Genomic DNA, 57113 nt, shown 5'->3' with positions numbered 1-57113 from the left:
GAGCCGGTCGCCGCCGGGCAGCGCGCCGTAGCGGCCGCCCTGGCCCATCAGGGAGTTGTGCGACGCGGAGATCCGCAGGCCGCCGAGCGTGCCGAAGGCGGCCTGGTCGCGCTGGGAGGCGGTCCAGGTGGCGTGCTGACCGAGCGCCAGGACACCGGTGGCCACGGCCATCACCAGCAGCAGCACCGGTCCGGTGGCGCGGGCGGGCCGGCGGGCCAGGCCCCAGCCGACCAGGGCTGGGCCGAGGCCGCGGCCGCGGGCGGCCACCCGGGCTCCGAGCCGGGCGACGTAGGGCAGCAGGCGCAGCACGACCAGGGTGCCGGCGCACAGTGCCAGGGTCGGGGTGGCCACCAGCAGCAGGTCGACGCCGAGCCGGCCGGAGGAGTCGGGGGACAACCCGCCGCCGTACTGGGTGAGTTGCTGGTACGCGAGGACGGCCAGGGCGAGGACGGCGAGGTCGCCGCCGTTGCGGGCGACGCCGGAGACGAGCGCCTGCCGGCCGCCGGCCCGGCGGCGCAGCGCGGCGCCGGCGCCGCGCACCAGGCCGGGCACGGTGGCGAGCAGGATGCAGGCGAGGGCGCAGGCTCCGGCGACCGGCCAGAGCTGCCAGTGGACACCGGTGTCCATGGTCACCGTGCGGTTGTGGCCGACCCCGGTGAAGGCGCGGACCAGGAGCGGGGTCAGCACCGGTGCGGCCAGGGCGGCGGGCAGGGCGAGGAGCAGCGACTCCACGGCGGTGAAGGCGCCCAGCCTGGCGCCGGAGGCGCCGCGCGCGGCGAGCAGGGCGTCCTCGCCCTCCTGCCGGGTCGCGATCAGGTGGACCACCAGCAGCAGGGCGGCGGCAGCGAGCACGGACAGCTGCAGTGCGCCGATCAGCAGGGTGGACCGGGCGACCACCAGGCTGTCGGACAACTCGCGTATGACGTCCGGCAGTTCGGTCCTGGCCTGGAGCCCGGCGCGGGTCCGCAGGTCGTCGGCGAGGGCCCGGGCGCGCGCGCCGGTCGCCTCGGCTGCGGACTGCGAGACGCCCGTGAAGTCGGCGTCGAGCAGCCAGCCGCGGCTGTTCTGCACGAGTCCGCCGGTGGTGAAGGCGCTCTCGTCGACCATCATCGGGCCGTAGGTGGTGAAGCCGCCGACCTCGACCTCGTGGCCGCCGACCGGGTCGGTGCGCCAGTACGGGTCGCCCGGGTCCGTGATCCGGTAGACGCCGGTGACGCGGACGGTCAGCGGTGTGCCGTCGAGCCGGTCGGCCAGCCGGACCTCGGCGGGCAGCGACTGGGCGGTGAGGCCGAGCCGGGCCAGCGTGGTCTGGGGGACGGCGACCTGCGGGGCGGCGGAGCGGACGGGGCCGGAGGCGGCGGCGGGCCAGTCGCCGCCGACCAGCCGGGTGCGGCCGCGGTCGACGGTGGCCAGCAGGGTCAGGTCGGGCTGCGCCGGGTGGCCCTGCCCGCCCGCGGCGGCACCGTCGGCTCCGGTGGCGCTGCCGGGCAGGCCGTAGGAGCGGCTGCGCAGCATGCCGTCGGTGTGCACCGGCAGGTCGCCGAAGAGCCGGCCGCGGTAGGCGGCGAGCTCCGCCTCGTCCTGCGCGCGCCGGTCCAGGCCGTGTTCGGCGGTCACCACGACGGTGGTGCGCGCGTGGCCGGGGCCCTGGAGCGCCTGCCGCAGGCCGGCCTCGCCGACGCCGCGGTCGAACGCGACCAGCGCGGTGAGCACCGCCGTGGTGATCAGCACGGTCAGCAGCACGGCGCCGGCCAGCGGCAGTCGCCCGCGCAGTCGGCGCACGACGAAGCCGAGCATCTCGTTCCTCCCCCGGTTCTTCGCCCCCGGTAGCACCCCGGCCCCGTCCACCGACCCGATCCGAACACGGACTGGTCACAGATGGACACAGAATGGGCACATCGATGAAGTGATCACCGGCATTTGATCACCGGATAGCGGACGACTCTGTCAGATTCGATCCAGGAACGGAAGGGACTTGCGCGAATCAAGTAAGTGATGAGCAAATTCCTTGCACCGGCGGGCATCCGCATCCGCGGCGGCTCTCGGTACACCATGAACACATCACAACTGCGGCCCCGCGAAGCCCCCTTGGCGGAGCGAATCCGGACTCCCGGAATCGACTTCCCGAGGGGTGAACCCCGGGCGCCGCGACATCCGTTGACACTGGACAGAGAAGCACACGGGGGGACGCCGTATGACGCAGCACCAGGCCGCCACCACCACGCCCATGGTGGAGATCACCGGCCTCCGGCGGAGCTTCGGCACCGGCGAGCGGACGGTGCACGCCCTGCGCGGCGTCACCTTCGCCGTCGGCCGCGGCGAACTCGCCGCGCTCAAGGGCCGGTCGGGCTCCGGCAAGACCACGCTGCTCAACCTGGTCGGCGGCCTGGACGCACCGACCGGCGGCACCATCGCCCTGGACGGCACCGACCTCGCCGACCTCGACGAGGACGGCCGGCTCGCCCTGCGCCGGGAACGGATCGGCTTCGTCTTCCAGTCCTTCGGCCTCATCCCGATGCTCACCGCCGCCGAGAACGTCGGCGTGCCGATGCGGCTGCGCAAGGTCCCCGCCGCCGAGCGCGAGCGGCGCGCCCACACCCTGCTGGCCCTCGTCGGCCTCGCCGACCACGCCGACCAGCGGCCCGGCGAGCTCTCCGGCGGCCAGCAGCAGCGCGTCGCCATCGCCCGCGCGCTCGCCAACGAGCCCGGACTGATCATCGCCGACGAGCCCACCGGCCAGCTCGACTCGGAGACCGGCCGCTCGATCATGCAGCTGCTGCGCGCCGTGGTGCGCAGCGAGGGCGTCACCGTGCTGGTCGCCACCCACGACCCGACGCTGATGGAACTCGCCGACCGGGTGATCGAGCTCCGGGACGGCCGGATCGTCGAGGAAGCGGCCGAGCAGGCCGCGTAGCGGGGGCCCACGGGCGGGCGGGGCGGGGCCGGACGGGGCGGGGCCGCGGGCCCGGCAGGCACGCCGTCCCGGCCGGGGGCCGCGGTCAGGCCGCCCTGAGCGCGGCCTCGCAGTCCCGGCAGCGCCGGGTGCGCTGGGACGGCGGGTACCACGGCTCGCCCGGCCCGGCCGGCCGGTACGGCTCCCGTTCCAGGCCCGCCGTGTCCACCCCGCAGAAGGTGCGCGGCCCCGGGTCCTCGGGCACCTCCGGATCGGGTGGCGCCGCGTGCACCCAGCGCACCCGGGCACCCACCTCCACCTCGCCCGCGTCCAGCACCTCGGTGGACGGCTCCAGCTCGACCAGCACGATCACTCCGCCCATGCTCCCGCCTCACTCCGCCCGGCCGGGCCGTCGTCCACGCACGCCCCTCGGCGGGGCCGCTTCGCCCGCGCCTACCTCGACCCTGCGCCCCGCCACCGGCTCGCGCATCCGGTGGCGGGCGGGCGGGGGCACCGGCGGCCCCGGGGCCGCGCCGGACGCCCCCCCTGTTCGCACCCGTACAGCAGGGCCGACCCGGGCGGGCGGGAATTCGGGGCGTCGGCGGCTCGACGGCCCCTTGTCGGTGACGCGGGCCGCATTCTCGGCGACGGCCCGGTATCGCTCCCCCGCGAGGTTCGACGACGATCCACCGCCGAATGCGCGGCACGATACTCCGGGCGCCGTTTCCCGGTCCGCCGTATTTCGCGCGGCGGCCTTCCGCGGTGCCGTGCGGAGAACACGGACGCGGTGGCCGGCGGGACCGCCGACCACCGCGTCCGCCCGCACGCGTCTACCGTGCGGGGGTGTCCACCGCTCAGACCGCCGGGAAGATCTCCGCGTCCGGCTTCAGCAGCTGGCCCGGCTGCGGCGCGGTGCCGTCCACCAGGTAGCGGGTGACGAGCGCGTTCAGGGCCTTGCTGCGGCCGACGGCGCAGTGCTCGATCGAGTCCACGCTCACCAGCACGGCGTTGCCCAGCTCCTGCTGCATCCGCTGGGCGAACTTGTACTGGGTGGCCGGGTCGTAGAGGTTCCCGATCACCATCACGGTGTTCGAGGTCTTCTTGTTCCACGGGCCGGTGAAGCGCTCGGCGTCCCGGGCCGGGGCCGGCCAGCTCGCGCAGGCCGGCGCGTCGAAGGCCTGGTAGCGGCCGAAGGTCGGCGAGGCCTTCTCCCAGGCCTTGGCCACGTTGGCGAAGGTCCGGTCGTTCGACGGGTACGGCTTGTCCTGGCAGTTGACGCCCATGTAGGAGTCGTCGGCGGTGTACTCGGAGTCCGCCGGAGCCTCCCGCAGCGCCCGCGGCGCGTTGACCGCGAGCAGGTTGGCGTCGTCGTCCGCGACGTTCGCCTTCGGCGCCACCAGGGCGGCCGCGGCCGGCTTCTGGGTCAGCTGGTAGGTCGCCTGCAGCGACTTCGCCAGCGGAGCCAGCTTGGCCTGCGAGTACAGCGCGCTGGCCACCTCGCTGGTGAAGGTGCTCAGCGTCACCTGGCTGCCGTTGGGCAGGTTGACCGGGCTGGTCCGCAGGTGGTCGCGCAGCTGGTCGAACTTGGCCCGGGTGTCGCCCTCGCCGAAGGCGCAGCGCGGGGCACCGGCCGCCTGGCAGCGCTTCAGGAACTCGTCCAGGGCCAGCTCGAAGCCGCCCGCCCGCTGCCGGTCGTACTCGAGGCCGTCGTGCAGGCGCAGGTCGGGGTCGACGTTGCCGTCGACGATGATCGCGCGCACCTTGTTCGGGTACATGTTGGCGTAGGTCGAGCCGATCAGGGTGCCGTAGGAGAAGCCGGCGAAGGTGAGCTTGGAGTCACCGACGGCGCGGCGCATCCGGTCCAGGTCGCGCACCACGTTGATGGTCGACATGTGCTCGATCAGCGGGCCGGCGTTCTTGCTGCACGCGTCGGTGTAGTCCTGGTCGGCGTCCAGCGTCTCGGCGATCTCGGCCTTGGTGACCGGCACGCCGACCATGCGGTTGTTGACCGCGTCGGCGTCCTCCTGGGTCTTGAAGCACTTGAGCGGGTTGCTCCGGGCCACACCGCGCGGGTCGAAGCCGACCAGGTCGAACCGGGACTGCACCTCGGTGCCGAAGCGCGTCGTGGTCGCCCACAGGTAACCGCTGCCGCCGGGGCCGCCGGGGTTGAGGAACAGCGAGCCGATCCGCTTCGACGGGTCGCTCGCGCGCCGCCGCATCATCGCGATGCCGACCTTCTCACCGGACGGGTTGTCGTAGTCCAGCGGCACGGGGTAGACGGCACAGTCGTAGATGCCCGGGTCCGGCTTGGTCGGATCCGGGTTGCACGGGGTCCAGTTGACAGGGTCGACCTTCGCCTCGGCCGCCGCACCGGGTATCTGGTCGATCGGTGCCGCCGACGCCGCGACGGCGGTTCCGGTGACGAGGGCGAGGGCGCAGGTGACTGCTCCGGCCAGCGTGGATATACGGGACAAGGAACCTCCTCCGTACTGAAAAGGGCGGCCCCAGCCTGTCAGTCTGAGAAGTCCGTGTGAAGACCTGGAAGCACCGCAAATCTTTTGCGCACCACCCCTTAGGGCGCCCGATTATTCTGTGAATGGCGCAACTTGACGGTTGATTGACCTGATGATGACTCAGCCGACCGACCATCAGCGATCGCCGCGGGCGGCCGCTCGGCGGAGCTCGGCCCTCCTCCCCGACGCGCCGGACGGCCGGACGCGCCCCGGCGTCCGGCCGTCCGTGGGGCGGCGCCTCCCGGGCGGCCGCCGTCCCGTCAGGTCAGGATCAGGCGAGCGTCGCCGCCAGCAGCTCGGCGGTGGCGGCGACCAGCGGTTCGTCCGCCCCCGCGGTCGCGTCGCGCTTCGTGGAGAGGACCGCCAGGACGATCGGCGCGCGGCCGGGCGGCCAGGTGAGGCCCACGTCGTTGGTGGTGCCGTAGCTGCCGGTGCCCGTCTTGTCCGCGAGGACCCAACCCGCGGGCAGCCCGGCCCCGAAGCGCTTGCCGCTGGTGGTGTTGCCCCGCAGCCACCCGGTCAGGCGCTGCCGGTCCGGCCCGTCGAGGGCGTCCCCGAGAGCGAGCCGCGCGTAGGTCCGGCCGAGCGCCCGCGGGCTCGAGGTGTCCGTCACCCGCCCCGGCTCCGCCGAGTTCAGGGCGGGCTCCCACCGGTCGAGCCGGGTCACGCCGTCCCCGATCGAGCGGCAGAAGCGGGTCACCGCGTCCGGTCCGCCGAGTTCCCGGAGCAGGAGGTTGGCCGCCGCGTTGTCGCTGTGGTCGATGGCCGCGGCGCACAGCGCGGCCACGGTCATGCCGCCGGCGAGGTTCTCGGGCAGGCCGGTCACCGGGCCGTAGCCGGAGTCCGCGACGTCCTGCGCGGTGTAGGTGATCGTCTCGGCGAGGAACTCGCCGTCGCGGTCGAGGTCCCGCAGCACCGCGGCCACCGCGACGGTCTTGAAGGTCGAGCACATCGGGAACAGCTCGTCGGCCCGGTACGACACCGTCCGGCCGGTGCCGGTGTCGTGCGCGAAGACCCCCAGCCGCGCGGAGTGCGCCTGTTCCAGGGCGCGCAGCCGCCGCCCGACCGCGTCCCCGTCCGCGTTCCCGTTCCCGTCCACGCCCCGGGCGAACGCCCGGCCGCCGGTGGGGAGGGCGACGGCGAGGGCCGCCGCGGCCGCCCCGGTGAGAACGCCGCGCCGGCTCGCACTCGAATTCATCCCTGTCTCCCGCTGTCCTCGTCGCCACCGGGCGCGGTGTCCGGGTGCCCGCAGGGCCGTTCACGCCCGTCGGCCGGGCCCGGTCCACGCCCGTTCGTCCCCTGTCGAGACGCGACGCGGCGCCGATCCGTTCCCGTACGACTCGATCCCGCTCCCCCGCACGCCGCCCGGGCCGTACGGTGAACTCCGGCGGACCGCGGTGAACTCCGGCGGACCCCAGGGGCCCGCGACGGGCTCAGGAGAGCATGGCGACCCGGTACTGCATGATCCGGTAGTTCGTCGGGTCGTACCACTGGCTGACGACGATGTGGAAGTCCCCGAACGTCGAGCCGGGGACGACGAAGCCGCCGTACGGGCTGGCGACGAGGTTGCCGACCTCCTGCCCCGGGGTACCGGGGAGGATCATGGTCTGCTCCAGCGTCCTGGTCAGGTCCGAGGTCGGGAGGGGGAAGACCATCGCCCTGATCGACAGCGGGGCCGTGTTCAGCCAGGTCAGGACGTACTTGCCGTCCATCGCGCGGAAGCACGTCTCGCCCCACCTGCGGGTGCCGAGGACGGTCGTCGGGGCGGGCGCGCCCCACCTCCACCCGCCGTCGGCGAAGCCCCACGGCTCGTAGGCGCCCGGATCGCCGAGGCCGTCCTGCCGCACCCGGTGCAGCAGCATCCCCGACTCCACCTCGCGGTTGAAGACCGTGGACAGGACGTAGCAGTAGCCGTCGTCGGCCACGGCGTACGTCTTCTGCTGGAACTGACCTCCGTACAGGTCGCCCGGCCACTGGCAGAGGTACTCCCAGGTCTCGCCGTTGTCGGTGGAGCGCCAGAAGTCGGTGTGGTGGGTGTCGTAGATGACGCCGCGCATGAGGTGCATGTACAGCACGCCGTCGACGACGAAGACGTCGGACGGGATCGCCGTGGTGAACCCGTCGCCGACGGGGTTGTGCGGCTCGTCGACGAGGCTGTTCGCGTGGCCGCCGCCGACGCTGCCGTCGATGCGCAGGTTGTTCGGGTCCGCGCTGCTGGAGCGCAGGCCGACCGGGGCCCGCCAGTCGGCCGAGCCGACCCGGTCGCCGTCGAAGGTGTCGCCGCAGACGAAGAGCATGGTGCCGTCCGGGCAGCGCACGGGGATCCCGAGGTCGGTCCACGGCGCGGCGAACGGACCGGTCTCGACGGGGCCGCTGAGGTTCTTCACCTTGACGGCGATGGTCGGGCCCGTCGGGTCGTTGGGGCCGCCGGCGAGCGCCGCGGGGGCGCCGGAGCCGAGGGCCCCAGCCCCCACCGCGACGCCGATGCCGATCTTGAGCAGCCCGCGGCGGGAGGGCCCGCCGGCCGGTGCGTCGTTGCTGTCCGAGGAGCGTGTCATTCTGTCGACGACCCTTCCGGTGCGGCGAGTTCGGGCGGCTCCGAACCGGATCGCGCAACTCGTCGCGCCGGGTCGGCACTCGAGGCTACGGCGCCCGCCCGCCACTGCGTCGCTCGGTGGACGAACCTTCACCCGAATCGGGGACGCCCCGCGGACCGGGGTCCGGAGGAGGCCGCCGCCCTTGCCTCACTCCTGCTCCGGGTCCGGTCCTCGACGGCGGTCTCCGGGGCGTTGTACGCGGTCTCCGGAGCGTTGTGCGCGGTCTCCAGAACGTTGTGCGCGGACGCGACGCGCGTACCCCACCGCCACCGCCCGCCGACCGTCCCCCATGGTGACCGATCCGACGCACCGCCGGAAGCCCTCCGTGGCGTGCCGGTGGGCCCGCCCGGCCACCGCGTCGACCGCCACCGCCTCCCCCTCGACCGGAGGTCCGGACCGGACCCGAACAGACCCTGACGGCACCGGAGTTCGCCGACGGCGGCGGCACGGGCCCTGGCGGTCTCGCACTGACCGCCGCGGCGGGCGCTGCGGTCGAGGCCGTCACCCCCGGGCTTGACCGGAGATCTGATTAGGCGCCATACTATTTTCATGACGCAGCACCCCGGCACCGGCACCGGCGCTCCCACCCTGGACCAGGCACGCCGCCAGATCGCCCGCTACGGCCTGACGGCCGACCCGCAGGCCGTCCTGGTGGCGGCCCGGCTGATGGCGGCGGGCGCCCGGATCGGCCAGGCCGGGGAGGTGCACTTCGCCCGCTTCGGGCTCTCCACCGGCCGCTACCGCCTGCTGGCCGATCTGGAGGACCACGGCGGCGAGAAGTCGCCCTCCCAGCTCGCGGCGAGCCTCGGCGTCTCCCGGGCGACCGTCACCGGCCTGGTCGACGGCCTGGAACGGGAGGGCCTGGTGGCCCGCCGCCCGTCGACCGAGGACGGCCGCGGCAACGTGGTGGTCCTCACCGCGCGCGGCGCGCAGAAGCTGCGCGACCTGGCCCCGGAGCACTTCGCCCGGATGCAGGCCCTGGTCGGCGACCTCTCGGTCGAGGAGCGCACCGTCTTCCTCGACCTGCTGGCCCGGGTGGTCGCGGGTGCCGACGCGCTGACCGCGGACTGACCGGACCGGCCACCCGGACCCGACGGACCGAACGGACCGAACCGGCCCCGGCCGCGCCGGCCCGGGCCGACCCGGCGGGCCCCCTCGGGCGGCCCGCCCTTTTCACGCCCCGATAGTTAGGCACCTAATCAACAATGGCCAGGCAGCCCATCACCCCGAGGAGTCACCCGTGAACAAGAAGGCACCCGCGAGCAAGAAGGCACCCGGCGCGCCGCCGCCGTTCACCCTGTGGCGCGAGGTCCTGGTCTCGTACGCGATGCCCGCCGTGACGGCCGGCATCGGCGGGGCCGTCTCCCGGCAGCCGGAGCTGGTGGTCGCCGCGGCCACCACGATCGGCGGCACCTCCGCCCTCGTGGCGGCCCTGGTCGGCGCCGCGCTGCGCAGGCGGCCCGCGCACTCCTGGACCCGCCGGCCGCCGCGCGCCCTGCTGGCCGCACTGTTCGCCCTGCCCGCCACCGCGCTCGCCCTGGCCGTCGGCCTGGCCGCCGCGCACTGGCTGCCCCAGCTGCCGGCGCTGGCCGACAGCCCGTGGCCCGGCCGCCTCCCGGTCGACCTGCCGCTCTCCTCGGCGATCGCGACCACCGTGATCACCTGGCGATGGCGAGGCAGCCGCCCGGCCCGACCCCCGCAGCACCGGATCCCCACCCACCCCCAGCCCGAAGGACAGACCTCATGATCGTCATCATGGGCGCCGGCGGCGCCACCGGCGGCGCCACCCTGCGCAGCCTCGCCCACCTCGGCGTGCCGACCCGCGCGCTCAGCCGCGACCCCGCCCGGCTCGCCGCCGGTCTCGACGACCGCACCCTGGCGCTCACCGAGACGGCCCACGCCGACGCCGCCGATCCGGACTCGCTGCGCGAGGCCTTCCGCGGCGCCCACCAGCTGTTCCTCACCATGGCGAACGGCCCGCTCCAGCTGGAGCACGAGCTGACCGCCATCGAGGTGGCGCTGGAGAGCGGCGTGGAGCACGTCGTCAAGGTCTCCGCACCCGCCGCCGAGCCGGACTCCCCGGTCGCGGTCTCCCGCGGCCACCACCTGGTCGAGGAGCGGCTGCGCGCCTCCGGCGCCACGGCGACCGTGCTGCGGCCCTACGCGTTCATGCAGAAGCTGCTGCTCCTGGCCCCCGGGATCGCCGCGGCCGGGGTGGTGCACGGCGCCCTCGGCCAGGCCCGCTGCAACTACGTCGACGTCCGGGACATCGGCGACGCCGCCGCCGAGGTGCTCACCCGCCCGGAGCTGGCCGGCCGGACGTACCCGCTCACCGGCGGCCGGGCGTACGGCTACCCGGAGCTCACCGCACTGCTGGGCCGCCTGCTCGACCGGCCGGTGCAGTACGTGGACCTGACCCCGGCCGGACTGTACGCCCACCTGGTCGAGCGGGGCGGGATGCCGCCCTGGCTGGCGGCCCACGTGGTGGAGATCCAGCAGCTCGCGGTGGTCCGCCCGGAGGCCCCGGACGACACCTTCGCCCGCCTGACCGGACGCCTCCCGCGTACCATGGAGGCCTTCCTCCATGAGCACCTGCACCACTTCGGCTGACCGGCCGGAGCCCACGGAGCGCCCGTCGGAAGGCCCCCCTCCGGGGCCGGCCGGCGGGCGCAGCGCGGGGCATCCACCCGAAAGGAGCAGCATTCACTGTGGTGTGGATCACGATGGAGAATTCGATCTGACGATCCGTCAATTCGACTGACGCGTCGTCACATCACTCACGGTAAGCCTCAGTTGTTGACTGACGAAGCGTCAGATTCGGCCAGTTCCAGCCCAGTTGGGTCGAGTGTCGACCCAGACGGATCGTCCGGGGCAGGACTACCATCGGTCGGGTTGTCCGCTCCGGCCCCGGAGTGGGGTCACCCGACCGGGTGAGTTCTCCCACCGCCCCCCAGGCCGGACATCGGTCGGAACGGGGCGAGGACGAGGAGCGCACGGCTGTCATGACCGCTGAACCGAACCATCCGGAGCAGTACGCCACGCCGCCCCGCACCCTGCCGGAACGAGCCGTGCTGCCGGGCCGCCCGGCCCCCGCACCGCGCACCCTGGTCGACGTCCTGGACGCCACCGTCCGGGCCCACCCCAACGAGCCGGCCCTGGACGACGGGCGCCGCGTGCTCAGCTACCGCGCCCTGGTCACCGAGGTCGAGCAGCTGCGCCGCCGGCTGGCCGCCGCCGGGATCGGCCCCGGCGACCGGGTCGGCGTGCGGGTGCCCTCCGGCACCAACGACCTGTACGTCTCCATCCTGGCCGTGCTCGCCGCCGGCGCCGCCTACGTCCCGGTGGACGCCGAGGACCCGGACGAGCGCGCCCAGCTGGTCTTCGGGGAGGCCGGGGTGGCCGCGGTGCTCGGCGCCGACCGCGCCCTCAGCGTCACCACGGAGCGCGCACCCGCCGACGACCGCCTCCCCGCCCCGGCCGACGACGCCTGGATCATCTTCACCTCCGGCTCCACCGGCCGCCCCAAGGGCGTGGCCGTCACCCACCGCAACGCCGCCGCCTTCGTCGACGCCGAGGCCGCGCTCTTCCTCCAGGACGAGCCGATCGGCCCCGGCGACCGGGTGATGGCCGGCCTGTCCGTCGCCTTCGACGCCTCCTGCGAGGAGATGTGGCTGGCCTGGCGGCACGGCGCCTGCCTGGTGCCCGTCCCGCGCTCCCAGGTGCGCAGCGGCGCCGACCTCGGCCCGTGGCTGGCCGAGCAGGAGATCACCGTCGTCTCCACCGTCCCCACCCTGGCCGCGCTCTGGCCCGCCGAGTCCCTCAACGAGGTCCGGCTGCTGATCTTCGGGGGCGAGGCCTGCCCGCCCGAACTGGTCCAGCGGCTGGTCACCGAGGGTCGCGAGGTGTGGAACACCTACGGCCCCACCGAGGCCACCGTGGTCGCCTGCGCCGCCCTGCTGACCGGTGAGGGCCCGGTGCGGATCGGCCTGCCGCTGGACGGCTGGGACCTCGCCGTGGTCGACGAGGCCGGCGAGCCGGTCGAGGCCGGCGGCACCGGCCAGCTGGTGATCGGCGGGGTCGGTCTGGCCCGCTACCTCGACCCGGAGAAGGACGCCGAGAAGTACGCCCCGCTGCCCTCGCTCGGCTGGGAGCGCGCCTACCGCAGCGGGGACCTCGTCCAGGCCGACCCGGCCGGCCTGCTCTTCCTCGGCCGCACCGACGAGCAGATCAAGCTCGGCGGACGCCGGATCGAGCTCGGCGAGGTGGACGCCGCCCTGCAGGCCCTGCCCGCCGTGGCCGGCGCGGCCGCCGCCGTGCGCACCGCGCGCGGCGGAAACCAGCTGCTGGTCGGCTACCTGGTCGTCCAGGAGGGCTTCGACCGCGAGCAGGCCGTCGAACGGCTGCGGGCCGAGCTGCCGGCGGCCCTGGTGCCGCTGCTCGCCCCGGTCGACAGCCTGCCCACCCGCACCTCCGGCAAGGTCGACCGCAACGCCCTGCCCTGGCCGCTGCCCGAGCTGGAGACCACCGGCCGGAGCGAGCAGCTGTACGGCACCGAAGCCTGGCTGGCCGAGCAGTGGTCCGAGATCCTCGGCGTGACGGTCGGCGGCCCGCGCGACGACTTCTTCGCCATCGGCGGCGGCAGCCTGGCCGCCGCCCGGCTCACCACCCTGCTGCGCACCCGGTACCCGAACGCCGCCGTGCTGGACGTCTACCAGAACCCCACGCTGCGCAAGCTCGCCCGGCACCTGGAGCGCACCGCCGCCGAGAGCGGCGAGACCCGCACCGTCACCCTGGTCCCCACCCGGGCCAAGCTGCTGCAGCTGCTCCTGCTGATCCCGCTGTTCACCGTGGTCGGCCTGCGCTGGACGGTGGCCCTGCTGGCCGCCGGGAACCTGCTCTCCCACCTCGGCGACTACCCGTGGGCCCCCACCGCCTCCTGGTGGGCGGTCGGCGCGGGCGCCCTCGCGCTGTACACCCCGGCGGGCCGGCTGGCGATCGCGGCCGGCGGCGCCCGGCTGCTGCTGCACGGGCTGCGCCCGGGCAGCTTCCCCCGCGGCGGCGGCGTCCACCTGCGGCTCTGGGCCTCCGAGCGGCTCGCCGAGCTCAGCGGCGCCACCTCGCTCTCCGGCGCGTGGCTGGTGCGCTACGCCCGCGCGCTGGGCGCCAAGGTCGCGCCCGAGGTGGACCTGCACTCGCTGCCGCCGGTCACCGGGATGCTGAAGCTGGGCCGCGGCTGCGCGGTCGAGTCCGAGGTGGACCTGTGCGGCTACTGGCTGGACGGCGACCGCCTGGAGGTCGGCCAGGTCAAGGTCGGCTCCGGCGCCGTCGTCGGCACCCGCTCGACCCTGCTGCCCGGCGCCCGGGTCGGCAAGCACGCCCAGGTCGTGGCCGGCTCCAGCGTCACCGGCCAGGTGCCCACCGGCCAGCGCTGGGGCGGCGCGCCCGCCGTCAAGCTGGGCCGCGCCGAGCGGGCCTGGCCCAAGGAGCGCCCGCACCGCCGGGCCCGCTGGGCCGCGCTGTACGGCGCCGCCGGCACCGCGGTCGGCCTGCTCCCGGTGCTGCCCGCGCTGGCCGCCCTCGCCGTCCTGTCCGGCTTCGTCCAGCAGGGCGGCGACCTCGGCACGGCCCTCGGCGACGCCCTGCTCGGCCTGCTGCCGGCCACGCTGGCCTTCGGCGCGGTGTACGCCGCGCAGCTGGTGGCCGCCGTCCGCGTGCTGAGCATCGGCCTCACCCCCGGCGTGCACCCGTTGCACGGCCGGATCGGGTGGCAGGCCTGGACCGTCACCCAGCTGATGGACCGGGCCCGGGAGGTGCTGTTCCCGCTCTACGCCGGGCTGGTCACGCCGCTGTGGCTGCGGGCGCTCGGGATGCGCGTCGGCCGCGGCGCCGAGGTCTCCACGGTGCTGGCCCTGCCCAGCCTGACCACCGTCGGCGACGGCGCGTTCCTGGCCGACGACACCCTGATCGCCCCGTACGAGCTGGGCGGCGGCTGGGTGCGGCTGGGCGAGGCGAAGATCGGCGAGCGGGCGTTCCTCGGGAACTCCGGGATGACCGCGCCCGGCCGGTCGGTGCCCAAGCGCGGCCTGGTCGGCGTGCTCTCGGCGACCCCGGCGAAGGCCAAGAAGGGGAGCTCCTACCTGGGCATGCCGCCGATGCGGCTGCCCCGGGCCGCGGACCAGTCCGACCAGAGCCTCACCTACGAGCCGCCGGCCCGGCTGCTCTGGGCGCGCGGGCTGGTCGAGCTGGGCCGGCTGCTGCCGGTGCTGGCCTCGGGGGCGCTCGGACTCGTCACCGCCGCGGCGCTGTCGCGGCTGTCCGCCGCGTGGTCGGTGGGCGCGGCCGCGCTGCTGTCCGGCCTGGTGCTGCTGGCCGCCGGCACGGTGGCCTGCCTGGTCGCGGTGGCCGCGAAGTGGCTGCTGGTCGGCCGCTTCCGGGCCGTGGAGCACCCGCTGTGGAGCGGCTTCGTCTGGCGCAACGAGCTCGCGGACACCTTCGTCGAGGTGCTGGCGGTGCCGTGGCTGGTCGGCGCGGTGCCGGGCACCCCGGTGCTCAACCTCTGGCTGCGGGCGCTCGGTGCCCGGGTCGGGCGCGGCGTGTGGTGCGAGAGCTACTGGCTGCCGGAGGCGGACCTGGTCACCCTCGGGGACGGCGTGAGCATCAACCGGGGCTGCGTGGTGCAGACCCACCTCTTCCACGACCGGATCATGCGGATGGATACTGTGGTCCTCCGCGAGGGCGCCACCCTGGGCCCGGGCGGGATCGTGCTGCCCGGCAGCACGGTCGGCGCGCGCAGCACGCTGGGCCCGGCCTCGCTGGTGATGCGCGCCGAGTCCGTCCCCGCCGACACGCGGTGGCTGGGCAACCCCATCGAGGCGTGGCAGACCACGTCGTGACCACCCGTCCCGGCCCTCAGGAAGCGCACGTCCCCGTGAAGTCCAAGCACGTCCCGGCGGCCGCCGGCACCCCGGACCCGTACTTCCCGCAGAGCGGGGACCACCGCTACCGGGTCCACCGCTACGAGCTGGCGCTGGACTACCGGCCCGGGCCGAACCGGCTGGCCGCCTCGGCCCGGCTCAGCGCCGTGGCGGACACCGGCCTCGCGGAGTTCTCGCTCGACCTCGCCGACTTCCGGATCGGCCGGGTGCTGGTGGACGGCCGGGTCGCGCGCTACACCCACCGCGGCGGCAAGCTGCGGATCCGCCCGGCCAAGGCGCTGGCGGCGGGCGCGGCGTTCACCACCGAGGTGCACTACACCGGGAACCCGCGGCCGGTGCGCAGCCCCTGGGGCGGCCTGGGCTGGGAGGAGCTGACCGAGGGCGCGCTGGTGGCCAGCCAGCCGGTCGGCGCGCCGTCCTGGTTCCCGTGCAACGACCGGCCCGCCGACAAGGCGACGTACCAGATAGCGGTCACCACGCCGTCCCCGTTCACCGTGGTGGCCGGTGGCCGGCTGCTCACCCGCACCACCCGCGCGTCCAGCACCACCTGGGTCTACGAGCAGAGCGCGCCGACCTCCACGTACCTGGTGACGGTGTCGATCGGCCACTACCGGCCGGTGCCGCTGGCCGCCCGCCCGTCCGTGCCGCAGACCGGGTACGTCCCGGACCGGCTGGTCCCCGCCTTCACCCGGGACTTCGGCCGCCAGCCGGAGATGCTGGCGTACTTCACCGAGGTGTTCGGGCCGTACCCGTTCGGCGAGTACGCGGTGGTGGTCGCGGACGAGGAGCTGGACGTCCCGGTGGAGGCGCAGGGCGTCTCCACCTTCGGGACCAACCACCTCGGCGGCGGCTGGGAGCGCGAGCGGCTGATCGCCCACGAGCTGTCCCACCAGTGGTTCGGCAACAGCGTGACCGTCGCGAACTGGCGGCACATCTGGCTCAACGAGGGCTTCGCCAAGTACGCGGAGTGGCTCTGGTCCGAGCACGCCGGCGGCCCCGTCGCCGCCACCCACGCGGCCGCCGCGCACGCCCTGCTGGCCGGGCTCCCGCAGGACCTCAGGCTGGCCGACCCGGGCCGCCGGCTGATGTTCGACGACCGGCTCTACCAGCGCGGCGGCCTCGCCGTGCACGCGCTGCGGCGGGCCCTCGGCGACGGACCGTTCTTCGCGATGCTCCGGGACTGGACCAGCGTCAACCGGCACGGCGTCGTCGGCACCGCGGACCTGCTGGCCCACGCGTCCCGGTACACCACCGACCCGCTCGGGCCGCTCTTCGAGGCCTGGCTGCAGCGGCCCGAGCTCCCGCCGCTGCCGGACTGACCGGCCCACCGGGGCGTCCCCGGCCGCCACCCCGATAACGAGTGGATCCCCCCGGGCGGCGTGACTAGGTTGGCTCCGTCCGGCCCGGGCCGATTCCCTCGCCCCGGGCCGGCCGCCGTCCGACCGCCCTCCGCGCCGAGACCCAGGGGACCAGATGACCGACCAGCCCGACGAGCTGCTGCCGACCACCCGGCGCGCCCTCCTGCACCACATCGCCGTCGCCCAGGCCGAGGGCCGCACGCCCTCCCTGGTCGCCGGAGTGGTCCGGGACGGCCGGCTGGTGTGGAGCGGCGCCCGCAGCATGGTCGACGGGCACGCGCCGACCCCGGACGTCCAGTTCCGGATCGGCTCGATCAGCAAGACCTTCGTCGCCGTCCTGGTGCTGCGGCTGCGCGACGAGGGCCTGCTCGACCTCGCCGACCCGCTCGGCCGTCACCTGCCGGGCACCCCCGCCGACGGCGCCACCGTCGCCCAGCTGCTCGCGCACTCCGCCGGGATCGCCGCCGAGACCCCCGCCCCCTGGTGGGAGCGGACCGACGGCGCGCTGCGCCCCGCCCTCGGCGACCTGCTGGAGCCCGACGGCGCCCACAAGCACCCGGCCGGGCGCCGGTTCCACTACTCCAACCCCGGGTACGCGCTGCTCGGCGCCCTGGTCGAGCGGCTGCGCGGCGAGCCCTGGGGCGAGGTGCTCCGTCGCGAGGTGCTGGAACCGCTCGGCATGGACCGCACCACCCTGCTGCCGGAGCACCCGCACGCCGGGGGCTTCGCCGTCCACCCCTGGGCCGACGTCATGCTGCCGGAGCCGCTCACCGACACCGGGCTGATGGGCCCGGCCGGCCAGCTCTGGTCCACCCTCACCGACCTGGCCCGCTGGGCCGCCTTCCTCGCCGCCGGCGACGACAAGGTGCTCGCCGCCGCCACCGTCGCCGAGATGCGCCGGCCCGCCGTCGGCCCCGACGACGCCGACTGGACGTACTCCTACGGCCTCGGCCTGCAACTGCGCCGCCACGAGGGCCGGGTGCTGTACGGCCACTCCGGCTCGATGCCCGGCTTCACCGCCGGACTCTGGGTCAGCGAGGAGGACGCCCTGGCCGGGATCGCGCTGTCCAACGCCACCACTGGCGCCGCCACCACCCTGATCGCCTCACAGCTGATCACCCTCACCGCCGCGCACGAGCCCCGGCTGCCCGAGCCCTGGCGCCCGCTGTCCGAGGTCGACGAGGAGCTGCTGGCGCTCACCGGCCCGTGGTACTGGGGGACCTCGCCGCAGATCCTCCGGCTGCGCGCCGACCGCGCCCTGGAACTGGCCCCGGCCACCGGCGACGGCCGCGGCTCCCGCTTCCGCGCCGAGGCCGACGGCACCTGGACCGGCCTGGACAACTACTACGCGGGCGAGACCCTCCGGGTGGTCCGCGCGGCCGACGGCACCGTCAGCCACCTCGACCTCGGCTCCTTCGTCCTCACCCGCGCGCCCTACGGCCCCGCGGACGCCGTCCCGGGCGGGGTCGACCCGGCGGGCTGGCAGGCGTACTAGGACGGGTCGTGGACAGCCCCGGGGCACCGCGCCCCGGGGCTGTCCACCCATGCCCGGCGAGCGCCCGGTGCCCGGCAGATGACCGGGAGACGACGGGTGGTCCCATTCAGCAGCTGCACATCTGCGCTCCGCCACGCCGCAACGTGGATGCCAACCGGCTCGGAGAGACATACGGGGACCGGTTCGCGTGCAAGCCCAGCGCCCGCGAACCGGCCCGCGCCCTGGCGACCCAGGGCGCCGCCGATCGTGCTGCCCTGGAGGGTCCGCCATGACCACCGTCCCCACGTACGCTCCGACCGCAGTCGCCCCCACCCACGATGCCCCGGCCGTGCCCGCCCCCCGCAACCGCCCGGCCCCGGCCACCGGCTACACCGTCTCCCTCGCCCGCGACGCCGACGACGTACGGGCCGCCCAGCGGCTGCGCCACCAGGTCTTCGCCGCCGAGCTCGGCGCCGTCCTGCACAGCCCGGTCGCCGGTCTGGACATCGACCCCTTCGACGAGTACTGCGACCACCTCCTGGTGCGCGAGGGCGAGCACGGCGCCGTCGTCGGCACCTACCGGCTGCTGCGCCCCGAGGCCGCCCGCCGGGCCGGCCGGCTCTACTCCGACGGCGAGTTCGACCTCTCCGGCCTGGCGCCCGTCCGCCCGGGCCTGGTCGAGCTCGGCCGGTCCTGCATCCGCCCCGACCACCGCGGCAACGGCGCCGTCATCAACCTGATGTGGGGCGGCATCGCCCGCTACCTCGCCGACACCGGCAACACCTGGGTGGGCGGCTGCTGCTCCATCGGGCTGGAGGACGGCGGCGCCACGGCGGCCCGGGTCTGGGACACCGTCAGCGCCAAGCACCTGGCCCCGGAGCAGTACCGGGTCACGCCGCGCCGCCGCTGGGACGCCACCGGCGTGCCGCGCGCCGAGCGGGGCGCGCTGCCGGCCCTGCTCCGCGGCTACCTGCGGCTGGGGGCCTGGGTCTGCGGCGAGCCGGCGTACGACCCGGACTTCGACTGCGTCGACCTGTACGTGCTGCTGTCGCTGGAGCGGACCGACCCGCGGTACCTGCGGCACTTCCTGTCCGGGGCGTCGGGCCTGTCCGGGGCGAGCCGGTCCGGCGTCGGCCTCTCCGGGGCCGGGCTGTCCGGGGCCGGCGGTGTCTCCGGGGCGGCGGGCCCGTCCGGGGCCGGTGTCTCCCCGCTGGCGCCCTCACCACTCGGCGCGTCGGCATGAGCGTCTGGCTGCCGACGGCCACCTGCCGGCCCGAGACCTGCCTGGCCGACCCCGCGCCGGCCGTGGCCCACCCCCGGCGGGTGCTGCGGCTGACGGCCTGTCTGGTGACGGTGCTGGCCGGGGTCGTGCTCAGCCTTCCGGTCCGGCTGCTCCCGCAGGACACCCGCGACCGGCTCACCCGGTGCTGGTCGCGCCTCGTGCTGCGCGCCCTCGGGGTCACCGTGCACCTCGGGACGCCGGGCGGCGGCGTCCACCCGGGGAGCGCGGTCGGCGGCGGGACGCTCGTGGTCGCCAACCACGTGTCCTGGCTGGACATCCCGCTGATCGCGGCCGGACGGCCGGGCCGCTCGCTGGCCAAGACCGAGGTCCGGCGCTGGCCGGTGCTCGGACCGCTGGTCGCCTGGGGCGGCACCGTGTTCCTGGACCGCGACCGGCTGCGCACCCTGCCGGACACCGTGACGGCGGTGGCCGAGGTGCTGCGCTCCGGCCACCCGGTGATCGTCTTCCCGGAGGGGTCCACCTGGTGCGGGCGGGAGAGCGGCCGGTTCCGGCCCGCGCTGTTCCAGGCCGCGGTGGAGGCGGGCGCCTTCGTCCAACCGGTGACGATCCGCTACCGGCTCGCCGACGGCCGGCCGACCAGCGTGCCCGCCTTCGTCGGCGACGACGGGCTGCTCACCTCGCTCGCCCGGGTGGTCGCGGTGCGCGGCCTGGTCGCGGAGGTGACGTTCCTGCCTCCGATCCCGCCGCCGGCCGCGCCGGGGGCCGGGCTGTCGGGGGCCGGGCTGTCGGGCACCGGGCGGTCGGGGGCCGGACAGGCGGCCACCGGACGGTCGGGGGCACGGCGGGAGCTGGCCCGTGCCGCGCAGGCGGCGGTCGAGGGCGTCCGCTGACGGCGGGGGCCCGCGCCGGTGCGGCCGGCCGGTGTTGCCGGGCGGTGCGACCGGACTGGCTTCACGGGCCGGTCCGGCCGCCCCGGCCCGGGCGGCACCCGTGCCCTGGCCCGTGGCCCGCGTCCCCGTCCGCTCGCGTCAGGTCCGCTCCCGACCGGTCGACTCCCGCCGGGACGGCGGCGTCGGGGCCCGGGCCTTCCCGCGTCACGGCCGTCAGGCCCGAGCGGCCTCGGCCGGCGCCTCCGCCTGCGCAAGCCCGCTCCCGGCCGGGGCGACCGTGCGGGCCCGGCCCAGCAGGACGGCCACCAGGACGGCGGTGACGGCGAGCGCCGCCGAACCGCAGCGCACGGCGAGGTGGATGCCGTCGATGAACGCCCCGTCCACGGCCTCCTGGACCGGGCCGGGCAGCGCCACCGCCGGACCCCCGGCGCCTCCGCCCGCCGCCCCGGCGGGTGCGTCGGCGATGGAGCCGACCGCGCCCGGCGGGACTCCGAGCCGGTGCAGGGCCGCGGTCAGGGTGTCGGTCATCCGGTTCGTCAGCACCGCGCCGAGCACGGCGATCCCGAGGACCCCGCCCAGCTCGCGCAGCGTGTTGATGGTCGCCGAGGCCATCCCGGTCTGGGCCGGGGAGACCCGCTGGAGCACCGCGATCGACACCGGGGTGAAGGTCATCCCCATCCCGAGGCCCATCGCGAACAGGGTCCACAGGTACTCCGGGTAGCGGGCGTGCTCGCCGTACAGCGACAGTCCGCCGAGGCCCGCCGCGCACAGCAGGAGGCCCAGCACCAGCGGCGGCCGCGGCCCGTGGCGGGCGGTCAGCCGGCCGGAGAGCGGGGCGGCCAGGACGATCATGCCGGTCATCGGCAGTCCGGCGTAGCCGGCGTCGGCCGGGGACCAGCCGAGCGGGCCCTGCATCAGCAGCGGCAGGAAGAACAGCGCGCCGAAGATGCCGAAGCTGACCATGAACCCGCTGAGCAGCGCGCCGCCCAGGGCTCCGTCGCGGAACAGCCTCAGCTCCAGCATCGGCTCGGCGAGGCGCAGTTCGAGCACCAGGAAGGCGACGAGCAGCAGGGCGGCCGCGGCGCCGCAGAGCAGCACCCGGGGGTCCGTCCAGCCGCGCGACGGCCCCTCGATCAGCGCGTAGACCAGCAGGCCCAGGCCCGTCGCGGAGAGGGCGAGGCCGCCGAGGTCGATCCGGCGGGCGCGCGGCGGGATGTCCGGCAGGACGCGTGCGGCGAGCACCAGGCCGAGCACGCCGATCGGCACATTGATCCAGAAGACGCTGGCCCAGCCGAGGTGTTCGACCATCGGCCCGCCGACCACGGGCCCGATGGAGAGCCCGAGCGCCGAGACGCCGGACCACAGGCCGATGGCCTTGGCGCGCTCGCGCTCGTCGGTGAAGACGTGGCGCAGCAGGGCCAGGCTGCCCGGGGTGAGCAGCGCGGCTCCGACGCCCTGGACCATCCGGGCGCCGACCAGCGTGCCGATCGTCCCGGCGAGGGCGGCCAGCGCGGAGCCGACCGTGAAGAGCGCGAGGCCCAGCCGGAAGACCCGGGTGCGGCCGTGGCGGTCGCCCAGCGCACCGCCGGTCAGCACGAGTGCGGCGTAGACGAGGCTGTATCCCTCGGCCACCCACTGGAGGCCGCTGATCCCGGCGTCCAGGTCCTGCCCGATGCGCGGCAGGGCGTTGTTGACGATGACGTTGTCCAGCATGGACATGAACATGGTGACGCAGAGCGTCAGTAGCGCGAGCCGTTTGCGCCGGGCGCTCGACTCCTCCATGAGACCCTCCCGATCCTCGAAACCCGACAGCCGGCCCCGGCCCCGGCGCTCCGACAGCACCCGCGGCGACACCCCTAACAGTGTTAGGGGCAGGCGCGACAGGCACAGGGTGCCCCTAACGGTGTTAGATTGCAAGCGGGATTCCTGAGAGCACGGGAGGCATCCGCACCGCCATGCCGGACAACGACGACACGACACCCCCGCTGACCAGGGAGGCGCTCACCCGGGCCGCCCTACGGGTCCTCGAACGGGACGGCCTCGCCGGACTGTCGATGCGCAAGGTCGCCAGCGAGGTCGGCGTCAAGGCCGCCTCGCTCTACTGGCACGTCCGCAACAAGCAGGAACTGCTGGACCTGCTCACCGACGCCCTGATGGCCTCCGCCGAACCCCCGCCCCGCGAAGGCAGCTGGCGCGAGCAGTTCCACGAGTACTGCCGTCGCTACCGCCGCCTCCTGCTCGACAACCGCGACGCCGCCAAGGTCGTCTCCGGCCGCCTCGCCCCCGGCCCCCACCTGCTCGCCCTGATGGAGGACCAGCTCGACCGCCTCCGCACGGCCGGCTTCTCCGACGCCGACGCGGCCATGGCCACCTACCTGCTCGGCGCCTTCGTCCAGGGCTTCGTGCTCCAGGAACAGTCCCCGATCTCCGCCGCCGAGGTCCTCGGCACCAGCCGCCGCACCATCGTCGACGCCGCCGGGGACCGCTTCCGCGCCCTGCCCGCCGAGGACTTCCCCAACCTGGTCGCCCTGGCCGGCGACCTCACCGAACCCGGCATGGACGCCCGCTTCGACTTCGGCGTCCACCGCATCATCGACGGCCTCGCCACCCTGCTGCCGCCCGAACGGGCCTGACCCGACGACGGCCCGCCCGCCCACGGAGGAGCCCGCCATGCCCGGACCGCGCCCCCGCCCGGAGCCGCACCCGCACCCGCGCTCGGAGCCCTACCCGCCCTACCAGCCCTACGCGCAGGGACTGCTGGACGTCGGCGACGGCCAGCAGATCCACTGGAACGCCTCCGGCAACCCCGCCGGCCGGCCCGCCGCGGTGGTGCACGGCGGGCCCGGCTCCGGCCACCAGCCCGGCGCCCGGCGGTACTTCGACCCCGAGCGCTACCACGTCGTCCAGTTCGACCAGCGCGGCTGCGGCCGCAGCCGACCGCACGCCGCCGACCCGGCGACCGGTCTGGAGCACAACACCACCGACCGGCTGATCGCCGACATGGAGCGGCTGCGCGAACACCTCGGCATCGAGAAGTGGCTGCTGTACGGCGGCTCCTGGGGCTCCACGCTGATCCTCGCGTACGCCCAGACCCACCCCGAACGGGTCTCCGCGATCGTCATCTGCGGCGTCACCACGACCCGCCCGGAGGAGACCGACTGGCTCTACCGGGGCGTCGCCCGCTTCCTGCCCGGCCCGTGGCAGGCCTTCCGCGCGCACCTCCCCGCCGAGGACCGGGACGGTGACCTCGTCGCCGCCTACAGCCGGCTCCTCAACAGCCCCGACGAGACCGTCCGGCGCGCCGCCGCCAACGCCTGGGCCACCTGGGAGGACGCCGTCATCGCCCACGAGGCGCTCGGCAAGCCGAACGCCTACACCGACCGGCCCGACGACGACCTGATGGCCTTCACCCGCATCACCGCCCACTACTTCGCCCACGACGCCTTCCTCGCCGACGGGCAACTGCTGCGCGACGCCGGCCGCCTGGCCGGCATCCCGGGCGAGCTGATCCACGGACGCCTCGACCTCGGCTCGCCGCTCGACACCGCCTGGGAGCTCGCCCGGGCCTGGCCCGACGCCAGCCTCACCGTCGTCGACGAGTCCGGGCACACCGGCAGCCCCGCCATGCGCACGGCCGTCCTCGCCGCCCTCGAACGCTTCGCCGCCCAGGAGGACTGAGCGACGGGCCACCCGCGACCGGCCTGCCGGCTTACGGTACGCCGGGGACGACGGCGGGGGCCGGGGCCTTCGCCGCTGCGGCCCCGGCCCGGACGGCCGCCGCCACGGCGACCATCCGGTGCATCACGGCTTCCGGCACGGCCGGGTTCCCGGCCGCCTCCTCGGCGGTCCGCTCGTCCAGGAGCAGCGGCACCAGGCACGCGGTCGGCAGCGCCGGGTGCCGACGGGCCAAGGCCCGGACCGAGGCGTCGGCGTCGTCGAGCAGCCCGGCCACGGTCTCCGGCGACAACCGCGGATCCTGCGCCGCCCGGGCGCGCACCTCCCGATCGGGATCGCGGCAGAACCGCTCGGCCAGGGCCGCGGTCGAGGACGGGTCGTCGAGGGCCAGCAGGCGCAGCCTCGGCTCGGGGGCGTCCGCGAAGCGCAGCAGGTCGTGGCGCGGGAAGTTGGGGTGGTTGCGCGGCCGCCCCGGGAACGAGAACGAACCCGACCACCAGCACCACACGTCGAGCAGCACCTCCGCCGGCGCGTCCTCGCAGGACTCGCTGAGGAACAGCCGCACGGCCCGGTCCTCGTCCCGGGCCAGCCGTTCCAGCACGTCCGGTGGCAGCCGCCGTGCCCGGGCCACGCTGCGGCGGACCCAGAGCTTCGGCGAGGACGCCAACTGCCGCATGGCGTCCGGATCCTCGTGCAGCGCCGCCACCCACCACAGTGCGTACGTCCGGTGCCCGGGCTCGATCGCGGGCACGGCCTCCGCCATCGCGGCGATTTCCTCCGGCGTCGCGGGCGGCCGCGACCCGGCGCTCGGCGGCCGCTCGATCCCGACCCCGACCCGGGCCCGCCACAGCCGGTCCGCGCGCAGGTCGGCCGCCACCTCCGCCAGGGTCTCGCGGAGTGCCCCCGGAGGTCTCGCGGCCAGCAGCCGCTCCCACTGCGCGTCCGAGAGTCGACCCGAGTCCGCCGCCATGCCCCAGACCCGGCGCAGCGGATGGTCGACCGCGGCGTCCAGCACGCCCGCGGGCAGGTTCGTCCGCAGCAGGAACGCCGACGTGCCCGTGTCCAGCAGCGAGAGCAGCACCGCCTCCGGTGCCCCGGTGTTGAAGCCCAGCCCCCGCAACCACGCCCCGGCCACGCACGCCGACGGCTCCGCCCGGAACAGGCCGGCCCAGCCCCCGTCCGCGGCCGTGTCACCGACGCCACCCCCGACGGCACCCGCCGCCCGCACACCACTCATCCCCGTAGCGTAGCCACCGCGCCCGACCGCACCGGCCGCGCCGGCGGGAGGCACCTCACGGGCCTCACGGGCCATCGCCGGGAGGGCCGTTCGAGGTCTCCGGCCGGGTGGGAACGGGGGGACCCTACGATACGAGGCATGATCGCCTATGCCCCAGCAGCCCTGTTCTTCCTGCTCTTCGGGATCGGGGTACTGCGCGACCGCCGCAGGTTCAGCAACGCCGTCCTGCTCGGGATCGCCGTGACACTGCTCTGCCTCACCCTGCTCGCCGAGCTGCGCAGGGCACCGACCCTGGTGGCGGAGGTGGCAGCCGTGGCGATCATCCTGCTCCCGGCGCTGGGCACCGTGGCACTGGTCTGGTTCCTGATCTCGAACGGCCTGACCATGATCCGCAAGGAGGGGACGCGGCCCGCCAACCTGCTGTCGCTGCTCGCCGGGGTGGGCATCCTCGGCGTCATCGCCCTGCTGGTCGCGGCCGTGGCCACCAAGTCCCCCCGTGTGGGGATCATGGCGGGAACCGCCGTACTTGTCGTCGGCTACGTCTCCTTCCTGTTCCTCTGCTTCGTCGGGTACGCGTTCCTGTACGGCCACCACCGACCGCGCCGGGACGTGGACTTCGTCGTGGTGCTGGGCTCCGGTCTGATCGGCGGCGAGCGCGTCCCGCCGCTGCTGGCCAGCCGGCTCGACCGCGGCCGTGAGGTCTACGACAAGCAGGCGGCGCGCGGGAACCCGCCCGTCCTCATCACCTCGGGCGGGCAGGGCCCGGACGAGAAGCTCCCGGAGTCCCACGCGATGGCCGACTACCTGGTCGAACGCGGTTTCCCGGCCGAGCACATCGAGCGCGAGGACCGCTCGCGCACCACCGAGGAGAACCTGCTGTTCAGCAGGGCCATCATGGAGCAGGCCAAGCCGGACTACCACTGCGTAGTGGTCACCAACAACTTCCACGCGTTCCGCGCCGCGCTGACCGCCCGCAAGACGGGCGTCAACGGGCACGTGTTCGGGTCGCCGACCGCCGCCTACTACTGGCCGAGCGCGACGATCCGGGAGTTCGCCGCCGTCTTCCTCGCCCACAAGCTGGTCAACTTCGGCATCTGCGGCCTCCTCGCGCTCTGCGGGGTCCTCGCCGCGCTCTGAACCGGCGCCGCGGTCCCGAGTGCCGTGGCCCGGAGCACCGTGGCCCCGAGCACCGTGGCCCGGAGCACCCGAGTCCCGGGCACCGAAGTCCCGCCCGTCGCCGTCCGGAGCACCGCGGTCCGGGCCGGCCGGGTGCGGGCCATGGCGGTCGGTGCCATGACGGGGCAGTGGAGGCCGGGTGGCCGTCACATGGCGTCGCGGCGGGTGGCACGGCACGCTGCACGGCGGCCGCTCCCACTCCTCCCCCACCCAGGAGCCACCATGCGCCTCCGACCCGTCCTCGCCGGGCTGTTGACGGCCGTCGCATTCACCGTCGGCGCCCCGGCGCCCGCCCCGGCCGGCGCCGACACCGCGAGCGGGACCTTCCAGCAGGTCACCGGCTTCGGCGCCAACCCCGGCAATCTGGCGATGTACTCCTACACCCCGGCCGGTCTGCCCACCGGCGCACCGCTGGTGGTCGCCCTGCACGGGTGCCTGCAGAGCGCCGCCGACTACTACCGCGACTCCGGTTGGACCACGTTCGCGGACCGCTACGGCTTCGCGGTCGTCTTCCCCCAGACCGGAAGCGCCAACAACAGCCTCTCCTGCTTCAGCTGGTTCGACGCCGCCAAGGACGCCCGGGGCGTCGGCGAGGCGGAGTCCGTCGCCGAGATGGTCGCCAGGGCGAAGTCCCTCTACGGCTCGGACGGCAACCGGGTGTTCGTCACCGGCCTGTCCGCCGGCGGCGGGATGGCCGCCGACCTGCTGGCCGACTACCCGGACCTGTTCGCCGGCGGGGCGATCGACTCCGGCCTGCCCGCCCGGTGCGCCACCACCCAGGCCGCCGCCTCCGGCTGCCAGAACTCCGACCAGGGGCTCACCCCGGCCCAGTGGGGCGACAGGGCCCGGGCCGGCTACCCGGGCTACTCCGGGCCGTGGCCCAGGGTCGCGATCTGGCAGGGCAGCGCCGACACCGTGGTGAAACCGGTCAACGCGACCGAGCTTCGCGACCAGTGGACGGACGTCCAGGGCGTCGGTCGACGCCCGACCGGCACCCGGAGCCTGCCGGGCGGCACCACCGAGGACGACTACGCCGACGCGGCGGGCCGGCCCGTCGTCGCGGTGTTCACCGTCGCCGGCATGGGTCACGGACTCGCCGTCGACCCCGGGTCCGCGGCGGACCAGTGCGGGGCGACGGGCGCCTACTTCCTCGACGCGATCTGCTCCAGCTACCACACCGCACGGTTCTGGGGCCTGGACGGCGGCGGACCCACCACGCCCGGCCTGCCCGCGCCGTCGGGACTGACCGCCGCCCCCGCCGGGGCGAGCTCGATCACCCTGGCCTGGCAGGCCGTCAGCGGTGCGGCCTCCTACCGGGTCTACCGGGACGGGGCCGTCGTCGGCAGCACCACCGGCCCGTCCTTCACCGACGGCGGGCTCGCCCCCGGGACGGCGTACGGCTACGCCGTCGCAGCGGTCGACGCCGCCGGGGCGGTGGGCGCCCGCTCGGCCACCGTGACCGGAACCACCGGCGGCGGCGCACCCCCCTGCTTCACCGACGACAACTACGACCACGTGCGGGCCGGCCGGGCCACCCAGAGCGGCGGCCAGACCTACGCGCTCGGCTCGGGCCAGGGCATGGGGCTCTGGAACACCTTCGTCACCCACACGTTGCGGCAGACCGCGCCGGGCTACTTCGTGCTCGCGGACGGCCAATGCTGATCCTCCCCTCCTGAACGGATCCCAGCGAAGAGGTCGGTCTCGACCGCTCCGCCCACCGGTGGGCCCCCGACCGAGCCGGAGGGACCACGCCCGCCCCCACCGGGCAGCAGGCTCCGGGCGAGGTGGTAGTCCTCCGTCGGCCAGACCTCGCGCTCGACGTCCCGCGGGTGGGCCATGAAGGCCACCCCGGGCTCGACCTGGGTGGCGTGCGCCAGCATCGCGGCGTCCCGCACGGCGAACCGGTCGGCGCACGCTATCCGGGTGGTGGTGGAGAGGGCGGGCGGGGTGTCCGGCCAGTCGGCCAGCAGGCCGCCCATCCCGGACGGCATGCCCCTCGCCGTCAGGGCGTCGTGGAGGGTCTGGAACCAGGCCCGGGACAGGGCCAGGTGGTAGTAGAGCTTCACTGCCTGCCAGGGCTCCCCCGCCTCCGGGTGGCGGCCCGGATCCGCGGCCGCCTCGAAGGCCTCGACCGTGACCCGGTGGGTCATCACGTGGTCCGGGTGCGGGTACCCGCCGGTCTCGTCGTAGGTGACCACCACGTGCGGACGGAACTCCCGGATCAGCGCGATCAGCGGGGCCGCCGCGACCGCCACCGGGAGGGCCGCGAAGCAGCCCTCCGGCAGCGGCTCGCCGGGCCCGGGCAGGCCGGCGTCGACGAAGCCGAGGAAGCGCTGCCGGACCCCGAGGACCTCCCGGGCCGCGGCCATCTCCTCCCGTCTGATCCTGGCGAGGTCGGCCCGGACCTCCGGGCGGTCCAGTGCCGGGTTGAGCACGGACCCGCGCTCGCCGCCGGTGCAGGTGGCGACCAGGACGTCGACCCCCTCCGCCGCGTAGCGGGCCAGGGTGGCGGCGCCCTTGCTGGACTCGTCGTCGGGGTGGGCGTGGACGGTGAGCAGGCGCAGACCGCCGGGGTGCTGGGTGAACAAGGGCCCTCCCGGGCGGTGGTCGACGGGATCGTGCGCGCCGGAACGGCGGTCGATCCCCCGGTGGACGAGCGGCCGGGCGGCCCCCCGGGAAGAACTTAGGACGGACCCATCGAATGGGTCAAGCCTAATTACTGTGCCCGACCCAGCGAACCGCGCTAGGCTGCCGCCATGACCGAGACCCGGGCGACCCCGAACCTGCGCGAGCTCAACAAGCGCCGCACCCGCGAGGCGATCTCGCACGCCGCGACGAGGCTCTTCATCGACCAGGGCTTCGAGCGCACCACCATCGCGGAGGTCGCGGCCGCCGCCGGGGTCGCCAAGATGACCGTCACCAACCACTTCCCGCGCAAGGAGGACCTGCTCCTCGACCTGCACGAGGAGCTGGTCGGCCGGCTCGCCCGGGCGGTCGACGAGCGGGCGCCCGGCGAGTCCGCCCTCGCCGCCCTGCGCCGCGACTGCCTGGGCGGGCTCGACCGGCACGACCCCCGGCTCGGCTTCTCCGGCCGGGCCTTCGCCCGCACCATCACCGACAGCCCGGCCCTGGTCGCCCGGCTGCGCGAGCTGCACGAGCAGGGCGAGGCCGCCCTCGCCGAGGCGCTGGCGGCGGCCGGCGCCGCCGGAAGCGGCACCGCCGACGGCGACAGCACCGGCAGCACCGGGAGTCACGCCACCGGGGCCGCCACCGACTCGACCGCGATACCGGGCAGCGCCCCGGTCGACTTCGAGAGCCGGGTCGCCGCCGGGCTGCTCGCCGCGGTCGACCGCACGGTGTTCACCGAGGTGTTCCACCGCGTGCTGGCCGGCGAGGAGGCCGGTGCGATCGCGGCCGCGGTGCGCCCCTCCGCCGTCCGGGCCTTCGACCGCCTGGAGGGCGCCCTGGGCACCTTCGCCGTCCGCCCCGGCCCCTGACCTGCCCGGGAGCACCCGCCCGCCGCCGGTCCACACTTGACGAAAGGTTGACCTGCTCACGGCAGAAGGTTGGTGATGCCCACCCCTATCGTCGGCCCATGCCCTCACAGCCCATCAGGCCCACCACCCTGCCGGTCCTGCCCTACCGCAAGCCCACCCGCGGCCGGGACTACTGGGTCCTGGACAACGTCCTCACGGACCCGGACGCCGTCCGCGAGCGCGTCCTGTCCCGCGGCGACTGGACCGAGGGCTATCCGCACCGCCCCGAGACCTGGCCCGGCCTGCGCACCATGCCCGGGCTGGAGCCGGACGAACTGGCCCGCGTCGAGGCACTGGTCCGCAAGGCCACCGGCGCCCCCCGGCTCTGGGTCCAGAGCACCCCGGGCGGGGGCACGCTCAACCACAACTGCGTGCAGGTGGTCGGCGCCGGGGAGTCGGAGTCCCGCCCGCACACCGACTCCCGCGCGCTCTGCCGCTACGCCGCCGTGCTCTACCTCAGCCCCGGCGCACCCAAGGACGCCGGCACCAGCTTCTACCGGCAGCAGTTCCCCGGCGGCCGGCTCGGCGGGAACCACGTCAACGCCCCGCACAACAACCTGGTGGAGGCGCTCGGTACCCGGCACGTGCCCGCCGACCACTTCACCGAGGACGTCCGCGTCCCCAACCGGTACAACCAGCTGCTCCTCTACCACGCCAACCTGATCCACAGCGCGACCACCTACTACGGCACCGAGCTGCCGGAACGGCGGATGACGGCCGTCTTCTTCTGGATGGCCTGACGGCGCCCGACCGCACGCCGGAGCCCGCCCGATGACCCGACCGCACGTCCTGCTGCTGGACGCCGCCCCCGGAGAACTGCTGCACCGCGAGCTGGAGCGCCTGCTCGGCCACGGCCTCGACGTCACCCTCAACCTGCGCCGGGTCGACGACCGGGCGGGCGCCCATGCGGCCTGGGGCGGCCGGGTCGGGTTCACCGACCTCGACGCCTTCGACGAGGCCGCCCTGGTCGAGGAGTTCCGGCGGGGCGCCGGCTACCACGCCGTCAAGTCGCGCGGCGGTGTGCCCCTGCGCGCCGCCGTCCTCGCCGCGGCGACCGACCCGGGCCGGCCCGCCCGCCTGCGGGTGATCGGCCGGGCCGGGGCCGGTACCGACCACGTCGACCTCGCCGCCGCGGCCCGGCACGGCGTCACCGTCACCCACACCCCCGGCTCCAACGCCGCCGCCGTGGCCGAGTTCGTACTCGCCCAGCTCCTCACCCTCACCCGCGGCCTCCCCGCCCATGACCGGGCCACCCACCAGGGCCGCTGGGGCGCCCCCACCACCCCACCGCGCGAACTCTCGGAGCTCACCCTCGGCATCGTCGGCCTCGGTCGCACCGGCCGGGCACTCGCAGCCCGGGCCGGCGCACTCGGCATGGCCGTGCAGGCCCACTCCCGCCGACCGCCAGCCCCGCCGGTGCGGTCGGCCGCCTCCCTCGACGCCCTCCTCGCCGGCAGCGACGTCGTGTCGTTGCACGTGCCGCTCACCCCGCAGACCCGCGGCCTGCTCGGCCGCCGCGAACTCGCCCTCCTGCGGCCGGGATCGATCCTGCTGAACACCGCGCGCGGCGGCATCGTGGACGAGCGGGCCCTGGCCGAGGCCCTGCGCGACCCGGCGCACCCGCTCGCGGCCGCCGCGGTCGACACCTTCGAACGGGAACACGCCGCGTTCGACTCCCCGCTCCTCGGGCTGCCGAACGCCCTGCTCACCCCGCACGTCGCCGGGATGACCCGGACGGCGATGGCCGAGGCCGCCGTCCGCTGCGCCGACCACCTCGCCGCACTCCTCTCCGGCCGACCGGAGGGCATCCCGGTGGCCACCCCTTCGGCCACCCCTTCGCTCGCACCTTCGGCCACCCCGGCCGCGCCTCCGGCGCAGGCCGACAGCTGAAGCAGCCCACCCGCTGCCCCGGACGGTCAGAGAGACGGCGGTGGCGTCCAGCCGAGACCGCTCCGGTCGACCTGGCGAAGGATCCAGGCCCGCCGCTCGGGACCGCTGACGTTCCAGATGTGACTCATCGGTCGCTCGGTCAACGCCCGCTCACGCGGGCTGCGGAGGTCCCCCAACCGCCGCCGCCGGCGTGTTCCGGAAGCCGCCAGCAGCTCGGTGCAGAACTTCGCCCAGGCGTCGATCTAATCGACGACCCCGGCGGCAGGTGCTTCGTCCGGGTGCCGGGCTGCACGAACGGCGAGCGAACGGATCTCGAACAGGGCTTCCCCCGCAAGACGGGCCGCGAGCTCCCTGTCCTCGTTGCCCGCCGCCCGCAGGCGCCATCGCGACATCAGCATGCGCGGAGTCTGCCACGAGGCCACCCGCCGGCCGGCGAGGGCACCTCCGCTGCAGGAGGACCACCGGGCAACGTGCCACCGGTGGGAAGCCTGAGCAGTCCTCACCCATGCGGGGGAGGCCGGTGGAGGCATCGACCAGCACCCATCGCGGGCGTCCTCGTCCGGGGGCGCCCGGTGGGGAGCGGGCGACGGGCCGGCCGCCCTCCTCCCGGGTGCCGGGCCGGATTGGCCGTCGTCGCCCCCGGGGACGCTGGCAGGCATGAACCAGAACGCCGTGCCGCCCACCGAGACGATCCGCGCCGACTGGGCCGGGATCGACCGGCTGCCGACCGTGGACCTGCTACACCTGATGAACACCGAGGACCGGACCGTCCCCGCCGCGGTGGCCGGGGAGCTGGACCGGATCGCCGCCGTGGTGGACGCGGCGGCGGCCCGCATGGCGGACGGCGGGCGGCTCGTGTACGCGGGGGCGGGGTCGGCCGGGCGCCTCGGGGTGCTGGACGCCGCCGAGTGCCCACCGACCTTCGGCACCGAACCGGCCCTGGTGGTCGGGCTGGTCGCCGGCGGGCCGGCCGCCGTGACCGCGGCGGTCGAGGGCGCCGAGGACCGCCCGGAGCTGGCGGAGGCCGATCTGGCCGGGCTCGGCCTGACCCCCGCCGACACCGTGGTGGGCGTCTCCGCCTCCGGTCGCACGCCGTACGCGGTCGCGGCCGTACGCACCGCGCGGGCGGCCGGGGCGCTGACCGTCGGTCTGGCCTGCAACCGGGGCTCGGCACTGGTGGCGGCGGCGGAGCTGGGGATCGAGGTCGAGGTCGGCCCGGAGGTCCTGGCCGGATCGACCCGGCTGAAGGCCGGCACCGCGCAGAAGCTCGTGCTCAACATGCTGTCGACCGCGGTGATGGTCCGTCTGGGCCGGACGTACGGAAATCTGATGGTCGACGTCCGCGCCACCAACGCCAAGCTCCGGGAGCGGGCCCACCGGATCGTCACCGAGGCCACCGGCGCCGACGAGGCGGCGGTCCGGCGCGCGCTCGCCGCCACCGGAGGCCGCGCCAAGGACGCGATCCTGGTCCTGCTCGCGGACGTCGACGCCCCGACCGCCGCCCGACGCCTCACCGCCTCCGGCGGGCGGCTGCGCGAGGCCCTGCACGCGCACCGCCCCTGAGCGTGCTCCAGGAGGCGGGACAGAGCCCGGGCCCGCGGTGTGAGGAGATCCGCGACCCGGCCGTCAGGACACCAGCCCGAGAGTCACGCCCACCGCGCCGAGTGCGGCTTGACACGCTCCGATGCGCTTCATCGTCCGCAGCGTCACATCGGCGCCGCGGTACTGGTGGTTGATCAGCTGCCACCACTTGGCGGCATGACGGACGTCGAAGGCGGTGGCGAGCCCGTTGAGGGCGAGCGCCGCCCCGGGGACGATCAACTCGGTGGTCACAGCGCGAGCATAGGGCTGCGTCCGGCGCGCCACCAGAGAGATCCGGGCCCGCGGGAGTCGAGCGTGTCACGGGGGCTCCGACCGCCCGTCAGCCGAACGTCACCTCCGCCAGCCCGACCACCTCGCCGAGGCGCGGGAAGTCCAGTTCGACCGAGGCCCGGTGCTCCTGCGCGGTGAGCGCGCTCATCGCGTCCTCGACGAAGACCAGCCGGTAGCCGTGGTCGTCGGCCGCACGCGCGGTCGACTCCACGCCGAGGTTGGTCGCGATGCCGCCCAGCACCAGGGTGTCCACGCCGCGCTGCCGGAGCAGTTCGTGCAGGCCGGTGCCGTGGAAGGCGCCGATCGTGCGCTTGACCACCACCTCGTCGGCGACCGCCTCGACCTCGGTGACGAGCGCACTGCCGGGCGGCTGCTCGGCGACGTTCGGCCGTTCGACGCGCACCGCGACGACGGGGGCGCCCGCGGCACGGAACGCCTCGGCGAGCTGCAGGGAGGCCGCGACGACCTCCGAACCCGGGCGCGGGCCCAGGGGGTTGGCGACGATCCGGTCCATCAGGTCGATCAGGACGAGCGCCGTCCGAGCGGGGTCGAGTGTGGTCATGCGGCCCACGCTAGTGGATGCGCCGAGGCGGTCTCCTGACCCGCTGCCGGTCACCCGCTGCCGGTCACCCGCCGCCGGCTCCGGATCCGCCGTCCGCCGACTCGCGCGCGATCTCGGCGCGGAAGCCCTCGATCAGGACGCGCAGTCCGTACTCGAAGTCGGCGTCGTGGTCGGTCATCCGCAGCACCTCGGCCGCCTCGCGGAGCAGCGGCAGGCCGCGGAGCGCCTCGTCGGTGAACGCCGGTCGGGCCCGGTCGGCGGCGTCCTGCCGCCAGGCCTGTTCCTCGGTGACCCAGCCCATCAGGTAGCGGTCGACGGTCAGCAGGAGCCGCAGCGCGGTGCGGGGCCGCAGGCCGGCCTGGCAGAGGGATCCCAGCTGTGCTTCGACGGCGGGGAGTTCGGCCTCGGTGGGCAGGGTGCCGGCGTGCACCCGGGCGCCGTCGCGGTAGGCGAGCAGGGCGGTCCTCTTGGCGCGGGCGTCGGCGGCGATCCAGTCCGGCCAGTGCTCCGGGTCGGGGGTGCGGTCCGGCGGCAGGGCCTCGGCGAGCATGGCCTCCGCCATCAGGTCGAGCAGTTCCCGCTTGTTCTTGAAGTGCCAGTACAGCGCCGGTGACTGGACGCCGAGTTCGCGGGCGAGCCGCCGGGTGGTGACCCCGTCGATGCCCTCCTCGCCGAGCAGGCGCAGCGCGGTGCGCACCACGTCGTCGCGTTGCAGCGCCATGCCCGCCGCCCTTCCGCTCGATTCCGTCGGCCGCGCCGGCGGACGGCCCGCCCGTCCCACCAGAGGGGCCGTAAACCGCTTGCCCAGGCCACCTTATCGCCGATAAGTTCCGGAACCGGAATTTATCAGTGATAAGGACGGTCGTCGCCGGCGCGCACGCGGCCGTCGCCGCCGACCGCCCCGCGAAGGGACCCGACCCCGCCCATGACCACCGGAACGGACCCCACGACCACCGGAACGGACCCCACGACGACCGGGACGGACCGCCCCCGGTCCCGACTGCTGCCGAACACCGCACCCTGGCGCTCCTCGCGCGACTTCCGCCTCACCTGGACGGCCGGCACGGTCACCCTGCTCGGCTCCGTCCTCACCATGACGGCGATCCCGCTGCAGATCGCCGACCTCACCGGCTCACCGCTGGCGGTGGGCGCGGTCGGCGCGGTCGAGCTCGCCCCGACCATCGTCTTCGGCCTCTACGGCGGCGTCCTCGCCGACCGCGCGGACCGCCGCTCCGTCGCCCTGGCCACCGAGCTCGCGCTCGCCGCCCTCACCGCACTGCTGCTGGTCAACGCCCTGCTCGGCAGCCCGGCGCTCTGGCCGCTGTACGCCGCCGCCGGGCTCGCGGCGGCGCTGCAGGGCCTCCAGCAGCCCTCCGCGGAGGCGATGGTCCCCCGGCTGGTGCCGCACGAGCAGCTGGTCGCGGCGGGATCCCTGCTCTCGCTGCGCTGGAGCATCGCCGGACTGGCCGGGCCCGCGACCGCAGGCGCGCTGATCGCGACGGCCGGCGTCCCGGCGGCCTACCTGGTGGACCTGGCCACCTTCCTGGTGTCGGTCCTCCTGCTCATCCGGGTCAGGCCGGTCCCCTCACTGCGGGACGCCGAGGCGCCACGGCTGCGGGAGTTCACCGCGGGCGCCCGGTACGCGGCCCGCCGGCCGGACCTGGTGGGGACCTACCTGGCCGACCTCGCGGCGACCGCCTGCGCCCTGCCGACGGCACTGTTCCCCTTCCTCGTCACCGAGCTTGACGCGGTGTGGGCGCTCGGCCTGCTCTACTCCGCCTCCGCCACGGGCGCCCTGCTCGCCGCGGCGACGGGCGGCTGGACGGAGCGCGTGCACCGCCACGGACGGCTCGTGCTGTGCTCCGCCGCACTCGTCGGCGCCGCGACGGCGGCCGCCGCCCTCGCGCCGGGGTTGTGGGGCGTCCTGCTCTGTCTGCTGGTCGCGGGCGGCGCCCACCAGATCGGCGACACCTTCCGCAGCACCATCTGGAACCAGTCCGTTCCGGACGAACTCCGCGGCCGGACGGCCGGGTTGGAGATGCTGATCGGCTCCGCCGGGCCCGCCCTCGGGGACCTGCGGGCGGGCGGCCTGGCCGCCCACCAGGGCGTCCGCGCCGCGCTGCGCATCGGCGGGCTGCTCTGCCTCGGCGGCACCGCCGTGCTGGCGGCGGCGCTGCCGGCGCTCTGGCGCTACGACCGGCGCACCACGGAACAGCCGCCCACCCCGCCGCAGCCCTCCCCGGATCCCGGCGAGGACCGCGCCCCTCGCCGGATCCCACCCCGGACCCCGCACCGTGAGCCGCGCCCCCGTGAACCCCGCCGGCAGCAGGGCGCGCACCTGCCCCGCCCGCCCGCTCCCCGCCCGGTGACGCGAATCCGCCGCTGCCGCCGCCGCACCCGTTGACCGCGGACGCCGGCGACGGTTGGCTCGGCCGGAGCCGGCCATCCAGCCGGCCGCCGGTGCGCCCGACGGGGAGGTCGACGCGAGCCGGCGCGATCCCAGGGGAGGGACGACAGATGACCCGAACGACCTCCGTGCCGCGCCTGCTGCGCGCGGCCTGCGTCCTGGCGGCAGCCGCGCTGGCCGCCGTCACCGCCGCGACGCCCGCCGGGGCCGACCCGTCCCGCGGCCGCACCGAGCGGGTGTCGGTTGGTTTCGGCCAGTCCGCGCCCGGTGGCGCCGCCCAGCCCGACGGCGCCTCGTACGCCGCCGGGCTGAGCGCCGACGGCCGCTTCGCCGTCTTCACGTCGGAGGCCACCAACCTGGTGCCGGGCGACTCCAACGGCAAGTCCGACGTCTTCGTCCGCGACGCGTGGAGCGGCCGCACCGAGCGGGTCAACACCGGCCCGGGCGGGGCGCAGGCCGGCGACCACTCCTACGACGCCGCGATCAGCGGCGACGGCCGCTACGTGGCGTTCAGCTCCTACGCGACCAACCTCGCCCCCGGCGGGAACCTCGGCTTCGAGGACGTCTACGTCCACGACCGCTGGACCGGGAGCACCGAGCTGGTCTCCACCGGCCACGGCCCGGCGGTGCCGCAGACCGACCGCCAGTCCGGCCACCCGTCGATCAGCTGGGACGGCCGGTACGTCGCCTACCAGTCCAACCGCTCCGACCTGGCGCCCGGCACCGTCACCTGGACCGGCGGCAACATCTACGTCACCGACCGCTGGACCGGCCGAACCAGGGTGGTCAGCCTCGGCGCGGACGGCGCCGAGGCGAACGCCTCCTCCGCCGAACCGGTGATCAGCGCCGACGGCGGATCGGTCGGTTTCGTCTCCAAGGCGACCAACATCATCGGCCAGGGCCGGCCCGGCGCCCTCGCCGCCGAGGCCACCGCCCGGCTCGACGCCGTCTCCGACGAGGAGTTCGTCCGCGACTCCTTCCGGCACGACCGGGGGGCGGCGATCCTGAAGCCGCGCCTCTACCCCCTGTACGTGCGCGACCTCCGCGCCGAGCAGACCGTCCTGGCCAGCCCCGACGGCGCGGGCGGCTACCGGGGCGCGGCCCGGCCCGCGCTCGGCGCGGACGGCCGGTACGCCGTCTTCTCCACCCTGGTCAACGACGGTGGCGACCCCTGGGCGCGCCACTACGAGGTCTATGCGCGCGACCTGAAGCGCGGCACCGAGACCCTCGTCAGCGCCGGGCTCCCCGGCACGACGACCACCGCCGACTCCCTCGGCGCGCAGATCACCGCGGACGCCCACTGGGTCTACTTCGGCTCCGCCGCGGAGAACCTGGTGCCCGGCGACACCAACAACACCCGGGACGTCTTCCGGCGCGACCTCTGGACGGGCCGCACCGAGCGGGTCAGCGTGGCGGGCGACGGCTCGCAGACCGCAGGCGCCTCGGACGACCCCTTCGTCGACGCCCTCGGCACCACGGTGCTGTTCACCTCGGAGGACGGCACGCTCGCCCCGGGCGACACCAACGGCGTGACGGACGTCTTCCTGCGCCGGCTCCCGCTGTTCTGACGCCGCTCGGCGCTCACCGGACGCCGGACGCCGCCCCGCCCGTACCGGGTGGGGCGGCGTCCGGCGTCCGTCCTCACCACCCGTCGGGACCGGAGCCACCCACCCGTTCACCGCCCGTCGAGCCGCGCGCCACCCGGCCGACCGCCGCCCGTCCACCCGGGCCGACCGGCGCCGCGCGGGCACCGCACTGCCCTGCCCCGTCAAGCCAAGAACACCCAAAGGATCATTGACTGACGCTTGGTCAAATATTCACCACTTCCGGTCTACCCGCATAGACCGACGGGTGATGGCATGGACACACCGCTTGGCCGACCGAGCCGAGCCCCTTCAGGGAGCCCCCATGCCTCGCCCCCACCGTCTCGCCCCCGCCCTGGCCACCGCCGTGCTCGCCGCGGCCGCCCTCGCCACCGGCGGCACCGCACACGCCGCCCCCGCGGCCCACACCGCCGGACGCGCCGCCACGGCCGCCACCTGCTCGCAGGCCTACCTGCCGCTGCCCGACCCGGCCTGTACGCCCGGCGCCACCAACCCCGACGTCACCCAGGACACGATCGACGACACCATCTGCGTCGGCGGCTACAGCACCTCGATCCGCCCCTCGACCAGTTACACCAACCGGCTGAAGGTCCAGCAGATCGCCCAGTACGGCTACGCCGACACCAGCACCGCCGACTACGAGGAGGACCACTTCATCCCGCTGTCGCTCGGCGGCCACCCGACCGACCCGCGCAACCTGTGGCCCGAGCCGCACTACGCCACCGGCTCCGGCGACGGGACGTCCCTCGACAAGGACTCCGTCGAGTACAAGCTCTACCGGGCCGTCTGCAACCACCAGGTGGACCTGGTGCCCGCCCAGCGGGCGATCGCCACCGACTGGACCACCGCCCTGTCCGTCCTCGGCCTCGCCTGAGCCGCGCGGCGGCCCGCTCCTACGGCCCCGCGCCACTCCGAAGCCCCCAGCCGGTGCCGGTCCCGGCCCGGTGCACCGCACCGGGCCGGGTGGCCCGACGACCGGAGGGACGGCGGTCGCACCTCAGGACGCGGCCGCGAGGGAGGCGGCGGGCTGCCAGGCGAACCCGTCGGGGTCGGTGAACGACGTGCCGGAGCTGCCGATCACGAGGCCGTGCGGCCCGTCGCCCTCCGGGGAGACGCCCGCGTCCTTGGCGAGCGCGCGACGCCGGTACAGCGCGAGCTTGACCGCGCCCCCGCCGCCGTCGAACTCCACGTACATCTTGCTGAAGCTCTTCGCGACGGTGAGCCCCTGCTCGACGTAGAAGCGCTTGCTCGCGCCCACGTCCGCGACGCCGATCAGGATCACGAACTGGTCGATCTTCCGGGTGACCGGGCCGGTGTCCTTCTTGGCCGAGGTCGCGATCTTCCAGATCGCCCCGTCCGGGGCCTGGAGGACGGCGCCGTAGCCCCAGAGGGACTTCGCGGCGGGCTTCAGGGCGGTGGCGCCGTTCTCCAGGGCGGAGCCGACGAGGCTGTCGACGTCGCCCGGCTGGGCCACCGTGAGCGAGAGCGTGAACCCACGGTAACCGTCGGTCGGGGCCTGGATGCCCTGCACCCGCAGCTGCGCGTCCAGGCCGAAGGCGGTGGTGTAGAAGTGCTTGGCGGCCGTGGGGTCGGCGGCCTCGAGGATGATGCTTTCGATGGAGGTCATGTCCATCAAGCTAGTTGCAGCCCGCTGACCGGCGCTTCTCGATTCCTGACCGGTCTCGCCGACTGCGCGGGCAGCCGTACCGGCCCCTGCGCCGCGCCGCCCGACGTGCGTCGGAGGTAGGCGCCGGGGGACATCCCGACCAGCTCGGTGAAGCGCGCGCTGAAGCTGGCCGGCGACGAGCAGCCGACCGCGGAGCAGACCTCGGTGACGCTGAGCTCACCACGCCGCAGCAACGCCGCGGCACGCTCGATCCGGCGCGCCATCAGGTACCCGTACGGCGATTCGCCGTACGCGAGCCGGAACGCGCTGCTCAGGTTCCCGGTCGACATCCCGGCGCCTCGGGCGAGCGCCTCGACGTCCAGGGGCTGTGCGTACTCCCGATCGATCCGGTCACGGACGCGGCGCAGCAGCGCCAGGTCGTTCAGGCGCTGCGCCGCGGCGCGGGCGCGCCCCCACCCGGGGTGACACATGACAGAACTCCTCTCGTCGACGTCGACACGTGCCTGGGGTGACTTCCTGCTCGGCGGCGGGGTGCCCGCCGGTCCGCGCCGGTGTCGGGCTCAGCGCACCTCCTGGATCCGGATCATGTTGCCGGCGGGGTCGCGGAACGCGCAGTCGCGGACCCCGTAGGGCTGGTCGGTCGGCTCCTGGACCACCTCGGCCCGGCTGGCCCGCACCTTCTCGAAGGTGGCGTCGAGGTCGGGGGTGGCCAGCTGGATCCAGCCGTAGGTGCCCTTGGCCATCATCTCGGCGATGGTGCGGCGCTCGTCCTCGGTGATCCCGGGGTCGGCGGCCGGCGGCGCCAGCAGGACGGACGTGCCGGGCTGGTTGACGGGGCCGACGGTGATCCACCGCATCCTGCCGTGTCCGACGTCGCTGCGGACCTCGAACCCCAGGGTGTCGCGGTAGAAGAGCAGCGACGCGTCGGGGTCGTCGTGCGGGAGGACGGTCGTGAAGATGGTGATGTCCATACTGCCCATGCTAGGGGCAGCCGCGGGGCGGGCGCTTCTCCGCGTCTGCCCGTTTCGGCACCGTTCTCCGGCCACCGCGGGGCCGTGCCGTGCCACCCCGGCCGCGGCGTCAAGTGGCCGACGGGCCCGGGCCGGTGGACTGACCGGCGGGAGCCCGCGGCCGGCGCGCCGGCCGTGCTCGTCCGGCCGGAACACACCGGCCATCCGGAACACACCCGGAACGACGACGCCGGGGGTGCCGTGGCGGCACCCCCGGCGTGCGTCGAGGGCGAGGAAAGCGAACGGACTAGTTCAAGTGGAGTGAGAAGGAAGCCCGTTCATGGCCTCACCGAGGTCCACCGTAGCAGTCAGGCGGGGATCAGGTCGCGCAGGTTTTCCGGCGTGACCACCACGGAGTCGGGGTGCAGCCCCTCCGGCCGCGCCAGACCGACGTAGGTGACGGGGCCGGGCGGCACCGCCCCGCCGTCCCAGAGCGTGGTGGACGCGGCCCGCTCGCCCAGCAGGCCCGCGAGATGACGGACCGTCAGGAAGTCCCGTTCGACGATGCCGCGCAGCAGTGTGGCCACCGACACCCGGTTCCCCTCGACCTGGTTGGCGCTCGGGGTGCCCCGGAGGTACAGGTGCAGCCACTTGGCGTGCCAGCGGCCGTCCCCGTCGCGCAGGAACGCCAGCGGCAGCGCGACCCGGCCCGGGCCGCGCAACTCCGACTTCATCCGGACGGTGCGCGCCTCGAACGGCATGCCCTGCTGCTCGGACTCCCGCAGCATGAAGCCGAAGAAGGACTCCTCGACCTCCTCGAAGCCCTCACCGTCGTAGATGTTGACCTGCGGCACGATGAAGGAGCCGCGCACCGCGCCCAGGCGCAGGTTGATGAACTCCGAGGCGCCGTGGGTGGCGTCCGTGATGTCGCCGGAGTGCTCGCCCTCGACCTGGGTGAGCGTGGTGTACGACAGCCAGCAGACCGTCCGGTAGGCGCCGTCCAGCATCAGCGCGGACAGGTCGAAGTCGGTGCTCTTCCTGGTCTGCTTCCAGTACACGAAGAACCGCAGCAGCTCACCGTCGACCGGGGAGAGCGAGCCGCGCGGCAGCACGCCGAGGCCGCCGGTCGTCGCCCGGCCACTGAGCGGCAGCGCGACGTCGAGGACGGCGGGGTCGACGAGCAGGTGCCCCGGGGCGGGCAGCCGGCGGCCGGTCTCCGCGTCCAGCGCCTCGATCAGCCGCTTGCGCTCGGGCTCGGGCAGCGGCACGCGGGTGTCCGCGGCGGCCCAGGCGCGGCCGAGCCGGTTCACGAAGAGCCGGCGCCCGTCCGTCGCCCCGGTGCGGTTCTGCAGGTGTTCCCGGAGCGAGAGGAGGACCCGGCCGGAGACCTGCGGGGCGGCCCGCTCGACGGCGGCGACCACGGCGTCCCGCTCGTCCCGGGTGCGGCAGGCGCGCAGCAGGTGGTCCAGGGCGCGGAACAGCCGGCCGGGGGCGGCGGCCAGCAGTCGCACCGCTCCGGTGACGTCGCCCGCGCCGAGCAGCTCCTGGACCAGGCTGTCGAGGGAGCGGGCCGCCCGCTCGCCCCGGGCGACGGCGAACACCTCGGCGGCGTGCGGCCAGCGCGGGTGCTCGTGCGGGTGCAGGCGCTCGCCGAGCCGCTTGAACGCCTCGCGGTGCGCGGTGACGTCGGCGAGCTTGGCGGGTGCCGCGGCGACCACCGCGTCCAGGCCGGCCAGCAGCGCGCGGCGGACGGGGCGGGGCATCGACCGGAACCTGGTCGGCTCGACCAGGGTGACGTCGCCCCCGGACAGCGCGCAGGCCAGCCGGAGCACGTCGGTGACGGTGTCCAGCAGGAGGTCCGCGCCGGCGTCGAGGCGCACGCGGTTGACGACGGCGCGGTTCTCCCGCACCGGTATCTCCGCGGGCTGCGGGCCGGCGACGCAGTGCCCGGCGAGCACGCCGAGGTCGCGCAGGTGCTCCTCGCCGAGCGGGCTGGCGCTGCCGGCCAGGGCCAGGTAGAGCGCCGTCACCTCGTCGTCCGGGGCGCCACCGAGGTGCAGGACCGTCAGCCGGTCGCCGGCGGCGGCGATCAGCTCGTCGTGGGCGGCGAGCACGTCGGCGTACGCGTGCCCGTAGACGCCGTACCCGGGGAGGGTCAGCAGGTCGACCGTGCCGGTGCTCAGTTGCGCGAGCACGCCCTCGCGTGACGCGTGGTCGTCGAGCGCGCCGACGATGCACCGCATCCAGAAGTCGAGGGTGTCCGGCACGTGGCTCGGGAAGTCGACGAAGTAGACGTTGTGCGCGACGTGGTCGCCCACCATGGCGCGGACGGTCGCCAGGGTGCGCACGGCGGTCTCGCGGACAGCCTCCTCGGCCGTCCCGGACAGCCGTTCCAGCAGCTCCGCCGACAGCTTGAAGCCCACGGACATCAGTGCGGAGTCGAACTGCCGCGCCGCGGCGGCACCTTCGCCCGCCGGGCCGGGCGGCACCGGGACGCGGTGCGTGTGACGGAGGACCATGGCCTCCAGGAGCTGGGACATCCCGGCATGGTCCCAGACCGGCGCGGGCCGCCGCACCCCGGTTTCCCGCACCCGCGCCCGGACCCTGACGCGGCGGGGGCGAGGACGCGGACAGGGCGAGCGCGCGGACGGCCCGCGCCCGGCTCAGTGCGCGGCGAGCGGGTAGTGGTCGGAGAGGTCGGTGTAGGTGTAGCTCTTGCCCCAGCTGCTCACCGTCCACGGCGCGCTGTGGGTGCGCACGACCTGGTTGGTGTACTGCTGCGGCCGGGCGTGGTCGGCCCGGTAGAGCACGTAGTCCAGGTCCTCCTTGGGCTCGCCCGGGTAGCGGTAGGCGGCGATGGAGTTGTCCGCGGTGTCGAAGGAGTACGGCCAGCCGGTGCGGGCGGAGGCCGGGGCGAGGTTCCCGTTGTCGAGCAGGGCCTGGTACTCGGAGCCGTGCGAGTCGATGTTGAGGTCGCCGGCGAGCAGCACCGGCTCGTCCGCCGGGATCCGCTTCGCGTCCAGGAAGTCCCGCATGGCGGTGAGCTGCTTGGCCCGGACGTCGGCCGGCTGGCCGCTGGAGCAACCGGAGTCGGTGGACTGCAGGTGGGTGCCGACCACGTGGGTGCGCAGCCCGTTGACGTTCAGCACGGCGTAGACGAAGCCCTTGTTGGACCACCAGTCGGATCCGCAGGCGTCCTTGAAGACGTACTGCTCCTTGCGCAGGATCGGCCACTTGCTGAGCAGCGTGACGCCGCCGTCCTCGGGGGTGGTGGAGCTGTAGCTGCCGGAGGTGGCGTCCCATCCGCCGGTGGAGCGGCCCACCACGGGCGTGTGGTACGGGTACGCGGCCGAGGCCCCGGCGGTCAGCGCGTCGGAGGCCGCGTTGTCGAAGGCCTCCTCGAGCACGACCACGTCGTGGCCCTGGAAGAAGTCCGCGGCGGCGATCGCCTGGGCGCGGTGGTCCTGACCCCAGTTCGGGTAGAGGGACTTGCTCATCAGGAACACGTTGTACGTGAGGACGTCCAGGGCGGGCGCGGTGACCGGGGCGCTCCCGGCCGCCACGCCGGTGGCGGCCGTGGCGGGGGCGGCGGCGACGGTGCCGAGCACGGCGGCGGCCGCGCAGACCGCGGCGGCCTTGCGGGTGGCGTGGCGGACGGACGACAGGGGCATCGGGGCTCCGTGACAGGTGACGTGAACGCGACGGACGGCGGAATGTCGTCCATCCAACGTCGCCGCCCGCACACCGCACAAGACGTCGGGCGAGCATTCGGTGAACGCACCTGGAACAGTGCGCTCGCGCCATCCTGAACGGGCTGGTCAGCGTGCTGGTGGGACGGCGGCGTGAGCGGACCCGTGGTCGCGGTCGTTCTTCCGGTCCGGCCCCTGTCGTCCGCCCCTGCCGTCCGCCCTACCGTCGGCGCGGCACGAGTCCGGTGTCGAAGGCGATGATCGCCAGGTGGACGCGGTCCCGGGCTTCGAGCTTGGCGAACAGCCGCGCGACATGGGTCTTCGCGGTCGCCGCGCTGATCACCAGCCGCTCCGCTATCTCGGTGTTCGACAGTCCCTGTCCGACCAGTGCCAGCACCTCGCGCTCCCGGTCGGTGATCCCCGCGAGGGGACTCGGGTCCACGGCGGGCCCGGCGTCCGGTCCGGGGGCCGCGGGGCCGGACGTTCCGGCGAAGTCCGCGATCAGCCGTCTGGTCACGCTCGGCGCGATCAGCGCGTCGCCCGCGGCCACCACGCGGATCGCTTCCAGGATCGCGTCCAGGGCCATGCTCTTGAGCAGGAATCCGCTGGCCCCGGCGCGCAGTGCGCCGTAGACGTACTCGTCGTGGTCGAAGGTCGTCAGCACCAGGACCTTGGGCGGGTCCGGCTCGGCGGTCGCCTGCCGGGTCGCCTCGATCCCGTCCACGCCCGGCATCCGGATGTCCATCACCACGACGTCCGGCCGCAGTTCGCGCACCAGGCGCACCGCCTCGCGGCCGTCGCCGGCCTGGCCGACCACTTCCAGGTCGTCGGTGTCGCCGATCAGGATCCCGAGCCCGACCAGCATCAGCGGCTGGTCGTCGGCCAGCAGTACCCGCACGCTCATGCCGGGAGCCTCGCCGTCACCCGGAATCCGCCCTCCGGGCGCTGGCCGGCGCTGAACTGGCCGGACAGCAGCGTCACCCGTTCGCGCATGCCGAGCAGGCCGAAGCCGCTCCCGCCGGCCGCGGAGGGCCTCGGACGGCCCGGCCCCCCGAGACCGTCGTCCCCGTCGTCCACCACCTCGATCGTCACCCCTTCCGGCTCGTAGCCGACCGCGACCCGGCACATCCGCGCCCTGGAATGCCGCACCACGTTCGTCACCGACTCCTGGATGATCCGGAACGCCGACAGTTCGATCTCCGGCGGCAGTTGACGCCGCTCACCCCGCCAGGTCACCTGAACCCGCACCCCGGCGCCGGCCGTGCGTTCGGCGAGCTGCGGGACGTCGGCCAGGCTGCCGGCCGGCGCCAGCGGAGCGGCCTGCGGCGTGGCGTCGTCCGGCTCGGCGCGGCGGAGCGCCCCGAGCATGCGCTGCAGCTCCAGCAGCGTCTCCCGGCTGGTGGTCTCGATGCCGGTCAGCGCCTGCCGCGTCTGCTCGGGCTTGGTCTCCACGACCCGCGCCGCCGCTCCCGACAGCACCGTGATGATCCCGATGCTGTGCGCGACGCTGTCGTGCAGCTCGCGGGCGATCCGCAGCCGCTCGGCCATGACGACGCGGGCCGCGGTCTGCTCCTGCAGGGCTTCGAGGTATTCACCGCGTTTGCGGTAGACCCCGCCGAAGACCCACGCGACGGCGAACCACAACGCGAACTGCCCGGCCCACTGGGACGCGTCGCCGACGGTCTGCTCGCGGCCGTGGAGACAGTTCAGGAACGCGGCCGCGACGGCCGCGACGGAGCCGAGGGCGGCAGCCTTCGGCCGCCGGACGGCGAGGTACCAGCCCAGACCGACGAGCAGGACGAACACGATCAAGGGCCGCGCGCCGAAGAGATCGCCGAGGACCGCTTCGCCCAGGACCGCGGCGAAGACCGCCGCCGGCAGACGGCGCACCAGGAGCACCGGCAGGGCGAGCACGACGCAGAGACCGAGCATCTGGAAGGGCTCGATGTCGGGGAACCGGAACAGGCCGTCGTAGTGCGCCCAGTCGGTGGGCAGCATCGTCAGGGCGAGGATCAGCGCGTACAGGCATGCGGTGGCCAGCACCGCGGCCTGCGACATCAGCCAGGTCACGCGCTTCGATGTCGACAGACGCTGGAGAAGCTGTTCCATGCGGAGATCGTATTCAGTGGCCCCGGCTCCTCGCGTCGCCCCGGGGATGTACGCCGGGTACGCCCCCGGGCCGATGGCCCGGAAGAGGTGACATCCGCCGGCCGACGCGGTGGATCGCGGTCCGTTCCTAGGTTCGTGGCCATGACGAACGCACCGATGATCGATCTTCGCGACACGACGAAGACGTACGACGACGGCCCGCCCGCACTGGCCGGCGTCACCCTGTCCGTGGCGGCCGGTGAGTGCGTGGCGATCCTCGGCCATTCCGGCAGCGGCAAGTCCACGCTGCTGAACCTGATCGCGGGTCTGGACAAGCCTTCCAGTGGCACCGTGACCGTCGACGGCACCCGCGTCGACCAGCTCGGCGAGGCCGATTCGGCGAAGTACCGCCGGGCCTCCATCGGCATGGTCTTCCAGTTCTTCAACCTGCTGGACGACCTGACCGTGCTGGACAACGTCATGGTTCCGGCGCAGCTGGCCGGGATGGGCAGGCGCGAGGCGCGGCGGCGGGCCGTCGAGCTGCTCGGCTCGCTGGACATCGACCGGCACGCCCAGGCCTATCCGCAGCGGCTGTCCGGCGGACAACGGCAGCGGGTGGCGGTGGCCAGGGCCCTGATGAACGAGCCGGCGCTGCTGCTGGCCGACGAGCCGACCGGCGCTCTGGACTCGAGCTCGGCCGAGGACGTGCGCCGGCTGCTGCTGGAGCTGAACGCCGACGGCCAGACCATCCTGCTGGTCACCCACGACGTGCAGCTGGCCGCGAGCACCGCGCGCCGCACGATCGAGTTGGTGGACGGCGCGGTCGAGCGGGACGTCGTCGACGACGGCATCGGTACCGGCCAGGCCGCCCGCACGCCGCGGACCCGTCCGGCGGGAGCGGTCGGATGACGCTGCGCAAGCCGCCGATGCCTCGGCGCGTCTCCGGGGTCGGTTTCCGGGCCGTGGCCCGCCCGCTGCCGGCGGTGAGCCGGTGAGCGCTCTGGGCAAGGTCGTACGTTCCGGCGTGGGCCGCCGTCGGGTCCAGTCCCTCGTCATCGCTCTGACGACGTTCGCCGCGGTGACGTCCTCCGTGCTCTCCCTCGGTCTGCTGGCTGTCGTGCAGGCCCCGTTCCAGCACGCCTTCAGCGCTCGGAACGGGGCGCACCTGGCGGTCCAGTTCGACGCTTCGAAGGTCACGGCCGCACAGGCCGCCGCCACGGCTCACGCCGCCGGCGTCACCGAGGCGGCCGGGCCGTACCCGGTAGCCGCCGCCCTGGACACGACCGTCGGCACGGACTGCCCCGAGAACGACCTCGCCGGTACGGAGAACCATCCGATCACCGTCACCACCCGGCCCGACCTGGGCAGCACCTCCGGGATGGACCAGCTGGCGCTGACCCGGGGGCGCTGGCCGACCGGCCCGGGCGAGATCGCCCTGCCGTGGCAGCACTATGCCGTCGCCTGCTTCGGCAGTTCGGTGGTGTTCTCCTCCCTGCCGGGCAAGCCGTCGTTCAAGGTCGTCGGCTTCGGCGGCTCGGTGACCGACAGCGCGACCGCCTTCGCCACCGCCGACGGTTTCGCGCGGCTCACCGCCGCCGGTGCCAGGTCCGACGAGCAGATGCTCTACCGGTTCGCCCAGGCCGGGACCGCCGCCGACATCGCCGTCGACAAGCAGGCGGTGGCCGCCGCCGCGCCGGCCGGCGCGGTCGAGGCCGGACAGTCGTACCTGACCGCGGAGCAGCAGGCGACCGGCAACGCCAAGGCGTACGTGCCGTTCCTGGTCGCCTTCGGGATCCTCGGCCTGCTCATGTCGGTGCTGATCATCTCGATCGTGGTCGGCGGGGCCGCGGCCTCGGGAACCCGGCGCATCGGGATCCTGAAGTCCTTGGGCTTCACCCCGTCGCAGGTGGCCCGCGCCTACACCGCGCAGGCCGTGATCCCGGCGACACTCGGCCTGGTGCTCGGCACGGTCTCCGGCAACCTCCTGGCCGTACCGATCCTGGACGGGGCCACGAAGCAGCTCGGCGCGGCCAGTGCCACGATCCCGTGGTGGGTCAGTGCCGTGGTGCCGCTGGGCACCCTGCTGATCGTCGGCGTCACGGCCTCGATCCCGGCACTGCGGGCCGGCCGGATGCCGACGGTCCGGGCCCTGGTGGTCGGCCGCGCCCCCGAGGCCGGCGGCGGTCGGGCGGCGCAGCGTCTGGCCTCGCGGCTGCCGCTGCCCCGGGCCGTGTCGTTGGGGCTGGCCCAGCCGTTCGCCAAGCCGGTCCGGGCCGTACTGGTCGGTGCGGCGGTGCTGTTCGGCGTGGTGAGTGCCACGTTCGCGGCGGGTCTGGAGACCGGGTTCAACAAGTACCTGGACGCCAGCACCGCAGGCTTCAACGTCGGGTCGGAGTTCGTGATCCCCACGGCCGCCGTGGGCGTCCCGTGGGACCTCTACGGCCCCGACGACCCGCGCCACCCGTACCTGGATGCCGACGAGGTGGCCGCCGCGCTCGCCGGGATCCCGGGCACGAAGGCCGCGTTCGGCTGGGGCGAAAGCGGCGCGACCATGGTCGGCGCCCCGCCCGGCGGCGAACCGCCGAGGGTGTTCACGGTCACCGGCGACTTCTCCTGGACGCGCATGGAGCTGCTGTCCGGCCGCTGGTACACGGCGCCCGGCGAGGCCGTGGTCGGCGACAAGCTGGCCTCGGCGGCGGGGATCCACGTCGGTGACGACGTCGCCGTGGTGCAGCACAACGAGCACCTGTCGCTGAAGGTCGTCGGCATCAACTTCGACACCAACCAGGGCGACTACACGGTCATGACGGATGCGGCCACCTTCACCGCCGCCGGTCTGACCCCGCGCATCGACCAGTTCAACGTCGAGCTGGCCGACGACGTCGACGGACCGGACTGGTCCGCCTCGGCCGCCGCCGCGCTGACCCCGCTGAACGCCTCGGTCCAGCCGAACTCGGACGGGGGCAAGAACATCGTGGTGATCACCATGGGCGCCCTGGTGGTCGCGCTCACGCTGATGATGATCGCGGTCGCCGCGCTCGGGGTGCTGAGCGTGGTGGTGCAGGACACCCGGGAGCGGAGCCATGACCTGGGGATCCTCAAGGCCCTCGGGATGACGCCCGGGCAGACCGTCGCGATGGTCCTGACCTCGGTGACGCTCACCGGCCTGGTCGCCGGGCTGATCGGGGTCCCGCTCGGGGTCGCGGTGGAGAGGGCAACGCTGACCCCGATGGGGAGCGCGATCGGCCGGCACCTGCCGCCGAGCGTGTCCCACGTCTACACCGCCGGGCTGCTCGTCCCCCTGCTGGCCGGCGGGATCGTGATCGCCCTGCTCGGGGCACTGCTGCCGGCCGGCCGGGCGGCCCGGTCGCGGACCGCCACCGCGCTGCGGACCGAGTAGGGCCGAACAGGGCAGAGTAGGGCCGGACAGCGCCGCTGGTCGCCGCGGCAGAAGCGGTGCTGCGCCGGTCCCGCCCGCGCCACCGACCTCCCGCGCACCCTGACGGACCGTCGGTCACAGGACGAGGGAGCGGGCCGAGGCTCGGATCGGGGCGGGCAGTTCGGTGGCACCGCGCAGGTAGCGGTCGACGGCGGCGGCGGTGGACCGCCCCTCGGCGATCGCCCAGACCAGCAGGGACTGGCCGCGGCCGGCGTCGCCGGCGACGAAGACGCCCGGGGCGGGCGCCGCGAAGTCGTCGTCCCGGGCCAGGGTGCCGTCCGGGGCGGTGGTCAGGCCGAGTTGGGCGGCGAGCGGCTGGTCCGGGTCCGGTCCGGTGAAGCCGAGGGCGAGGAGGACCATTTGGGCCGGAAGGGTCCGCCCGGTGCCGGCCCGGGGCGTTCGGTCGGGCGGCTCGGCCTCGGCGACGTGGACGGCCGCCAGCCGGCCGTCGGGACCGGGCCGGAAGCCGAGCGTGGTCGTCGCGAAGATCCGGCCGCCCTCCTCCGCCGTGCCGGACTCCTCGTGCGAGGTGGTCTCCCGGTACAGCTTGGGGTGGGTCGGCCAGGGCTGGCCGGGGGCGCGGTGCGCGGGCGGGCGGACGTTGATGTCGAGTTGGGTGACGGAGGCCGCGCCCTGGCGCAGGGCCGTGCCCAGGCAGTCCGAGGCGGTGTCGCCGCCCCCGACGATCACCACCTGCCGGCCCTCGGCGGAGAGCGGCGGGGCCGGGAGGTCCCCCTCGTCCACCCGGTTCGCCCAGGTCAGGTAGTCGATGGCCTGGTGCACCCCGGGCAGCGCGCGGCCGGGGGCGGGCAGCTCGCGGCAGGCCGTCGCGCCGACCGCGACCACCAGCGCGTCGCAGTCGGCCCGCAGCCGGTCCGCCGGGACGTCCCGGCCGACCAGCACCCCGGTGCGGAAGACGGTGCCCTCGGCCCGCATCTGTTCCAGGCGGCGGTCCAGCCGGTGCTTCTCCAGCCGGAACGGCGGGATGCCGTAGCGCAGCAGCCCGCCCAGGCGGTCGGCCCGCTCGTACACCGTGGTGGCGTGGCCGGCCCGGGTGAGCTGCTGGGCGGCGGCCAGCCCGGCCGGGCCCGAGCCGACCACCGCGACCCGGTGGCCGCTGGCGCGCTCGGCCGGCTGCGGGCAGTCCCAGCCCTCCTCCCAGGCCCGGTCGGCGATCGCCAGCTCGATGTTCTTGATCGTCACCGCGGCGGCGTCGATCGCCAGCACGCAGGCGCTCTCGCAGGGCGCCGGGCAGAGCCGGCCGGTGAACTCGGGGAAGTTGTTGGTGGCCAGCAGCCGGGCCGCGGCGGCCCGCCAGTCCGCCTCCGCCACCAGCCGGTTCCACTCCGGGACGAGGTTGCCGAGCGGGCAGGCGCTGTGGCAGAACGGCAGCCCGCAGTCCATGCACCGGGCCGCCTGCCCGCCCACCACCGGCAGCAGCGCCCCGGGCCGGTAGACCTCCCGGCGGTCCCCCAGCCGCTCCCGCGCGTCCCGCCGCTCCCGCTCCGCGCGCGGGGTGGTCAGGAAGGCCATCCGGTCCGCCATCACGGCCTCCGGCGGTGCGTGCCGACTCGAACCCGGCGGCACGGGCGGCCCGGGCGGTCGCGGAGGGCACCGGCCGGACGCCGGGACGCGCACCGCGGCCGCGTCCGACGGACGCGCCACCGTGTGGCCACCGTACGCCCCCGAACGAGCGCGCGGAAGCTCCCGACGGCGGCCGGCCCGCGCTCCGCGGTCTGGACGCCGCACCGGCGCCGCTGGCATCGTGCGTCGGTGAGGTCCGGCCGTCTGCTGCGCGCCCCGGCCGGCGGCCGGACGACCGCCCGGCCGCCGCCGTCCGCCGTGCCCGCGGCCACGCCCGCCCGTGCCCCCGGCCCCGCCGACCGCCCGCCCGTGCCGGGCCCGTCCGGGCACCCGCGGCACCCCGGGGGCGGCCGGCCCCGCGGGCCCGACCCGCCCGAAACCGTCGTGAGCACGCCAGGGAGAATCGGCCCCATGACCCACACCGTGCTGATCGCCGAGGACGATCGGGCCATCCGCGACTCCCTCACCCGCGCCCTCCAACTCGAGGGCTACCGGGTGAGCACCGCCGCGGACGGCGCGCAGACCCTCGCCGCACTCGCCGCACAGCGCCCGGACGTGCTGGTGCTGGACGTGATGATGCCCGGACCGGACGGCCTGGAGGTCTGCCGACGACTGCGCGCGGACGGCGACCGCACCCCGGTGCTGATGCTCACCGCCCGGGTGGACGTCCCGCACCGGATCGCCGGCCTCGACGCCGGGGCCGACGACTACCTGGTCAAGCCCTTCGACGTGGGCGAGCTGTTCGCCCGACTGCGCGCCCTGCTGCGCCGCAACCCGCCCGGGCCGGAGGAGGACGTCCTCGCCGTGGCCGACCTGCGGGTCGAGCCGCACGCCCGGCGCGCCTGGCGGGACGGCCACGAGCTGGAGCTCTCCCGCACCGAGTTCGACCTGCTGGAACTGCTGGTCCGGCACGCCGGCGCGGTGCTCGACCAGGCCACGGTGTACGAGCAGATCTGGGGCTACGACTTCGGCCCCGGCTCGAAGAACCTCGCGGTGTTCATCGGCTACCTGCGCCGCAAGCTCGACCGGCCCGGGCTGGCACCGCTGATCCACACCGTCCGCGGCGTCGGCTACACGCTGCGCGCCTCGTGACCGGCCGGTTCCGGCCGCGGCTGCGGTGGCCGGGCCCGGGGCTGCGGCGGCCGGGCCCGGGGCTGCGCACCACCATCTCGCTGGCGTTCGCCGCGATGGCCGCGCTGGTCGCGGTGCTGATCGGCATGCTCGGCTACCACGCCGCCGCGCGGCTGATCCGGAACGACGAGGGGGCGGACTTCACCGCGGCGCTGCAGGCGGTGCACCAGCAGGTCGGCCGGCAGAAGCTGTTCCCCGGCGACTTCAACGGCTCGGACGGGCTCAGCCCGGATCTCCTGCGCCCGATCCGGGTGACCCCGCAGGCGCTCGGCCCCGACGGCGGGGTGCTGCCCGGCACCGCCCGGATCGACCTCCCGCCCGTCCCGGACGACCGCGAGCTCGCCCGCGCCGACGACCCCGGCCGGACCGCCACGGGACTGCGGCGTGCGGACGGCGACACCTACCGGGTGGCCGTCGTCTCCCTCGGCGGAGGCCGCGGTGCGGTCCAGATCGCCCAGCAACTCGGCCCGACCGAGCATCTGTTGGGGGTCCTGCGGGCCCGCACGGTGCTGTCGGTGGCGGTGGTCGCGGTGCTCGCCGGAGCGGCCGGAGGGCTGCTGGCCCGGCGGGTGACCCGCCGGCTGGTCCGGCTCACCGAGGTGGCCGAACTGGTCGCCGCCAGCGGCCGGTTGGACGTCCCGGTGCCGGCCGCCGGGACGGACGAGATCGGCCGCCTCGGCCGGGCCTTCGACCGGATGCTGGACCGGCTGGCCGCGGCCCGGGAGAACCAGCGCCGGCTCGTCCAGGACGCCGGGCACGAGCTGCGCACCCCGCTGACCAGCCTGCGCACCAACCTCGCGGTGCTGCCCAGCCTGGACCGCCTGCCGGCCGCCGAGCGGTCCGCGCTGATGAACGACCTGGCCGAGGAGGCCAGGGAGTTGACGCTGCTGGTGGAGGAGCTGGTGGCGCTCGCCGCGGAGCAGAAGGCGGACGAGCAGCCGACCGTCCTGGTGCTGGCCGAGGTCGTCCGCGAGGCCGTCGCGCAGGCCCGGCGGCGCAGCGGACGGCTGATCACCGTGGACGCCGACGACACCTCGGTGACCGCCCGGGCCGACGCGCTGGCCCGCGCGGTGGGGAACCTGCTGGACAACGCCGCCAAGTTCGACCCGGGCGGCACCGCCCCGATCGAGGTGGTGGTGCGCGGTCCCCGGGTCGAGGTGCTGGACCGCGGGCCGGGCATCGCCGAGGCCGACCTCGGCCGGGTCTTCGACCGCTTCTACCGCGCCACCGCCACCCGCAGCCTGCCCGGGTCGGGGCTGGGCCTGGCCATCGTGCACGAGGTGGCCCTCTCGCACGGCGGCACCGCCTTCGCCGCCAACCGGGACGGCGGCGGCGCGGCGATCGGCTTCACCCTCGGTTCCTGACGGACCGGCCGCCCGCCGTCACCCCGCGGCGAGCAGCCCGCGCCCGAGCCAGTCGGCCTCGTCCCGCACGCCCGGCAGGACGAAGAAGTAGCCGCCGCCGGTCGGTGAGATGTAGTCCACCAGCGGCTCGTCGACGAGCCGGGTCTGGGTGGCCTCGAACTGCCGCACCACGTCCTGCTGGTAGCAGCAGAACACCAGGCCCATGTCCAGGTTGCCGGCCTTGTCGACGCCCCGGTCGTAGTTGTAGCCGCGGCGCAGGATGCGGGTGGCGTCGGTGTCGGCGGTGCGCGGGTTGGCGAGCCGGATGTGCGCGGTGAGCGGGATCGCCTTGCCCTCCGGGTCCTTGCCGTAGTCCGGTGCGTCGGTCTCCTGGTGGCCGTCCAGCGGGGCGCCGGTGTCGCGGCGGCGGCCGAACATCTTCTCCTGCTCGGCGAGCGTGACGCGGTCCCAGAACTCGATCAGCATCCGGATGATCCGGATCACCTGGTAGCTGCCGCCGGTCGCCCACGCGGGCTCGCCCGCCCCGTCGGTGACCCAGACCAGGCGGTCCATCTCCCGGGCGGAGCGGGTGTCCGGGTTGACGATGCCGTCCTTGAAGCCCAGCAGGTTGCGCTGCGCGCCGTCCGGGCGGGACTGGTTCTGGAAGCCGTCGATCCGCCAGAGGATCTGCAGGGCGCCGCGGGTGTGCCGGGTGATGTCGCGCAGCGCGTGCAGCACGGTGTCCTGGCGGTCGGCGCAGATCTGCAGGGAGAGGTCGCCGTGGAGTTCGGCGGCCTGCAGGTTGTCGTTGGGGAAGGTCTTCATCGGGGCGAGCCGGGCCGGTTTGGCCTTGGCCAGGCCGTACCGGTCGTCGAAGAGGGAGGCGCCGACGCCGACGGTGACGGTCAGGTCGTCGGTGGGCACGGTGGGGCCGAGGACGCCGCTGTCGGAGGGCGGCGCACCGACGCCGAGGTCGGGCGGGGTGCCGCCGGTGGTGAGGAAACGGATCCGCGCGGTCAGCGTCCTGAGGAGGTCCTCCAGTGCCTTGCGGTCCTGGGCGATCACCTGGCACGACAGGAAGGCCGCGTAGCCGGGGGCCGGGGTGGTGACGCCGGCCTGGTGGTCGCCGTGGAAGGGGACGGCGCCGGCCCCGGCCCGGTGGGTGTCCCCGGCGGCGGCCTGGCCGCCGGCCTGGGTGAGGGCGCCGCCGGCGAGCACCGCGGCGCCGGCCCCGGCGCCGAGGGCGGCCCGCACGAAGCTGCGCCGGGCCGGGCCGGCCGGGCAGCCGCCGGGCTCGGCCGCGGCCAGTGGCCCGACGGCCGGCCGGGCGGGGGTCACGGCGGGCGTCGCGGCGGGGGCCTGGGCGGCGGTCGGGAACGGGCAGGTGCCTCCGGCGGCGGCGGGGTGGTCGGTCATCAGGCGGCCTTCCGGATCTCGAGCAGGGCGGGGACGGGGGCGAGGTCCTCGAGCAGCTGGCCGGTGGCGCCGTCGAGCTGTCGGCGGGTGTCGGCGGGGAGCCGGTCGAGCGGGGTCCAGCCCTCGGGCCGGTGGGCGGCGGCGAGGAGGTCGCCGACCCGCTTCATCCCGGCGCCGACGCGGGTGAGCAGCTGCGGGTCGCGCTCGTCGAGCAGCGGCTGCAGGACGGCCAGGAGTTCCTGGGTGCCGGTCAGGTTGGCCTGGGCGGTGGCGAGGTTGGTGCCGCTGCCCTGGTCGGTGTCGCCGGTGAGCTCGAACTGGAGGGTGTTTTCCAGGATCTCGTGGGCGCGCAGCGGGAGGTCGGCCGGGTCGAAGTCCTGGCCGGGGAAGTCCTGCCCGAGCTTGGCGACGTCGGCGGCCAGCTGGTCGGCGACGGGCGTCAGGTCGGCGGCGGACTCGCCGTGCCAGAGGCCGTGCTCCAGGCGAAGGAAGCCGGTGAAGTCCTTGTCCCCGGCCTTGTCGGGGAGGCCGTCGGGGCGTCCGTCGATCTTGCCGTCGAGCTCGGCGAAGGTGCCGTAGGCGGCACCCAGCGAGGCGTACCGGAGGTGGGCGGTCAGCCAGTCGGCCCTGGCCGCGGCGAGGTCGCCGCCGTGCACGTCGGCCTGGAGCTGCGCGGTCTCGGTCTGCAGGGCGGCGAGGCCCGCGGTCACGTACTGCCTGTAGGCGTCGAGCGGGCCCTTGAGGTCGTCCTCGCCGACCGGCTTGACGGCCCTGACCTCGGTGCCGCCGGTCACGTGGACGGCGCCGGAGGTGACGGCCCGGCCGCCGGTGGGGACGCAGCGCCAGGCGTAGTCGCCGGAGCCGATGGTGGCGGTCAGCGCGCGGGTGGTGCCCGGGGCCAGGCCCTCGATCTCGCCGTAGACGGCGCCGCTGGCCGGATCGACCAGGTAGACCTCGGCGACCTTGTCACCGGTGTTGTGCATCTGGAACACCTGCTGGCCGGGCAGCGGGGTGCCGAAGCCGCGGCCGCAGTCCCGCTCGGACACGGCGACGGTGGCGGAGCCGCCCTGCTTGCCGTCGCTGACCGCGATGACGGTGCCGGCGGCCACGACGGGCACCGCGACCAGCGCGGCGGGCAGCACCCACCGCGGCCGGCCGGACCGCGCCGGGGAGGCGGCCGCGGCCGGCTGCTGCGCGCCCGCCGTCCCGCCCCCGCCCGGGCCCTTCCCCGGCGCCGCGCCTGCCGCGCCTGCCGGGGCCGTTGTGCCGGCGTGGGCCGCCGCGCCGCCCCGGACGCCCTCGACGAACAGCGTCATGACGATGCACAGGTAGGCGACGTACCCGACGACCTGCAGGACCGTCATGGTGACGGTCAGGTTCAGGGTGCCCTGGACCAGCGTGGCGTACCAGGAGGAGGCGTCCAGGTGGGCGCTCAGGTCGAAGGCATAGGTGGCGCCGCCGCCGAGCAGTCCGGACTCCTGCAGGTCGCGCAGTCCGTAGCCGAGCACACCGGCCGCGACGACGATCAGACCGGCGCCGGTGATGGTGAAGAACCGGGTGAGGTTCATCCTCAGGGCCCGCCGGTACAGCCCCCAGCAGAGGGCGGTGGAGAGCAGCAGGCCGACGGCCGCGCCGATCAGCGGGCCGGTGGACTCCCCGGCGGTGCGCACGTTGGTCCACAGGAAGAGCGAGGTCTCCAGGCCCTCCCGGGCGACGGCGAGGAAGCTGGTGAGCACCAGCGCCCCGGCGCCCAGCGCCAGCGAGGCCTGGACCTTCTCCTTCAGCTCCGCGGAGAGGGTGCGGGCCGAGCGGCGCATCCAGAACACCATGGCGGTGACGAACGCGACGGCGATCAGGCTCAGCACCCCGCCGAACGCCTCCTGGGCGTGGCCGGAGAGGTTGGCGGCGGTGAAGGTGAGCACTGCGCCGAAGCTGAGGCTGAGCGCGACGGCCGCCGCGACGCCCGTCCACACCTGCGGCAGCC

Annotated in this window: 45 protein-coding genes and 1 pseudogene (2 of these 46 running past the window's edge); 24 read left to right on the top strand and 22 right to left on the bottom strand. The window is 75.0% G+C overall.

Going from position 1 to position 57113, the window contains the following annotated elements:
- A protein-coding gene (locus ACFYUY_RS26380) for an FtsX-like permease family protein (RefSeq protein ID WP_387904235.1) crosses the window boundary here: on the bottom strand, positions 1–1797 show its 5' portion. The gene continues 1497 nt to the left of window position 1, outside the view; the window shows 1797 of its 3294 coding nt (coding positions 1–1797); the start codon lies at positions 1795–1797; its stop codon lies off the left edge, out of view.
- Between the two features lie 397 nt (positions 1798–2194).
- Here ACFYUY_RS26380 and ACFYUY_RS26375 point away from each other — a divergent pair, with 397 nt between their 5' ends.
- Positions 2195–2914, top strand: coding sequence for an ABC transporter ATP-binding protein (locus tag ACFYUY_RS26375; protein WP_387904233.1), 720 nt, complete (start codon positions 2195–2197; stop codon positions 2912–2914).
- A gap of 85 nt (positions 2915–2999) precedes the next feature.
- On the opposite strand, the gene ACFYUY_RS26370 is transcribed toward ACFYUY_RS26375, so the two are convergent.
- From ACFYUY_RS26370 to ACFYUY_RS26355, 4 genes are all read right to left on the bottom strand, one after another.
- Complete coding sequence (locus ACFYUY_RS26370) at positions 3000–3275, bottom strand: hypothetical protein (protein ID WP_360213767.1); 276 nt, start codon at positions 3273–3275, stop codon at positions 3000–3002.
- 472 nt (positions 3276–3747) lie between these two features.
- Entirely contained in the window at positions 3748–5367 is a 1620-nt protein-coding gene (locus tag ACFYUY_RS26365) for an alpha/beta hydrolase (protein ID WP_360213765.1), read from the bottom strand.
- A 310-nt stretch (positions 5368–5677) separates the two neighbouring features.
- Complete coding sequence (gene bla / locus ACFYUY_RS26360; RefSeq protein ID WP_360213763.1) at positions 5678–6604, bottom strand: class A beta-lactamase; 927 nt, start codon at positions 6602–6604, stop codon at positions 5678–5680.
- A gap of 235 nt (positions 6605–6839) precedes the next feature.
- Positions 6840–7964: a DUF4185 domain-containing protein gene (locus tag ACFYUY_RS26355; protein ID WP_360213761.1), complete on the bottom strand. Its 1125-nt coding sequence runs from the start codon at positions 7962–7964 to the stop codon at positions 6840–6842.
- 588 nt (positions 7965–8552) lie between these two features.
- Between ACFYUY_RS26355 and ACFYUY_RS26350 the strand changes: the two genes are divergently transcribed.
- The 8 genes and pseudogenes from ACFYUY_RS26350 to ACFYUY_RS26315 all read left to right on the top strand — a co-directional run bounded on the left by ACFYUY_RS26350 (position 8553) and on the right by ACFYUY_RS26315 (position 19903).
- Positions 8553–9074 carry a MarR family winged helix-turn-helix transcriptional regulator gene (locus ACFYUY_RS26350; protein ID WP_387904229.1) on the top strand — a complete coding sequence of 174 codons (522 nt, stop codon included), beginning with the start codon at positions 8553–8555 and terminating at the stop codon, positions 9072–9074.
- Between the two features lie 169 nt (positions 9075–9243).
- Entirely contained in the window at positions 9244–9750 is a 507-nt protein-coding gene (locus ACFYUY_RS26345) for a hypothetical protein (RefSeq protein ID WP_360213757.1), read from the top strand.
- A complete protein-coding gene (locus ACFYUY_RS26340; protein WP_360213755.1) occupies positions 9747–10613 on the top strand; it encodes an NmrA family NAD(P)-binding protein in 867 nt (288 codons plus the stop codon). Before ACFYUY_RS26345 ends, ACFYUY_RS26340 begins: the two co-directional genes overlap by 4 nt.
- 392 nt (positions 10614–11005) lie before the next feature.
- Positions 11006–14896: a Pls/PosA family non-ribosomal peptide synthetase gene (locus ACFYUY_RS26335; RefSeq protein ID WP_387904226.1), complete on the top strand. Its 3891-nt coding sequence runs from the start codon at positions 11006–11008 to the stop codon at positions 14894–14896.
- A gap of 35 nt (positions 14897–14931) precedes the next feature.
- On the top strand, positions 14932–16257 hold the full coding sequence (locus ACFYUY_RS26330) for a M1 family metallopeptidase (RefSeq protein WP_387904224.1): 1326 nt from the start codon (positions 14932–14934) through the stop codon (positions 16255–16257).
- 154 nt (positions 16258–16411) lie between these two features.
- On the top strand, positions 16412–17791 hold the full coding sequence (locus tag ACFYUY_RS26325; RefSeq protein ID WP_360213749.1) for a serine hydrolase domain-containing protein: 1380 nt from the start codon (positions 16412–16414) through the stop codon (positions 17789–17791).
- A gap of 268 nt (positions 17792–18059) precedes the next feature.
- A pseudogene (locus tag ACFYUY_RS26320) lies at positions 18060–18863 on the top strand (GNAT family N-acetyltransferase); the annotation flags it as partial.
- Between the two features lie 146 nt (positions 18864–19009).
- Positions 19010–19903: a lysophospholipid acyltransferase family protein gene (locus tag ACFYUY_RS26315; protein WP_387904222.1), complete on the top strand. Its 894-nt coding sequence runs from the start codon at positions 19010–19012 to the stop codon at positions 19901–19903.
- Positions 19904–20116: 213 nt separating this feature from the next.
- On the opposite strand, the gene ACFYUY_RS26310 is transcribed toward ACFYUY_RS26315, so the two are convergent.
- Positions 20117–21685, bottom strand: a complete 1569-nt coding sequence (locus tag ACFYUY_RS26310) for an MFS transporter (protein ID WP_387904218.1) — start codon at positions 21683–21685, stop codon at positions 20117–20119.
- A 173-nt stretch (positions 21686–21858) separates the two neighbouring features.
- Here ACFYUY_RS26310 and ACFYUY_RS26305 point away from each other — a divergent pair, with 173 nt between their 5' ends.
- A complete protein-coding gene (locus ACFYUY_RS26305) occupies positions 21859–22536 on the top strand; it encodes a TetR/AcrR family transcriptional regulator C-terminal domain-containing protein (protein WP_360213741.1) in 678 nt (225 codons plus the stop codon).
- Between the two features lie 37 nt (positions 22537–22573).
- On the top strand, positions 22574–23581 hold the full coding sequence (gene pip / locus ACFYUY_RS26300) for a prolyl aminopeptidase (protein ID WP_360213739.1): 1008 nt from the start codon (positions 22574–22576) through the stop codon (positions 23579–23581).
- Positions 23582–23612: 31 nt separating this feature from the next.
- Here pip and ACFYUY_RS26295 read toward each other — a convergent pair whose 3' ends face one another.
- The gene (locus tag ACFYUY_RS26295) at positions 23613–24815 is read right to left on the bottom strand and encodes a hypothetical protein (protein ID WP_387904215.1); all 1203 of its coding nucleotides are present in this window, start codon (positions 24813–24815) and stop codon (positions 23613–23615) included.
- 138 nt (positions 24816–24953) lie between these two features.
- Here ACFYUY_RS26295 and ACFYUY_RS26290 point away from each other — a divergent pair, with 138 nt between their 5' ends.
- Together ACFYUY_RS26290 and ACFYUY_RS26285 are read left to right on the top strand one after the other, a co-directional pair.
- The gene (locus ACFYUY_RS26290) at positions 24954–25952 is read left to right on the top strand and encodes a YdcF family protein (RefSeq protein WP_360213735.1); all 999 of its coding nucleotides are present in this window, start codon (positions 24954–24956) and stop codon (positions 25950–25952) included.
- 261 nt (positions 25953–26213) lie between these two features.
- Positions 26214–27653: a PHB depolymerase family esterase gene (locus ACFYUY_RS26285; protein WP_387904213.1), complete on the top strand. Its 1440-nt coding sequence runs from the start codon at positions 26214–26216 to the stop codon at positions 27651–27653.
- Here the strand turns inward: ACFYUY_RS26285 and mca are convergent.
- On the bottom strand, positions 27623–28579 hold the full coding sequence (gene mca / locus ACFYUY_RS26280) for a mycothiol conjugate amidase Mca (RefSeq protein ID WP_387904211.1): 957 nt from the start codon (positions 28577–28579) through the stop codon (positions 27623–27625). The two genes, ACFYUY_RS26285 and mca, sit on opposite strands and share 31 nt — an antisense overlap.
- A 168-nt stretch (positions 28580–28747) precedes the next feature.
- Here mca and ACFYUY_RS26275 point away from each other — a divergent pair, with 168 nt between their 5' ends.
- The 3 genes from ACFYUY_RS26275 (at position 28748) to ACFYUY_RS26265 (ending at position 31417) form a co-directional block, all read left to right on the top strand.
- On the top strand, positions 28748–29488 hold the full coding sequence (locus ACFYUY_RS26275) for a TetR/AcrR family transcriptional regulator (RefSeq protein ID WP_387904208.1): 741 nt from the start codon (positions 28748–28750) through the stop codon (positions 29486–29488).
- Between the two features lie 98 nt (positions 29489–29586).
- Positions 29587–30267 carry a DUF6445 family protein gene (locus ACFYUY_RS26270; RefSeq protein WP_360213727.1) on the top strand — a complete coding sequence of 227 codons (681 nt, stop codon included), beginning with the start codon at positions 29587–29589 and terminating at the stop codon, positions 30265–30267.
- A gap of 31 nt (positions 30268–30298) precedes the next feature.
- On the top strand, positions 30299–31417 hold the full coding sequence (locus ACFYUY_RS26265) for an NAD(P)-dependent oxidoreductase (RefSeq protein WP_387904205.1): 1119 nt from the start codon (positions 30299–30301) through the stop codon (positions 31415–31417).
- Positions 31418–31659: 242 nt separating this feature from the next.
- Here ACFYUY_RS26265 and ACFYUY_RS26260 read toward each other — a convergent pair whose 3' ends face one another.
- A complete protein-coding gene (locus ACFYUY_RS26260) occupies positions 31660–31815 on the bottom strand; it encodes a hypothetical protein (RefSeq protein ID WP_387904203.1) in 156 nt (51 codons plus the stop codon).
- Between the two features lie 259 nt (positions 31816–32074).
- On the opposite strand from ACFYUY_RS26260, the gene murQ reads away from it, so the two are divergent.
- Positions 32075–32980: an N-acetylmuramic acid 6-phosphate etherase gene (murQ, locus tag ACFYUY_RS26255; protein WP_387904202.1), complete on the top strand. Its 906-nt coding sequence runs from the start codon at positions 32075–32077 to the stop codon at positions 32978–32980.
- Between the two features lie 63 nt (positions 32981–33043).
- Here murQ and ACFYUY_RS26250 read toward each other — a convergent pair whose 3' ends face one another.
- The 3 genes from ACFYUY_RS26250 to ACFYUY_RS26240 form a co-directional block, all read right to left on the bottom strand.
- Complete coding sequence (locus ACFYUY_RS26250) at positions 33044–33250, bottom strand: hypothetical protein (protein WP_360213719.1); 207 nt, start codon at positions 33248–33250, stop codon at positions 33044–33046.
- Between the two features lie 88 nt (positions 33251–33338).
- The gene (locus ACFYUY_RS26245) at positions 33339–33851 is read right to left on the bottom strand and encodes an isochorismatase family protein (RefSeq protein ID WP_387904198.1); all 513 of its coding nucleotides are present in this window, start codon (positions 33849–33851) and stop codon (positions 33339–33341) included.
- Between the two features lie 64 nt (positions 33852–33915).
- On the bottom strand, positions 33916–34572 hold the full coding sequence (locus tag ACFYUY_RS26240) for a TetR/AcrR family transcriptional regulator C-terminal domain-containing protein (RefSeq protein ID WP_387904197.1): 657 nt from the start codon (positions 34570–34572) through the stop codon (positions 33916–33918).
- A 204-nt stretch (positions 34573–34776) separates the two neighbouring features.
- Here ACFYUY_RS26240 and ACFYUY_RS26235 point away from each other — a divergent pair, with 204 nt between their 5' ends.
- From ACFYUY_RS26235 to ACFYUY_RS26225, 3 genes are all read left to right on the top strand, one after another.
- On the top strand, positions 34777–36255 hold the full coding sequence (locus tag ACFYUY_RS26235; protein WP_387904195.1) for an MFS transporter: 1479 nt from the start codon (positions 34777–34779) through the stop codon (positions 36253–36255).
- Positions 36256–36368: 113 nt separating this feature from the next.
- Complete coding sequence (locus tag ACFYUY_RS26230) at positions 36369–37826, top strand: TolB family protein (protein ID WP_387904192.1); 1458 nt, start codon at positions 36369–36371, stop codon at positions 37824–37826.
- Between the two features lie 340 nt (positions 37827–38166).
- Positions 38167–38736: a hypothetical protein gene (locus ACFYUY_RS26225; protein ID WP_387904190.1), complete on the top strand. Its 570-nt coding sequence runs from the start codon at positions 38167–38169 to the stop codon at positions 38734–38736.
- Positions 38737–38859: 123 nt separating this feature from the next.
- Here ACFYUY_RS26225 and ACFYUY_RS26220 read toward each other — a convergent pair whose 3' ends face one another.
- The 7 genes from ACFYUY_RS26220 to ACFYUY_RS26190 form a co-directional block, all read right to left on the bottom strand.
- Positions 38860–39489, bottom strand: a complete 630-nt coding sequence (locus ACFYUY_RS26220; protein ID WP_360213713.1) for a glyoxalase — start codon at positions 39487–39489, stop codon at positions 38860–38862.
- Between the two features lie 5 nt (positions 39490–39494).
- Entirely contained in the window at positions 39495–39959 is a 465-nt protein-coding gene (locus tag ACFYUY_RS26215) for a helix-turn-helix transcriptional regulator (RefSeq protein ID WP_360213711.1), read from the bottom strand.
- Between the two features lie 90 nt (positions 39960–40049).
- Entirely contained in the window at positions 40050–40460 is a 411-nt protein-coding gene (locus ACFYUY_RS26210; protein WP_360213709.1) for a VOC family protein, read from the bottom strand.
- Between the two features lie 347 nt (positions 40461–40807).
- Positions 40808–42979, bottom strand: coding sequence for a hypothetical protein (locus ACFYUY_RS26205; protein ID WP_387904185.1), 2172 nt, complete (start codon positions 42977–42979; stop codon positions 40808–40810).
- Between the two features lie 123 nt (positions 42980–43102).
- A complete protein-coding gene (gene sph / locus ACFYUY_RS26200) occupies positions 43103–44110 on the bottom strand; it encodes a sphingomyelin phosphodiesterase (protein WP_387904183.1) in 1008 nt (335 codons plus the stop codon).
- A 238-nt stretch (positions 44111–44348) separates the two neighbouring features.
- A complete protein-coding gene (locus ACFYUY_RS26195) occupies positions 44349–45032 on the bottom strand; it encodes a response regulator (protein ID WP_387904180.1) in 684 nt (227 codons plus the stop codon).
- Entirely contained in the window at positions 45029–46237 is a 1209-nt protein-coding gene (locus ACFYUY_RS26190; protein WP_387904178.1) for a sensor histidine kinase, read from the bottom strand. The genes ACFYUY_RS26195 and ACFYUY_RS26190 overlap by 4 nt, the downstream gene beginning before the upstream one ends.
- A 141-nt stretch (positions 46238–46378) precedes the next feature.
- Between ACFYUY_RS26190 and ACFYUY_RS26185 the strand changes: the two genes are divergently transcribed.
- Positions 46379–47125: an ABC transporter ATP-binding protein gene (locus ACFYUY_RS26185; protein ID WP_387904176.1), complete on the top strand. Its 747-nt coding sequence runs from the start codon at positions 46379–46381 to the stop codon at positions 47123–47125.
- A gap of 169 nt (positions 47126–47294) precedes the next feature.
- Positions 47295–49616, top strand: coding sequence for an ABC transporter permease (locus ACFYUY_RS26180; protein ID WP_387904173.1), 2322 nt, complete (start codon positions 47295–47297; stop codon positions 49614–49616).
- Positions 49617–49730: 114 nt separating this feature from the next.
- Here the strand turns inward: ACFYUY_RS26180 and ACFYUY_RS26175 are convergent, their stop codons facing one another.
- Positions 49731–51200: a glutamate synthase subunit beta gene (locus ACFYUY_RS26175; protein WP_387904170.1), complete on the bottom strand. Its 1470-nt coding sequence runs from the start codon at positions 51198–51200 to the stop codon at positions 49731–49733.
- A 450-nt stretch (positions 51201–51650) separates the two neighbouring features.
- Here ACFYUY_RS26175 and ACFYUY_RS26170 point away from each other — a divergent pair, with 450 nt between their 5' ends.
- Together ACFYUY_RS26170 and ACFYUY_RS26165 are read left to right on the top strand one after the other, a co-directional pair.
- The gene (locus ACFYUY_RS26170; RefSeq protein ID WP_360213693.1) at positions 51651–52331 is read left to right on the top strand and encodes a response regulator transcription factor; all 681 of its coding nucleotides are present in this window, start codon (positions 51651–51653) and stop codon (positions 52329–52331) included.
- Complete coding sequence (locus ACFYUY_RS26165; protein WP_387904167.1) at positions 52328–53734, top strand: ATP-binding protein; 1407 nt, start codon at positions 52328–52330, stop codon at positions 53732–53734. The genes ACFYUY_RS26170 and ACFYUY_RS26165 overlap by 4 nt, the downstream gene beginning before the upstream one ends.
- 18 nt (positions 53735–53752) lie before the next feature.
- Here the strand turns inward: ACFYUY_RS26165 and efeB are convergent, their stop codons facing one another.
- Positions 53753–55129 (bottom strand): iron uptake transporter deferrochelatase/peroxidase subunit, encoded by a 1377-nt coding sequence (efeB, locus tag ACFYUY_RS26160; RefSeq protein WP_387904165.1) that lies wholly within the window; start codon positions 55127–55129, stop codon positions 53753–53755.
- On the bottom strand, positions 55129–57113 hold the 3' portion of the coding sequence (efeU, locus tag ACFYUY_RS26155; protein WP_387904163.1) for an iron uptake transporter permease EfeU. The gene runs 112 nt beyond the window's last position; only the last 1985 of its 2097 coding nucleotides appear in the window; the start codon falls outside the window, past its right edge; the stop codon is at positions 55129–55131. Before efeU ends, efeB begins: the two co-directional genes overlap by 1 nt.

It is taken from the genome of Kitasatospora sp. NPDC004745 (assembly GCF_042873275.1).
Classification (GTDB): domain Bacteria; phylum Actinomycetota; class Actinomycetes; order Streptomycetales; family Streptomycetaceae; genus Kitasatospora.
The sequence above is the reverse complement of the archived record's forward strand: the minus strand, read 5'-3'. Positions and strand labels throughout refer to the sequence as shown.

What these genes read in the sequence shown, in the direction of transcription:
- ACFYUY_RS26295 (WP_387904215.1), bottom strand. Translation starts at nt 24,815, where the DNA reads ATGAGTGGTGTGCGGGCGGCGGGTGCCGTCGGGGGTGGCGTCGGTGAC.
- ACFYUY_RS26195 (WP_387904180.1), bottom strand. Translation starts at nt 45,032, where the DNA reads ATGAGCGTGCGGGTACTGCTGGCCGACGACCAGCCGCTGATGCTGGTC.
- ACFYUY_RS26185 (WP_387904176.1), top strand. Translation starts at nt 46,379, where the DNA reads ATGACGAACGCACCGATGATCGATCTTCGCGACACGACGAAGACGTAC.
- ACFYUY_RS26305 (WP_360213741.1), top strand. Translation starts at nt 21,859, where the DNA reads ATGCCGGACAACGACGACACGACACCCCCGCTGACCAGGGAGGCGCTC.
- ACFYUY_RS26325 (WP_360213749.1), top strand. Translation starts at nt 16,412, where the DNA reads ATGACCGACCAGCCCGACGAGCTGCTGCCGACCACCCGGCGCGCCCTC.
- murQ (WP_387904202.1), top strand. Translation starts at nt 32,075, where the DNA reads ATGAACCAGAACGCCGTGCCGCCCACCGAGACGATCCGCGCCGACTGG.
- ACFYUY_RS26190 (WP_387904178.1), bottom strand. Translation starts at nt 46,237, where the DNA reads ATGGAACAGCTTCTCCAGCGTCTGTCGACATCGAAGCGCGTGACCTGG.
- ACFYUY_RS26245 (WP_387904198.1), bottom strand. Translation starts at nt 33,851, where the DNA reads ATGACCACACTCGACCCCGCTCGGACGGCGCTCGTCCTGATCGACCTG.
- ACFYUY_RS26285 (WP_387904213.1), top strand. Translation starts at nt 26,214, where the DNA reads ATGCGCCTCCGACCCGTCCTCGCCGGGCTGTTGACGGCCGTCGCATTC.
- ACFYUY_RS26175 (WP_387904170.1), bottom strand. Translation starts at nt 51,200, where the DNA reads ATGGCGGACCGGATGGCCTTCCTGACCACCCCGCGCGCGGAGCGGGAG.
- ACFYUY_RS26225 (WP_387904190.1), top strand. Translation starts at nt 38,167, where the DNA reads ATGCCTCGCCCCCACCGTCTCGCCCCCGCCCTGGCCACCGCCGTGCTC.
- ACFYUY_RS26205 (WP_387904185.1), bottom strand. Translation starts at nt 42,979, where the DNA reads ATGTCCCAGCTCCTGGAGGCCATGGTCCTCCGTCACACGCACCGCGTC.
- ACFYUY_RS26290 (WP_360213735.1), top strand. Translation starts at nt 24,954, where the DNA reads ATGATCGCCTATGCCCCAGCAGCCCTGTTCTTCCTGCTCTTCGGGATC.
- ACFYUY_RS26315 (WP_387904222.1), top strand. Translation starts at nt 19,010, where the DNA reads ATGAGCGTCTGGCTGCCGACGGCCACCTGCCGGCCCGAGACCTGCCTG.
- ACFYUY_RS26335 (WP_387904226.1), top strand. Translation starts at nt 11,006, where the DNA reads ATGACCGCTGAACCGAACCATCCGGAGCAGTACGCCACGCCGCCCCGC.
- ACFYUY_RS26265 (WP_387904205.1), top strand. Translation starts at nt 30,299, where the DNA reads ATGACCCGACCGCACGTCCTGCTGCTGGACGCCGCCCCCGGAGAACTG.
- ACFYUY_RS26220 (WP_360213713.1), bottom strand. Translation starts at nt 39,489, where the DNA reads ATGACCTCCATCGAAAGCATCATCCTCGAGGCCGCCGACCCCACGGCC.
- ACFYUY_RS26310 (WP_387904218.1), bottom strand. Translation starts at nt 21,685, where the DNA reads ATGGAGGAGTCGAGCGCCCGGCGCAAACGGCTCGCGCTACTGACGCTC.
- ACFYUY_RS26170 (WP_360213693.1), top strand. Translation starts at nt 51,651, where the DNA reads ATGACCCACACCGTGCTGATCGCCGAGGACGATCGGGCCATCCGCGAC.
- ACFYUY_RS26210 (WP_360213709.1), bottom strand. Translation starts at nt 40,460, where the DNA reads ATGGACATCACCATCTTCACGACCGTCCTCCCGCACGACGACCCCGAC.
- ACFYUY_RS26270 (WP_360213727.1), top strand. Translation starts at nt 29,587, where the DNA reads ATGCCCTCACAGCCCATCAGGCCCACCACCCTGCCGGTCCTGCCCTAC.
- ACFYUY_RS26215 (WP_360213711.1), bottom strand. Translation starts at nt 39,959, where the DNA reads ATGTGTCACCCCGGGTGGGGGCGCGCCCGCGCCGCGGCGCAGCGCCTG.
- ACFYUY_RS26350 (WP_387904229.1), top strand. Translation starts at nt 8,553, where the DNA reads ATGACGCAGCACCCCGGCACCGGCACCGGCGCTCCCACCCTGGACCAG.
- ACFYUY_RS26340 (WP_360213755.1), top strand. Translation starts at nt 9,747, where the DNA reads ATGATCGTCATCATGGGCGCCGGCGGCGCCACCGGCGGCGCCACCCTG.
- pip (WP_360213739.1), top strand. Translation starts at nt 22,574, where the DNA reads ATGCCCGGACCGCGCCCCCGCCCGGAGCCGCACCCGCACCCGCGCTCG.
- ACFYUY_RS26375 (WP_387904233.1), top strand. Translation starts at nt 2,195, where the DNA reads ATGACGCAGCACCAGGCCGCCACCACCACGCCCATGGTGGAGATCACC.
- bla (WP_360213763.1), bottom strand. Translation starts at nt 6,604, where the DNA reads ATGAATTCGAGTGCGAGCCGGCGCGGCGTTCTCACCGGGGCGGCCGCG.
- sph (WP_387904183.1), bottom strand. Translation starts at nt 44,110, where the DNA reads ATGCCCCTGTCGTCCGTCCGCCACGCCACCCGCAAGGCCGCCGCGGTC.
- ACFYUY_RS26235 (WP_387904195.1), top strand. Translation starts at nt 34,777, where the DNA reads ATGACCACCGGAACGGACCCCACGACCACCGGAACGGACCCCACGACG.
- ACFYUY_RS26370 (WP_360213767.1), bottom strand. Translation starts at nt 3,275, where the DNA reads ATGGGCGGAGTGATCGTGCTGGTCGAGCTGGAGCCGTCCACCGAGGTG.
- ACFYUY_RS26260 (WP_387904203.1), bottom strand. Translation starts at nt 31,815, where the DNA reads ATGCTGATGTCGCGATGGCGCCTGCGGGCGGCGGGCAACGAGGACAGG.
- ACFYUY_RS26230 (WP_387904192.1), top strand. Translation starts at nt 36,369, where the DNA reads ATGACCCGAACGACCTCCGTGCCGCGCCTGCTGCGCGCGGCCTGCGTC.
- ACFYUY_RS26275 (WP_387904208.1), top strand. Translation starts at nt 28,748, where the DNA reads ATGACCGAGACCCGGGCGACCCCGAACCTGCGCGAGCTCAACAAGCGC.
- ACFYUY_RS26355 (WP_360213761.1), bottom strand. Translation starts at nt 7,964, where the DNA reads ATGACACGCTCCTCGGACAGCAACGACGCACCGGCCGGCGGGCCCTCC.
- ACFYUY_RS26240 (WP_387904197.1), bottom strand. Translation starts at nt 34,572, where the DNA reads ATGGCGCTGCAACGCGACGACGTGGTGCGCACCGCGCTGCGCCTGCTC.
- efeB (WP_387904165.1), bottom strand. Translation starts at nt 55,129, where the DNA reads ATGACCGACCACCCCGCCGCCGCCGGAGGCACCTGCCCGTTCCCGACC.